Source organism: Idiomarina sp. 28-8, assembly GCF_000320945.2.
Lineage (GTDB): Bacteria > Pseudomonadota > Gammaproteobacteria > Enterobacterales > Alteromonadaceae > Idiomarina > Idiomarina loihiensis.
Window position 1 is genome coordinate 417,182 of sequence record NZ_DF266789.1, and the last position, 52,167, is coordinate 469,348.

Genomic DNA, 52,167 nt, shown 5'->3' on the forward strand with positions numbered 1-52,167 from the left:
TCACCGCCGACGACTTTGCACTATCACATCCCGGCGGTTCGCTGGGTAAACGCCTGCTATTGCGGTTGCATGACGTGATGCACACTGGCGAGCGTGTTCCGGTTATTCCAGCCGACGCTATTATTAGTGATGCGTTACTGGAAATGTCGCGTAAAGGCTTGGGTATGACTGCTATAGTTGATGAAAACCAACGTCTTGCCGGCATTTTTACAGACGGTGACTTACGTCGCATTCTGGATAACCGAATCGATGTCCATAAGACTCCGATAGCAGAAGTTATGACCCGCTCCTGTATTACTGCGAACGAGGATATGCTGGCCGCTGAGGCATTAAAACTCATGCAGGATCGAAAAATAAATGGGCTGATTATTACCAACGACGATGGACAGCCTTGTGGCGCAATGAACATGCATGATTTACTGCAGGCGGGAGTGCTCTGATGGAATGTATTAATACCTGGTACGGCGACATTGAAAAAAGCCTGTTTAAACGCTTTTCCGAGATAAAGCTACTGGTGCTGGACGTGGACGGAGTGTTCTCCGACGGCCGCATTTATTTAGGCAATGATGGTGAGGAACTGAAAGCCTTTCACACCCGGGATGGCTTTGGTATGAAAGCGTTGAAAAAGTCAGGAGTCGAAACAGCAGTCATTACCGGACGAACCTCACGCATTGTTGAACATCGCATGGAACATTTAGATGTCGGTTTTATTTATCAGGGGCAGAACGATAAAACAGCCGCTTTCGACGAGCTTCTGAAAAAGCTAGGCCTTAGCGCAGAACAAGTTGCTTATGTTGGCGACGATACCCCCGATTTAGCTTTAATTAAAGCTGCAGGTCTGGGTATTGCAGTCCAGGATGCTCACGCATCGGTACAACAGCAGGCCGATTATATTTCACGTTGTCATGGCGGACATGGTGCCGTGCGCGAAGTTTGTGATTTAATCATGCTCAGTCAAGGACAACTGCACCTGGCGACAGGAGCCAGTGTGTGAGCCGACGCGTTACTGTCATTCTCTTTTTATTATTCGGTGCCGGGCTATTGCTTGTCTGGCGCCCTTTTAGCAATGACGCTGACGGTAGCAACGCGGCTACGACACGTACGATGCAGCCTGATTTTACCGCTTTTGGGTTGGAAACGCGGATTTTCGAAAGTGACGGCGTACTAGCTCACAAGATCAAGTCTGAGAAGATGTCTCACTATAACCAGATTGGTCTGACCGAACTTAAGCGTCCGGTTTATACGGTATTTTCTGAACAAGGTGAAGAACTTTGGGAGGTCAGTGCCGCGCAAGGAACTTTCTATGACGATCAAACCCTGATTTTGGAGCACAATGTTGAAATCCTTGCGTTAGAGCCGGATACTCACATCGAGCAAGTGTTAACCGAATACCTGATTGTTGATTTAAAAAATGAATCAATGAGCACCGAACATCCGGTAAGCATTCACGGACCACGACTATTAATTCGGGGTAACGGTATGACTGCGGACCTGAAAGCTGAACGAATGGAGCTAAAAAGACATGTTAAAACGATTTTCCAGCCTGCTGAGTAAACTGATCCTGGTTGCCTTAATACCCTCAGCGGTTATGGCTCAGGGCAAGTCTGACTTTAGTAAACCCATGGAAGTTGAGTCGAGTAAGGAAGAGCTTGATATTAAAAATAACCGCCTGGTTTTAACGGACAACGTTATTATTCGTCAGGGCACCTTATTAATCCGCGCCGATCGACTAGAAGCATCCGCCAGCGAAAGCGCCGAGCAAGCAGATATTTTTATTGCAGAAGGCACTCCTGCTACTTACAGCCAGACGCTGGACGACGGCAATGAAATTAACGCTGAAGCAAAAAAAATCACCTATTTTCAGTCGGAACAGCGACTGGAGCTTAGTGGCGACGCTCGCATCTCTCAAGGTAGCAGTAGCTCAAGCGGCAGTTTGATTACTTATGATTTGAATAAACAAACGGTAACGGCAAGCAGTTCAGGTGAAGAAGACAGCCGTGTTATCACTATTTTTACACCTAAACCAAAAACCGATACCGACGAAAAAAATAACGAGAACCCTTAATATGGCAACTTTACGAGTCAAACATTTAGCCAAAAGCTACAAAAGCCGACAAGTCGTTAAAGACGTTAGCTTGGAAGTAAGTCAGGGGCAGGTTATTGGTTTACTGGGCCCCAACGGTGCAGGTAAAACCACAACCTTCTATATGATAGTCGGTTTGGTTAATAGCGATAAAGGTCAAATTCTGCTGGATGACAATGACCTTACCTTACTGCCAATGCATGAACGGGCACGCCGGGGTATTGGGTATTTGCCACAAGAGGCGTCCATTTTTCGCAAATTGACCGTGCGCGATAATCTGATGGCTATTCTGGAAACTCGTAAAGAACTGTCAACCAACGAGCGTGAAGAACAGCTTGATGCTTTGCTCGAAGAGTTTCATATAGGCCACATAGCAAACAGTCAGGGCATGAGTCTGTCCGGCGGTGAACGTCGTCGGGTTGAAATTGCCCGAGCCTTAGCCGCAGAACCTACGTTTATTTTGCTGGACGAGCCTTTTGCCGGAGTTGACCCTATTTCGGTTATTGATATTAAAAAGATTGTTGAACATTTAAAGCAACGTGGTATTGGTGTACTTATTACTGATCACAACGTTCGCGAGACATTGTCTGTTTGTGAACACGCTTATATTGTCAGTCATGGTGAGCTTATTGCCAGTGGGGATGCAGAAAGTATATTATCGAATCAACAGGTTAGAGACGTTTACCTCGGTGAGCAGTTCACCCTATAACGTGATACCGGGACAGTCATTATGAAGCAAAGTCTGCAGCTAAAAATTGGTCAGCACCTGACCATGACGCCACAACTCCAACAGGCTATCCGCCTGCTGCAGCTTTCCTCGCTCGATCTTCAGTCAGAAATTCAGGATGCATTAGACAGCAACCCGCTGCTGGAGGTTGAAGGTGAAACGAGTAACGACGCGGACCAACCCGAAACTCGCAATATTGAAGAAAGAGACGACAGCCAACGGGAAACATCCGACGTTATAAAAACCCAGGAAATGCCTGACGAACTGCCGGTCGACAGCAGTTGGGACGATACCTATTCCAGTCATACCCCAGCCAACGGCGCAGCCTCTTCAGGTAAATCCTTTGACGGCGACTTTGAAGTCTATCAAGGCTCTACCAGCGAGTCTTTGCAGGATCACCTGCTTTGGCAAATGCAACTTTCTCATTTTTCGGAAGAAGACACCGCCATAGCTGAAGCCATTATTGAAGCCATAGACGACAATGGCTATCTAATGGTTGATGTTAATGAAATTATCGAAGCTGTGCGCCTACCCGAAGTGGAAGTAGAAGAAGTCTGCATGGTGCTTAAGCGTATTCAGCATTTCGACCCAATTGGTGTCGGCGCACGCAGCGTCAGTGAATGCCTTGCCATTCAATTACGTCAACTAAGCGACGACACTGAATACAAGCAGGTTGCTCTATGCTTAGTGACTGAACATATGGACTTACTTGGCAGTCGCGATTTTCGCACCATTCAGCGTAAACTGAAGCTATCGGAAGAAGATTTACGTCAGACTATGCGGTTAATTCAACAGTTGCACCCGCACCCGGGCGAGCAAGTTGCGCAGCAACCCGTTGAATATGTTATTCCCGATGTGGCCGTTACTAAAAAAAATGGTCGTTGGATGGTCGAATTAAACCCGGATAGCGTACCTAAACTAAAAGTGAACGAAGAATACGCGGCCTTGAGTAAAGCAACAAAGTCAGTAGCCGACAGCCAGTACATAAAAAACCATACGCAAGAAGCGCGCTGGTTCATAAAAAGCCTGGAGAGCAGAAACGATACGCTGCTGAAAGTGGCCAATTGCATAGTACAACGCCAACAGGGCTTTTTTGAGCATGGTGAAGAAGCTATGAAGCCAATGGTTCTGAACGATGTTGCAGAAGCCGTGGATATGCATGAAAGTACGATTTCACGCGTAACGACACAAAAATACTTACACTGCCCAAGTGGCGTATTTGAGTTGAAATATTTTTTCTCAAGTCATGTCAGTACAGAGGGCGGTGGCGAGTGTTCAAGCACGGCAATACGTGCTTTAATTAAGAAGATGGTCGCTGCTGAAAATCGCAGTAAACCGTTAAGTGACAGTAAGATTGCTGAACTGATAGCCGCACAAGGTATCCAAGTAGCAAGAAGGACAATTGCGAAGTATCGGGAATCGTTAAACATTCCATCATCGAGCCAACGCAAAAGTCTTTTGTAACTTTGTTAACTGCAGAAGGAAGACGTTATGCAAATTAATTTGACCGGTCATCACATCGATATTACCGAAGCTCTGCGTGACTACGTGGACACAAAATTTGCCAAGCTGGAAAGACATTTTGACCATATAACTAATGTTCACGTCATCCTAAATGTTGAAAAAACGATTCAAAAAGCGGAAGCTACGCTGCACGTGAATGGCGGTGAGCTTTTCGCCGACGCAAAACACGAAGATATGTACGCGGCCATCGACGGTTTAATTAATAAACTGGACCGTCAGGTGATTAAACACAAAGAGAAAATGAAACAACATTAATCCATGCAACTGAGTGAATTGTTAAGCCCCGACTGCACCAAGTGTGCAGTCGAGGGCGCAAGTAAAAAACGACTACTTGAAACCATTAGTCAAATCGTAGCCCCTAAGCTGTCTGGCATTACCCGTCATGACATTTTTGAGAGCCTGTTAAACCGTGAACGTTTAGGCAGTACGGGAATTGGCTTAGGTATCGCAATTCCTCATGGCCGTTTACCTAATGCGAATCATCCGGTAGCGGTATTACTGACTTTAGACGAACCTATCGAATTCGATTCTATTGACAATCAGCCTGTCGATATTATCTTCGCGCTTCTGGTACCCGAGTCAGAGCACGAGAACCATCTACAAACATTGGCCACGGTGGCCAGAAGAATGAACGACAAAGACTGTACCCGCGCACTGCGCCACGCAGATTCTGATAAAGCGTTATATCAATTATTTGTGGGCGAAGGTGAACAGTCGCCATGCAACTGATCATTGTTAGTGGTCGCTCCGGTTCAGGTAAGACAATTGCTCTGCGCGTACTGGAGGATTTAGGCTTTTATTGCGTTGATAATTTACCCATAAGCCTGCTGCCAACGCTGGTACATGCGGTCATCGAGCAGTATCAAAAAATAGCCATTAGCATTGATGTTCGCAACTTACCGGAGCACTCCGAAGAGTTACTGGACTCTTTGAGCTTTTTGCCCAAAGGTGTTGAACCGGAAATTCTGTTTATTGACTCTGATGACAACACCTTACTAAAGCGTTTTGGCGAAACTCGGCGTCTGCATCCGTTGTCGCAAAAAGAACTGCCTTTGCTGGAAGCGCTTCAGGCCGAACATAAAATGCTTGAACCCATTATGGAGAGAGCAACCTGGCGCCTCGACAGCAGTGACTTATCACTGCATCAGTTAAGTGAACAGGTCACTGAACGGGTACTGGGAAGAGCCGATAAAAAGCTGATTATTGTGTTTCAGTCTTTTGGCTTTAAGTATGGTTTACCCAAAGACGCTGACTTTGTCTTTGATGCGCGCATTTTACCCAATCCGCACTGGCAGCCCGAGCTCAAGCTGCTCACCGGCCTGGATACCGACGTGCAGATTTTCTTTCGCCAGGAACCCCTGGTGACTAAGTTTATTTATCAGTTGGAAAACTTTCTCGATACCTGGCTGCCGCACTTTCAGCGCAGCAATCGCAGCTACCTGACCATAGCTACGGGCTGCACTGGCGGTCAGCACCGTTCGGTTTATATTTCTCAGCAGTTAGCCGAGCGTTTTGAACAAAAAGCCGTAAAGGTTCAGGTCAGACACCGGGAACTAAAAACCCATGGATAAAGTTTGCAGAAAGTTAATTATTCGCAATAAACTAGGCTTGCACGCACGTGCAGCAACAAAGTTAGCGCAATTAACGCAGGAGTTTGAGTCGGACATCACGGTGACTCAGGGTGAGCAATGCGTTAACGCTGCCAGCGTTATGTGCCTGATGCTACTGGCCAGTCAACAGGGTAAAACTGTTGAAGTCTGTGCCGAAGGAAAAGACGCACAAGCAGCACTGGATGCCGTTAGTGCTTTGTTTGAAGATCGCTTCGAGGAAGACGAGTAAGCATGATTGCAGAGCTTTCCGACAAAGAATATGCCATGCAGCGCATTCAGGAGGTTAACTCCGCGCTGTCCGATGGTATGTTCGTTGCTGCCCGCCGTATGCTGCATAATATGCCGGCATGCGATGTGGCATTGCTGTTGGAATCCTCGCCGCCCAAAAGCCGTTCCATTGTCTGGAAACTGGTTGACGTAGAAGAACACGGTGAAATTCTTGAGGAACTGAACGAAGAGGTTCAGAAAGACATTATCCGCCAAATGGCGCCGGAGAATCTTGCGGCGGCCACCGAAGGCATGGACACCGATGACCTTGCCTACGTTCTGCGGGGCTTACCTGAGCCAGTCTATCAGCAAGTTCTGAAGTCCATGGACGAAAGCGACCGGGAACGTGCGGAAACCGCGCTCTCATATGCCGAAGACAGCGCCGGTGGTATCATGAACACCGATACCATCACCTTGCGCTCGGACGTCACTATTGATGTTGTGTTGCGTTATTTACGCCTTAAAGGTGAGCTGCCCGAAGCCACCGATAAACTCTACGTCGTGGATCGCCATGAAAAACTCATTGGCGAAATTACTTTAACCCAGTTGTTAACTATTGATCCCAGCCGTCGCATTGACGAAATTATGTCGGCCGACATTACCACCATCCCCGTGACTATGGATGAAACGGAAGTCGCAAAACTGTTCGAGCGTCATGACTGGGTATCTGCGCCGGTCGTCGACAATGAGCAGCAGCTGGTAGGTCGTATTACCATCGATGACGTGGTCGATATTATCCGCGAAGAAGCCCAACACTCCATGTTGAGTATGGCGGGTCTGGAAGATGACGAAGATACCTTCGCTCCGGTATTAAAAAGTACCCGCCGCCGTACCGTATGGTTGGCGGTAAACCTGGTTACTGCCTTACTGGCCGCCATGGTCAGCTCATTATTTGAAGACATACTGGCACAAATGGCTGTACTGGCTATTTTAAACACCATTGTACCCAGTATGGGCGGCATAGCCGGTAGCCAGACATTAACTCTGGTCATACGAGGTATGGCTCTGGGACACATAGGCACCAGTAACTCCCGATGGCTTATCGGTAAAGAGCTGGCTATTGGTTTCTTAAACGGCATTATCTGGTCGGTACTGATTGCGGCAGTCGTCGCACTGTGGAAGCAAGACTGGCTGGTTGGCGGTATTATTGCCTTTGCCATGATGATGAACCTAGTCGCAGCCGCTTTAGCCGGTGCGACCATTCCGCTGGTTCTTAAGCGCTTTAATATTGACCCCGCGCTGGCTGGCGGGGTCATTCTGACGACTGTCACTGACGTGGTCGGTATCTTTGCCTTCCTTGGCTCAGCAACCTTGTTACTGTCTTAGAGACCTGGCTTTTTAATTGCCGGCAATACTCATTTGCTCTAATAACACTGAGCCGGTATGCAGCGCATGGCGTTCGTCGGTGTCATTACCTATAGCAACAATGTTCGCCAGCATGTCTTTTAAGTTACCGGCAATGGTCACTTCTTCTACCGGATACTGAATTTCACCATTCTCGACCCAGAAGCCGGCCGCTCCACGCGAATAGTCACCATTAACCATGTTCACGCCCTGCCCCATCAATTCGGTTACCAGCAAGCCTGTACCCATTTTTTTGCATAGCTGCGCTAACGAGTTGTCCTGCTGTGTCACCCGCCAGTTGTGGATACCACCTGCGTGACCCGTAGGCTGCATATCCAGTTTACGTGCGGCATAGCTGGTTAACAGGTAGGTTTGCAGCACCCCGTCGGTAATAATTTCCCTATCCTTTGTCGCCAAACCTTCTGCATCGAACGGCGAGCTCGCCAGGCCACCGATAATATGTGGTTTTTCCTGAATGCTCAGCCATTCTGGCAGCACCGGCTTGCCTAAATGGTCGAGCAGAAAACTGGATTTGCGGTACAAATTGCCACCGCTTATAGCACTGACCATATGACCAAACAAACTCCCTGCCACATCAGCCCGGAAAATAACCGGTACTTTAGCTGTTGGTACTTTGCGTGCACCCAGGCGCGACAAGGTTTCTGCGGCGGCCTCTTCGGCAACACTCTCGGCAGATTTTAATTCGTGCATTTTGCGGGCAACAGAATAACTCATGTCGCGCTGCATTTTGTCGCCCTCTTTGGCTATCAGAACGCAACTAAGGTTATGTCGCGACTGTAAGTAACCGCCAATAAAACCGTGACTATTCCCATAAACACGAAAACCCGTGTGGCTGCCGTAATGCGCGCCGTCTGAGTTAACAATGCGCTCATCCAGGTTCAGCGCGTGTTTCTCACAAGCCAGTGCCTGCTTTATGGCATACTCTGCGCTCTGGTCACCCGGATGACACAAGTCTAAATCCGGTACATCGGTCGCCATTAATTCGGCCGGAGCCAAACCATTGTATGGATCCGCAGAGGTAAAACGGGCAATGTCACAAGCCTTATCAACCGCAGCGCTAATAGCCTGTTCTGATAAATCTGTAGTTGATGCCGAACCTTTCTGGTTGCCTCGATACACGCTGATACCCAGCGCGCCATCCTGATTAAACTCGACGGTTTCGACTTCGCCCAGACGAGTCCCCACCGAAATACCGGAGCTGTGACTGATTGAGCATTCAGCAGAACTGACGCCTTTTGCTTCAGCCAATCGCAGTGCTTCTTTAACAGCACTCTCTACCTGCTTCATTTGAACCTGTAAGTCACTCAGTTGTACTATCAAAAAACTCTCCTCACTGCTAAACTGACGGCTTTGTAGCGCTAATGAATCGAACTTATGCCGAAACGCCCAGCCGAAAATCCTGAACAATCTGACGACTTCGTCAGCAAGTCCCAAAAAAAACGCGAAATGGCTGAACGCCAGGAGCTAGGGACTCAACTTGTTAATTTAACTGACAGCCAGTTAGCAAAAATGCCTCTGGATGATGAGCTGCGCGATGCCGTTTTACTTGCCCGTAAAATTCGTAACAAGCACGAAGGCTACCGTCGTCAGCTTCAATTTATAGGCAAGCTCATGCGCTTACGTGATATCGCGCCTATTGAGCAAGCCTTGAATAACTTAAAAAATGCGCATCAGCAGCAAACATCCATTTTTCACGAGATTGAAACAACTCGCGATAAACTGCTGCATGAAGGCGACGATGCTCTACAAGAATTCATTGAAGAGCACCCTCATGCTGACCGCCAAAAATTGCGTCAGCTTATTCGTCTTGCCGAAAAACAGCGAGCCGAACAAAAACCACCGGTTGCTGCCCGTCAGCTGTTTGTTTATTTACGTGAGCTGCTCGGTTAATACCGGGCAACTCGCTTATTCGGTACCACCAACCGTCATTGAATCTAATTTTAGCGTCGGTTGCCCAACACCTACGGGTAGACTCTGCCCGTCTTTGCCGCAAACACCAACACCTTCGTCCAGCGACAGGTCATTACCCACCATAGACACCTGAGCCATAGCTTCTGGTCCGTTACCAATAAGTGTTGCACCCTTTATCGGTGTGGTAATTTTACCGTCTTCAATTAAATAAGCTTCAGATGCTGAGAACACAAACTGTCCGGAAGTAATATCGACCTGACCACCGGCAAATTGCGGTGCGTAAATACCCTTTTTCACGCTGCCAATGATGTCTTCCGGACTACTTTCTCCGGCGAGCATATACGTATTGGTCATTCGCGGCATAGGTAAGTGAGCGAAACTTTCACGGCGACCGTTTCCGGTGGTTGCCTGACCCATTAGACGCGCATTCATTTTGTCCTGCATGTAACCACGCAATACGCCATTTTCTATCAATACGTTATAGCCACTGGGTGTGCCTTCGTCATCAATACTCATTGAGCCACGGCGATCATTCAGAGTTCCGTCATCGACGATAGTACAAAGCGGTGAAGCCACCTGTTGGCCAATTTTGCCGGAATAGGCAGACGAGCCTTTACGGTTAAAGTCGCCCTCCAGCCCATGTCCAACCGCCTCATGCAGCAGCACCCCCGGCCAACCAGAGCCCAGTACCACCGGCATATTGCCTGCAGGTGCAGGTTTCGCTTCCAAGTTCACGAGTCCTTGACGTACGGCTTCTTCCGCAAAACGCTGCCAGCGGGCATTGCCGGACGCTTCATCAAGGAAAAACTCATATCCTACACGCGCTCCACCACCGGCACTGCCGCGCTCGCGGCGACCGTTTTGCTCGGTAATAACAGAACAGTTCAGACGAATTAGAGGTCGCTTATCAGTAGCCAACGTGCCGTCTGTCGCAGCAACTAAAACTTCGTCGTAACTGCCGCTCAAACTAACCACCACCTGGCTTACACGTGAGTCCTCTGCCCGCGCGTGCGCATCAACTTTTTTCAGCAATTCAATTTTTTCGTCTTCAGACAAAGTATCCAGCGGATTCAGCGCTTCATAGCGCGACTTAGCCTGCACCGACTTCAGGGCTTCAACCTTTTTGCTTTGCCCCTGACGCGCTATGCCGCGGGCCGCTTCGCTAGTGCGCTGTAACGCTTTTAATGTAATCTCATCGGCATAAGCAAAGCCAGTTTTCTCGCCCTGTACAGCGCGCACACCCATACCCGTTTCAATATGAAACGCGCCGTCTTTAATAATGCCATCTTCCAGCACCCACGACTCGTTGACACTGTGTTGTAAATAGATATCGGCAAAGTCAATATCACCGCTGTATAGCGTGGATAAGGCCTTGCTTATGTCGTCTTGTGACAATTCGTAGTCAGTTAGTGTCATGTCTTTTGTACAACCTCAAATTGATTTTGTTGCGCCACCGGCATTTGTTTTCGTATGGATTCAATATCCGCTACGTCAACGCTGACAGAAACAACACCTTCATCCAGTTCCTGTTCTGCCAGTATTTCACCCCAGGGGCTGACAATAATTGAATGGCCAAACGTTTCACGACCATTTGCGTGCTCCCCCACCTGACCCGGTGCCACGATAAAAACCTGTTGCTCAATGGCGCGGGCGCGAACCAACGCATGCCAGTGAGCTTTTCCGGTAACCTGAGTAAATGCAGAGGGTAAAACAATGATTTGGGAGCCAGCCTGACGCAATGCTCTGAATAACTCTGGAAAGCGCAGATCATAACATACTGCCATGCCAACCACACCAAAGTCCGTTTCTGTGGTTACCACCTTACTGCCCGGCTGAGTCCACTTTGACTCGCGGTATTCCTTAGTATTATCAGCCACATCAACATCAAACAAATGAATTTTGTCGTAGCGATTGAGAATAGCGCCATCGGGGCCAAAAAGAATAGATGCCGCGGAGAATCGCTCACCGGCATCTACCGGCAGTGTACCGCCGACCAGATAAACCTCGTGCTTTTTCGCTAAGGCAGCCAGCTGTTTCTGCACCTCACCATCCTTGTAAGGTTCAGCCATCGCTAACTGCGCACGGTCACCGGCACCGAAGCAACTAAAGGCTTCAGGCAGCACCACCAGTTGCGGACGTGCGGCAGGAAGTTGTTCCAGCAGTTTAGCAACAATGTCTAAATTATCTTGCGGATCCGGGCGACTGCTCATTTGCAGCGCCGTCAGTTGCACTTGTGTCATCGTCTGCCTCTGAATCGGTTGAGTTCTCTTCCAATTCTGGCAAATCAACCGGGCGGCTGTCACGTTCTATTTCTTCAACCACCGGTTCATCAATAGTACCGGTGACCTGATAACGCAGACGCGAAATCACTTTCGCATCGTGCAGTACTTTGTCGATGAACAACGCAGCCAGGCCGCTGGGCGGGTTTACCATCCAGGCAAGAATAATCGGTAGGCTGGAAGTGACCTTCGGCGCATAGGTCAGGTTATAATTTAGCTCACCAGTTTTCATATTGGTCCAGCCACGAATATCCATATCTCCTGCGGATCCCAGTAATCTTGCATCTTCGGTGGTCGCAACACCGTTTTCGATCTGAACACTGCCAGTTAGGTCAGTAAAAAACATTCCCTGCGAAAAAATATCACGAAAATCTAAAGTCAGCTTTCGGAGAATACTGTCCAGGCTCAATAACGAAAAAATACGCGCGCCGCCGTCACTCACTTCGGCCAGATAGCCTTTTTCTAAATCCCAGACCACTTCCCCGCTCAGCGAACTCCAGTCTGGTTGATACAAGTGGTCACGCCAGTTTAAGTTAAAGTCAATAACGGCAGCACTGTCTCTTACTGCCGTTTCCAGACCATAGTCACGTAATAAATCACCAAGGTCTCCAGCCTCCAAACGTCCCGAAAGCGCACTTAAAGCCTGCTCGTCTGTGTAGCGCCAATAACCTGTTACAGCCAACTCATCACTACCCTTTTTAAGAGCCATTTTTTCTATACTGAAGCCGTCTTCAAGCGGAGCAAGTACTAACTCAACTTCGCCTAACTCATGCTCGTCAATACGACAACTGCGACAGAAAAAGTTAAGTGCGGGTACTTTCTCGAGCCAATTCCAGTCTGTCTTCTCGGTGGCTTCCGGAAGCTCAACATTGCTGCTTAACGCCAAATAATCCGCTCTTACGGTTATCCCTTGCTGTACAAAGCTTTCCGGAATGGTCGCGCTTAGCACCGCATTCTTAGCATCCACCCGGGCCTGCCAGACTGAGTTTTCTGGCCACACCTGGATATCCGCCTGAGCAAATTTCTGCTGTCCCCACTGTAACTGAGGCGTCTCAATACGAATGGAATCGGGCAACCACCCTTCCCCACTACCACTTTCAGTATCAACGTTTGAATCCCCGGCCAACGCATAAAGTACTGAGTACCACTGTCCGATATCTGCATGCGGAAGCTGTGCGTTTATCGCAAAGCCGTTAACCAGTTCATTCGCAGAGTTCACTTCACCAATATCCAGTCTGGCCATTTGCCAGCCTCCACTGCCCGGCTGCCAGCGACTATCCCAGTTAAGACGCTGGTCAATACTTGCTCGTAAACGCAGCTCTTCTCCAGTCCCATTGAGCTGAACCGACAGTTGCCAGTTATCTCCAAAATCTTTTTGCAACGGCGCTGGAAGCGATGTCTCAAGACCGGTCAAATCAAACTGAGACTCCAACGCAACGCCGACATCGTCTGCGTTAAAAGTTAACTGGAGATTAGCTTCACCATTTACCGCTCCGTAGAAAAACGGTTTCCACTGTGGATAAGGCAATTGCTTAAATAAGAGTTCGCTTTGCCAGTCCAGAGTTGTATTCACATTCAGTAAGTAATCCGCCCCGTTTAGCTCTCCCGATACTTTCGTTGGTATAGGCATACCGTACCAGTTAAGGCGCAACCCTTCGGTACTAACCTTGCTGTTGTCGATCTTCAGAATACCTTCAGAAACCGTAAAATCTTGTTGTATGGCGTCAATATTAAAAGACAACCCGGCCAACGGAGCATCAACAGCGACATCGACATCTCGCGAGCTATTTAAGGGGATATCCAACTGAAAAGAACCAGAAACCTCTCCGCTCGGGTCAATTTGAATGAGCGTTTCGGTTACGCTGTCCAGCGGCGACTGCTCAAAAACAGGTAACAACGATTCACCCTTTCCACTAACACTAGCCTGAACCTGCAAGCCCTGCGAAGCATCTGCTAAGTCCTTAATTTGCGCGTCAACCCGGGTTACCTGCACATCTTGTATATGCCCCGCATCGGTCGACATGAATAAGCTTCTGTTATAAAAGTCGAGCTTTACCGGAGCATCGGCTAGCGGAAGCCAATCTGGCTGAAACCGGTAGGTTAAATCATCGAACTCGACCCGCGCATTGAAGACACCTTGATTGGTCGCCGCCGGAAACTGAGTGACAGGGCCTCGCCAAAGTAATTCCATGCCACGAGCCCGACCGGATACTAAGGCTGCGGAAAGATAGTCTTTGACTCCCTGACCCATAATTGATGGCAGCAACTTGCGGGCCGTGTCGACAGAAAAGCCCTGTGCGGTAGAAAGCAATAAGTCAATTTGTGGTGTTGTTTCACTGTCGCCGGACAAACCGCCACTGCCGGTAAGCTGAAAGTCGTCTCGCCGAAGTTGGAGCTGCTCTAAATTTACCCGCCAGTTATCAGCTTGTAACAACCAGGAGCCGGACAAATTAAAAGTATCAATATCCCACGCTTGCTTACCGGAAAGACTGTTTCCCGTAAGGCTAACGTTGTCACCTTCTACTTGCCACAAACCGTGATTCGACAAGCTGCTTATACTGACATCAAGGCCATTAAAACCAGGCCAGCGCTCATTTCCGTCGGCCGACAGGTTGTGGCTTTTTACAGACCATTGCTGGCCGGAGACAGGATGCAGGCGATAGCGCACACTGGCCGTCCCCTTTAACCCCAGGCTCATGACCGATTCCGCCGATATCTTAAAAGGCAGCAGAGGTAGTAACCCGGTAACCTCATCAATTGCGATATTATCTACACTGATATCGTGGATCTCATCCAGTTGCTGCCAGGCTATACGCGGTAATTCAAAATGACCTACCGAGGTATTTACTGTCATTGGCATACTGTTGAGTAGCCAGCCATTTTCTTCCGGCCGCAGCACAATTTCTCCCTCGGGTAACTGCAACCAGTTAAGTTCTTCGGAATTATTGTCTAACCAGGTAATACGGTTGTCTCTTAACTTAACTAATCCTTCAAATAATTGACCATTACGAACATCGAGCCAACCCGTAAAGTTTACGTTTGAAGCTTGTACGTCAATGTCGCCCAGTTGCTCTTCAAGCCAGGGACTGATATCAACGTTCTGTGAATTAACATAGAACTGACCATTAAACTCCGACCAGCGATCACCTCGCAAATCAATAATGAAATCCAGGCTATTAGTCGCAAAGTCTTCCATCCGGAATTGGCCAATCCCCTGGTGCTTTTTGCCTTCATTGGTCCAGGACAGTCGGTCAATATCAATTTCTCGCGTTACGCCCCGCAAGTTTGTCAGTAGCAACTCACCATTATTCAGTGAAAACTTCTCTAATTGCTGCAGGAATAAGCGGTTAACGTAGTCTAAATCTAATTTCTCAGCTTCGTTAGCTGCCGAGAATTTGCGTATATCTACCGCTATGCGGGCGTCATTAAGAATAAACTGCTGCGCAATGAGCTGTTGATCCAGTAAAGTTTTCCAGAAATCGAGTACCACATGAACCTTACCAACACGAACTTGCACAGGCGACTGCTCGCGTTCCAGCAAAACTAAATTATCCAGCACAATGGAAGGGCCTTCCCGGGTCCAGGCCATAGATAAGTCACTAATGCTCACGGGTTGTTGGAAACGAGCTTCCAGCTGCCGTTCAAGTGGTTCGGTCAAATCGGGCAGGTATGGCAGGCTGTAACGCAATAAACTCAGGCCGACAGCAACCAGCACCAGCACAATAGCCAGCGTTAGCCAGAGTTTGTTCAAAATCCACGACAGTGTCCGCATGCGCCTTACATCATTACTACGTCGAATTGCTCCTGATTATACAGAGGTTCGGTTTGTATTTTTATTTGACGCGAAACAAACAGCTCAAGTTCAGCCAGCGCATGAGATTCTTCGTTAAGTAAGGCTTCACTTACCTGTGCAGAGGCATAAACAACGAACTTATCGGCTTCATAAGCTTTATGAACCCGGACAATTTCACGCATAATTTCATAGCAGACGGTTTCAACCGTCTTCATGCTGCCGCGCCCCAGACAAACCGGACACTCCGAGCACAAAACATGCTCCAGGCTTTCTCTGGTGCGTTTCCGGGTCATTTCCACTAACCCAAGCGAGGTAAAACCATTAATGGTTGTTTTTGCACGGTCTTTGCCTAACGCCTGTTCAAGGCTGTGCAATACCCGCCGCTTATGCTCCTCGTCCTGCATATCAATAAAATCGATAATGATAATGCCGCCAAGGTTCCGTAACCGCAATTGACGGGCTATCGACTGCGTGGCTTCGATATTGGTATTAAATATGGTTTCTTCTAAATTGCGGTGACCAACAAACGCACCTGTGTTGATATCGACCGTGGTCATCGCTTCGGTTTGGTCAATAATCAGTGAGCCACCGGATTTCAAGTCAACCCGACGGTCGAGCGCGCGCTGCATTTCATTTTCGACATCAAATAAGTCAAAAATAGGCCGGTCACCGGTGTAATACTCAAGAACTTTGGTTAGTTCGGGAATAAAGTCCTGAGTAAATACTTTGAGCGTGTCAAAGGTGACTTTAGAATCAACCCGAATGCGTTCTATTTCTTCGCCGACAAAGTCACGCAATACACGACAGGAAAGATTCAGATCTTCGTACAGCATGCCCACTTTGCGTTGAGACTTTTTCCGCGCCTTTATTTTCTCCCACAACCGGAACAGAAAGTCAGCATCGCCCCGCAGCGACTGATCTGAGGCACCTTCTGCCGCTGTACGAACAATGAATTTTCCGTCGCTTTTACTGACCTCTTCTGCCAACTGCCGCAAACGTTCCCGCTCCTCGCCTTCTTCAATGCGCTGAGAGACGCCTACATGGTCACTCTTAGGCATAAAGACCAGGTACCGTGACGGTAGGGTGATGTCGGTGGTTAAACGCGCTCCTTTGGTTCCCAAAGGGTCTTTAACCACCTGCACCATAATATGTTGCCCCTGATGCACTAGTTCAGTGATGCTTTGTTGCGGCTTTTCGTCAGGTCGGGGTAAATCATCACCGTCCACCTGAACGACAATGTCCGAGGCATGTAAAAAGGCCGCTTTGTCGAGGCCAATATCAATAAACGCCGCCTGCATTCCCGGCAACACCCGTGATACCTTCCCCATGTAGATGTTACCAACTAAGCCACGCTTTGCCTGACGTTCAATATGGACTTCCTGCAGGATGCCATTTTCAACAAGCACTACACGAGTCTCTGTGGGGGTCACATTCATTAGGACTTCAACGCTCATCGACTTCACCTGTCATTTCAAACATCCGCAATAACTGTTCAGTTTCATATAAAGGTAAGCCAACAACAGCAAAGTAGCTACCTTCAATACGTTTTACAAATTTTCCGCCATAGCCCTGAATACCATAGCCAGCCGCTTTATCATGAGGTTCACCGGTTTCCCAGTAGGCATCTATTTCTTCCTGGCTCAGCGCAGCGAACTCCACCTGAGTTGTAACTAGCGCTGTTTCGCTGGCAACCACGCTGTGACCATTCCAGCGACAAACACTCACTGATGTCAGAACTTGATGTGTCTGACCAGAAAGTTGTTTCATCATTTGACTGAAATGTTCATAACTCTCTGGTTTTTCCATCACCTGCCCCTGAAAGCTTATCAGGGTATCAGAGCCTATCACCAGACAGGGAGTTTGCTGTCGTTGTGCCACAGCCTGAGCTTTTTCTTCAGCCAGACGGACCACATAATCAACGGCATTCTCACTAGCCCCTCTTAGCTCCTCAATTTCGGGAACTTCACAATCGAAGGGCCGGTGCAATAGTGTCAGCAACTCTCGCCGACGGGGAGAAGAAGAAGCTAGCAGCAGGCGCATTAAACCACTCCGAATTGACGACGAACTTTTCGCAGTAAGGGAAACACCCACAACCAGAAAACAGCGGAGGTGAGCACTGGCCAGAAGTAAGAGAAAGTAAACTCAGCGTCGTGTAGAAAAACATTGGCTTCAAACACAACAAAGCGCTTAATAAAAATCAGCACGGCAATAACCAGTGCTTGCTGTATTAGCGCAAAATTACGAATACGCTGAAAATGACGTGCTGCAAAATAAGTGACAACGACCATACCTAAAGCATGAACACCGACAATAGACCCCAGCAATATATCGCTCAGCACGCCGAGCACTAAAGCGGTTCCCATATTTACCCTGTGCGGCAAGGCAATTATCCAGTACAACATAACCAAAGTTGGCCAGTCAGGCCGAAAGGTATCGAATGCAGCCGGCATTGGCATAACCATCAGAGTCAGAGCAATGGTGTAGGTTATCAACAAAGTGATGAAGCCGGGTTTTATCATTATCAATCCTCGTCCTCATCAAAAATGGGCTGCTGCTTGCCGTCGCTTGGCCACAACAATAAAACATTACGCACGCGGTCAAGCGCGCTGACCGGATCCGCTGTCACTTTAGCAAAAGGGAGAGACTCATCTCTGTCAATTTGTCGAATTGTTGCCACCGGATAGCCCTCAGGGAATATGCCGCCTAAGCCCGAAGACATTAGGAGATCCCCTTCTTTTAGCTCGGTGCTATGAGGAATAAACATCAACTCCAGTCGCCCGATATCGCCGGTTCCCTGAGCCAGTACACGAATATCATTGCGCTCAGAGCGCAAGGATATAGCATGACTTTGATCAGACAGCAGCAGCACACGAGCGGTATTACCGCCTACGTCCTGCACTTGTCCAATAATACCATGGCTATCTAGTACGGGTTGGCCTTCGTAGACTCCGCTAAGCGTACCTTTATTAATAACCAACTGCTGTGAAAAGGGCTCTGAAGCAACAGCGATAACCTCGGCAACCATACGCCGGACTGAATCGCGGGCGTCTGAGCCAAGAAGTTCACGTAGCCGTTTATTTTCGTTCTGAAGAAAGCGAAGCTGCTGTTGCTCACCCTGTAATTCCAGAATAGCCCGCTTTAACCGCTTATTCTCATCGCTTAACTGCGACGTAGTTTTTAATGATTCGGAGACACCATCCAGCAGCTGTTCTGGCAAAATAGCCAAATACTGAACCGGAGCCACCAGGGAGTTCAGAAATAACCGAACCGGTTTCATTGCCTGAAGACGGTGGTCAATAAAGATCAGCAGAAACGAACAGGCTAGTGCGAGCACTAGCCTGGAAAATAAGGATGGACCGCGGACAAACAGCGCTTTCATGAATTACTCATAACTGAATAAATCACCACCATGTAAATCAATCATTTCCAGAGCTTTACCGCCGCCTCGTGCAACACAAGTTAACGGATCATCAGCAATAATAACCGGAATGCCCGTTTCTTCCAGGAGCAAACGGTCGATGTCTTTCAATAACGCACCACCACCAGTTAATACCATGCCGCGCTCGGAGATGTCCGACGCCAGCTCTGGTGGAGATTGCTCCAGCGCAACCATAACAGCACTGACAATACCCATTAAAGGTTCCTGCAAAGCTTCCAGAATTTCATTACTGTTAAGAGTAAATGAACGCGGAACACCCTCCGCAAGGTTACGACCACGCACTTCAATTTCTTTCAGTTCTTCACCCGGGAAGGCAGACCCAATTTCGTGCTTAATGCGCTCTGCAGTTGCATCACCAATAAGTGCGCCAAAGTTACGGCGAACATAGTTAATAATGGCTTCGTCAAATTTATCGCCACCAATACGAACCGATGACGAATAAACCACACCGTTCAATGAAATAATGGCAACTTCGGTTGTACCCCCACCAATATCGACAACCATAGAACCCGTAGCTTCAGACACCGGTAAACCCGCACCGATAGCTGCGGCCATTGGTTCATCAATTAAGTAAACCTCGCGTGCGCCAGCGCCCAACGCGGATTCGCGAATCGCACGACGTTCTACTTGTGTTGAACCGCATGGAACACAAACCAAGACACGAGGACTAGGCCGGAAATAATTGCTGTCGTGCACTTGTTTAATGAAAAACTGGAGCATTTTCTCGCACACATAGAAGTCTGCGATAACGCCGTCTTTCATAGGACGAATGGCGCGAATGTTTCCAGGTGTACGACCCAGCATTTGTTTTGCTGCTGCACCAACGGCGGCGATAGATTTTGGCCCACCTGAGCGTTCCTGACGAATGGCAACAACAGACGGCTCGTTCAGAACGATGCCCTCATCTTTGACGTAGATAAGCGTATTCGCTGTTCCCAGGTCAATAGAAAGGTCGTTTGAAAAAAGGCCGCGAATTTTTTTAAACATGAAGCGGTATATCCCTACTTATAAGCTAACAGAGTGACAGCAAAGAGCACAGTAAGTACTCACTGTGCTCTTACAACACGGAATCCAATGTAGTTGGAGTTAAAATCTGACGGAAGTTCCATTTTTGTCGAAACTCTTGCCAAACTTGGTGTAAAGTTCCAGGCTCCGCCCTTAACTACAACACCCTCATCGGTTTCAGCCCACTCCCAGACGTTACCGACAGTATCGTATAATCCCCAAGGGTTACGATGAAAACTAGCTACCGGAGCTGGACGTGTATTTGACCAATCTGTTCCACAGTTACGGCAGTTTGCTTTGCCATAACCAACATCATTTCCCCACCAGAAATCGGTTTCCGACCCGGCGCGTGCAGCGTATTCCCATTCCGCTTCAGTGGGAATGCTGTATTTAAAACCACTTTTTTGAGTTAACCATTCAGCATAAGCCTGTGCGTCGTTATAACTGACGCAAACCACCGGAGAGCTTTCAGACTGTTTGAATCCAGGATTTTTCCAGCTCAGCTTTTCATTAAACTGAGGGCGACCATTACTTAGGCTTGCGCAAGTACCGTTTTTTTCTGCCTCTGTGACATAAGCGGTATCTTCTACAAAGTTGCCAAACTGCTCAACCGTAATTTCAGTATCAGAAATACCCAATGCAGTTGGAATTTCACGTGTTTCGGCCGGACGTTCATTCGGTAAACCATTGCCGACCAGGTCACCCATTTTAAATTTACCCGCAGGAACGACAACCAATTCAGGGCCACGAACATCGCGATACAGAATATCCTGAATTTTTTCGCCGCGAGTAAAAGAGTAATCCGACTTCTCTAATTCAGCCCGAATAGCGGTAGCGTCTTTTAGTAAGATTTTCTCCGCATAGGCAGAGTAACCATACTTAAGAATTTCAATCTGATGTTCACCACCCGGGAGCATAACCTCCAGCGGGGTAGAACCATAGCTAACACCATCGATAACAACTTCATCGTCATACACGTTAGAGCGTATGGTTAACGGGTGCATGACGGAGCTATCAACCGTTTCCTCATCACCCGCTTGCAGCTCCCCCGGCCGTTGCTCCGACGCACAATAGCGCATGTCAACGTTCAATAACGTACAAGCCTGGCTTTGAGGTAACTGTCCACGCAGTTCAACCGCCAATTTAACCCCATAGTTACCCGCGCCACTAAAACCGTTACTAATTGTTTTAGAGCCCAGAATTTGTACATTCGGGCTGGCTTTTTCAATGTTTTCACGAGCGAGTGAGGCCTCACTTAAACCATCCAGAATAGTATCAAGATACTGCTTCGATGCTTTTTGCTTAGCCATTAGTTTGCCGCGATTTTCACACTGTCCCAGTGTCTCCTGGCGGTCACAGCTAATTGACTGACTCACTTCAAGTTCGCCAGTACGGTTAAATTCATTTTCTAAGCGATCGACACGAGCTAAATTACGTTGCTCTTTCAGTGTCTCAATTTCATTAATAAGGCTATGTTTGCTCACACGCGCTTCTTCTACTTCACGCGCTTTCTCACTCACCAGACTTACTTGCTGCTTAATGTCTGCTTTATTCTGCTGGTGAGCCATAACAGCTTGCTTGTACGCCTCTTGAGCGCCAGCAATGTCAATTGTTGGGTCTTCCACCAAACGTTGGTAGCGGTCATTCATTTCCGCCAGTGCTGATTCGCGTTTCGTTTCCAGTTCGCTATTGCGCTCACGCAAGTTTTGTAACTTTTCCCGCAGCTCCCGTTCTTCTTGCTGAAGCGTGTTTACGGTGCCAGAAAAGTTTTCAAAATCGCTCTCTAGAGTCGAAATTTGGTTAGCAATTTCTTCGACAGTCATCTCCTGCTGAGCAAGAGCCGTCGAGGCGAATGTCAATGTAGAGGCCATTACCAGGGCCAGTCGAGCCAATCGCATCATGTTTCCATTCCAAGCTTGAAAAAATAACAAAGCGGCGTAAAAGCCAAAGCTGTAGTCGCACTATCGTTATTGTAATAATTATGAACGTTCGTCAACGTCCGCATTTTTCGTTTAAACTCTGCTTTATGCTATTTGCTTGTTAACAAAAGAGCAAGAGGCATTGTCATCGAATTGTCGATTAATCGTTATAATTCGTTCTACCAACCCATTTCCTGCCAGTAAATTTGACGGTCTCTTCCTCTATAAATACCAAATGTGCCTTCGGCTGTGGGATTATCTGTATACTCTTCTTCATCTTCGTCGTCGTCCCACTCATACTGTAAATAAGGAGGAACTCCGAGTTCGAAAGTAAACTCAGTGCGCGAACCATAAGCCGAAAAACGCAATAATTCGGACAGAGGCAGAGTAGGATCTGGCAATATGCCTTCAACCAGACTGACTTCTGTAGGTGAGTCCGCAAGCTCCGGCGTCACTGCTGAAATGACATTCACGTTTGCCGCCGCAACATTAAAGCAATTAGCATCGGTATTGGTGACGAACCCGCCGCCGTTCCAGTATTCAACGCGCCCGGTTAAAGGCAAGTCATCGACTTCAGCGCCGAAAATATTATCAAGAAGAAAACGGCCGTAAAGTAATCTAGCCTTATCGAGCGTTTTAAATACAGCAGGAACATTGAATTGATTTTGATTGAGCTCAGACACAGTTAAATCGGAAGTTTCTATTTTCGAGTAAAATTCACCACCCTCCTGGTCGTCAATTTGTATACCCAAAGTGTAGTTTTTATAAGGACCTTCCTCTATTCCGGGGGTCCCTCGTTTGTATTTCACGTAAGGCCATGCGCCGTCAGGGCTCGACAACGAACCAACACCTCTCTCCCAGTCTATATCTACTCGTTCACCTTCGTTATCTTTTGGCTCCAATTCATATGCGTCCATTCTCAGGTAGTTAAGCTCTATGAGATCGTCTTCCTCTTTATTAAACGGATAAAACTTAACTTTACCTTTAGCGAGATCGGCATTGTAGTTTTCAGTGATATTGCCGCTTTTATTAACAGCTATTATCCTTAAATCATTATTTAATCGTTGCTCTTGATTCAGATAGAAAAACTTGTTTTCGGACATTGAACATTCGCTGAATAAACCTAAACCATCATATAATTTAAGTTCAGAGACACCATCGACCACGTCGTTTCGCATTAATTTGAACTCGTAAGGAATGAAACGACCTATCTCACTCTCAGTTTCCAACGTAATGGGAGACAAATGATACCCAGGTAAGTAATCCTCACTTTCAATATACGCAACCACTGAAGGGGAGCCTACCTCAGGGTAGCTGATTTCGCTATTGGCAAAAACACTGCCCTCAACTATCGAAAAATTGTTCACATTGTTTAGTTCTGGGCTTCTAACCGCTTCTCTATCGAGAGTCTGAGCCATAAGTTTCAACCTTTCAGGCACCGTTTCCTTACCAAAGTTTGGCGTAACTTCATCGTCATTATTTAATGCACGTAATTCAACTTTAAAAGTTTCCCCAGCTTTCTCGAAAACACCACCAAGGTAACTCTTAGAGTCGTCATTAACTATCCGAATCGGTTTTATACCAATTTTGGCGGGCCGCCAGACAAAAGCTTCCGACGTTCCCTTTAACGTTTTACCATTTGGTAAAGTGGCCTGGGCTGTTAAATTGATAGCCCCAGCATCCTTATAATTGACTTCCAGAGGCGCCTGTCCCTCATTAAAACTCACGGCGATGCTACTGGTGCTATTTTCTGTCACCTCTGTTTCATTAACCAACGCCCCCATCAAACATTGGTCAGGGTCAACACAATTCATACTCATAGATACCGAGCTCAAAGGCTTCGTGACAGCTTGGCAAGCCAGTGTCTGCTTGTTCATTTCCACTGCTTGTAGTCGCAGGCCCAGTTCTTGGGCTGACTTCTGTGCCGGAATATCAGTGTCCTCAAAGTTATCACCACGGGTGAAAATGAATCCGGTATCACTAAACTCAATATTGCAGCTCTCCGACAAGTTGCCATTAATGATACAGCGTGTCGGGTTTTGCGATTGCGGTGTTGTACTCGCATTTTCAACGCTCAGAGAGTAAATTCCAGCGTTAACCTGCTCCAGAAAAGTACTTCCCGAAACAGAAAATTCTACAGGGTTAGGAGTCCATTTCCCTGCCGCTGAATTCAACTTTACCGCAGAGTTATTGGTGTAGAACTCTGTGCAATCTTCGTTAGCACAGGCCGTTATGTCAATATTCGTCCCCGAACAAGTCAAAGCCGGGCTATTATATGAAAGCTGATAGTGATGCACTAATGAAATAGGAGGAACGTTATCACATGGTCCATAGTTATTATTCAGATTACATGTCAAACCGAGAACAGTACCTTCTCCCAAGTCACCCTCATCATCACCATTTTTAGCATTGACATAACCTTCAACAATGGAACGAACCTTCAACTCAACATCCCCACGTGAGTTAATACTCCCATTAATATGCCCTTGTTCGCCCAACGTCACATCATCATCGGCATCGACTGAGCCTTTAACCCCAGATAAAAAACCTAAGTCAACCTCTCCGCCGGATTTGATATCTCCTTCAACCTTTCCTTGTTGCGCCAGAGATACATCACCATCAGCATCCACTGAGCTACCGGCTGTCGCCGGAAAGCCTAAGTCAACATCACCACCCGATTTAATATTCCCCTTAATATATCCCTGCTGTCCCAGCTGTACATCATCATCGGCATTTACGAAGCCCTCAACTCGCGCTCTGTCCCCTAAATCAACCTCTCCGGAACTATTTATGTTGCCTTTAAATACGGCTCCGGAACCCGCACTGAAGTCGGCGGAGCTAGTTATATTCCCTCCAAATACGGTACCAGAGCCCGCATCGAAGTCGGCGGAGCTACTTATATTTCCTATTACTTTTGCTCCGTTACCGATATCGATATCACCGTCGGAAGACAGTGTCGTTATTCCGCCTTGAATATTGGACCCTTTACCAACGTCAACTTCGTCTAATGCGACAATATACCCAGCCACTTCAGAGCGATCTCCCAGTTTAACGGAGTCGTCTGATTTAATATTTCCGCCGAACTCGACATCATCATCACTTTCTATTTTTTTCAGAGATGTTACGTCGCCAGTAATTTTGACCTGATTTTCTATTGAGATTTGGCCATTAGCTCGTACTGAGCCGTTCACCGTGGCCTGGCTTTCTATTAAGAACTGACCATCAGTCCACACTGAACCATTTACCGTAGCCTGACTTTCAATTTTAACGTCTGAAGAGGCGTTTATATCACCATTGACCTGCGCTTGACTCCCGAGCTCGACCTCATCTGCTGATATACCTCCAAGATCTTTCGTTCTGTCGCCTATAGAAACTTCATCGGCTTTCTGGATAGTTACCGCCACAGACGCACCGTCACCAACCGTGAAGTCGCCATCTATACTCAATTGAAGATCTCGCGCGTTGCCACCTTCGTTAACCTTGACTCGGTCACCGAAGGAAACGTCTCCTTTTACATTTATAATAATTGGGGAAGGTGCATTATTTCCTAGTTCAATCACATCATCATTACCGAGTATCAACCCTGAGTTGCATTGATAGGTTTCACTATCCTTCTGGTAATCACAGCCTGGAATTTTGTCATCCTCTGAATCACTCGCCGGGGGGAACTCATATCTTTCTGAAAATGAAAAAGAACTGAATAGTATGAGTATTAAGGCAATTACTGCTCTCATTGAAGTGTCCTCACCTTTATCCCAATCTTCGCTGTAATAGAGTTAAAGATCTTAACTCTGGAGATGTTATTCATATTTTTGTCACTCAGCTTCTCTTTAGATAAGAAAGCGCAATTACCGGACTTAGTGCAGCCGGGTAGATTATAATTAACTGCCATAGCTTGAAACGACGCAAGGGCAACTACAATGAACTGAAACTGCTTCAATATGCTCATCAGTTCTCCACCCTTACGCGTGTTTCAATTGCGAGTTTTCGCGAGGTTTCTTCTCCACCGCCAGTGCAAGAGCCAAGCGACTCTAGCCTAAGATGAACCTCTGCTTCTTTCGACGCTAGCTTATATTCGTATGGCTCTCGGCAAGTCACCGTTGCCTTACAGTTAGTATCTAAATCCAGAACACTGCCACTTTCACTACCAAGAGCAGAACTCCTGCAGATTTCTACAGGATTTTGACTCGGAGAATATAGTTTAACCATTCCACGTTCTAAACCTGACTGCGCAGCCATAAAGCTGCGCACGCCTGAAACTTCAACCACAACACTTTCCGAAGTCGTTTTTACTAAGCTCGACAGGCCAGCAACCAGCGCGCCCAATACTACGATCACAAAAATCGCGACCACTAAGGTGCTGCCTTGCTGTTTCTTTACAAAGTGATACTTCGAGCTGTTAAGGCGCATTGGGAATATGGACCTTTTGGTTAAAGAACAGTGGCTCCGCATGAGACGATTGGTACTCTAAAAATATATGCACAATGTTGTTTCGCATTAACTCCGCGTTGATAACTCTAAACGGTACTGCGCCACTCAAAGAATTCATCAAGTGTTCGCTAATCACAACCCCGTCATCCCCATCGGGAGGGGTTTCCCAGCCGTAATTGCTGTAGCGTATTAACTGCGCTCCTTCCACACAAAAACTTACGGGGGGACTCCCCACGTACATTCTCCTAAAGGGGGACTCTTCAGCAAAGTAACTGTCAGATTCAAGTTCCAAATAGGTTAGGGCTCCTTCACTTTGTGTATCGTTATCAACTTTCGCCCAACGCATTGGCAAGGAGCTGTCATTTTGGTAAATATACATAGTCCGAGTGGCATAAATAAACAAACGGTCATGCAACGTCTCGTCATCAAGAACTTCATCCCATCCGGTCGATAGCGATACAAAGTCCAGCGATGCCGAAGAAGACGAAGAAAAAGGCGCATCGTAATAGGTACCGGCAGCTTTGACGGGTACAAACTCCAGACACTGATTACCATTCATAACTCGCGCACTATTAGGAACAGAATTTCTGAGTTCCCGAGTTATACGCTCGATCGCAAAACGGCTTTGCTCTAATAGTTGAAGACGGGAGGCTCCTGTTGCATACATTTCGGCGCCAATACCGACGAAGCGAAAGGTGAAAGTTGAAATAACAGCCAGTAAGACAATGACAATAATAAGCTCAATTAAGGTAAAACCTTTTACTTTCATTACCAATTGCCCCGCTGCGCCGAAAACTTAATACGCTCATCCTGCGGGGTGACAATAACAAGATCGATTTGCTTTATTTCATCATTAATAACACTGTAAACTCGAACCTCAGCACTAAAGCCTCGATAAAAATCCGGTTCAATATCATTGCCAAAAATATGAGTTAGTCCCGATGTGGTTATTCCCAGGCAATTAAAGTCGTCGACATCGTCAAATTCACTGCGCTCTTCGCGATCGCCATTAGCCTTTTGGTTTGCATCTGGAAAATAATGCTCCGATTCGTGGCAATACGAGTTTGTTGCATCGGGTTCCGGTGGATTAGTGCAATCGGGCTTCTCTGGATCATCAGAGTTACAACGCAAAGTAGACGTGTTATTTCCATCAAACTTTCGCGACATAATGTCGTTCATCAAGCTTTGACCTAACTCAGCAGCACGCACCTGTTGCCAGGGGTCTTCCGTCTGGCGGAATAATGAACCCATTCCCACAGTGACGACCAGAGTAACAATGGCTATAACAACTAAACCAATAACAATTTCTATAAGAGTAAAGCCTTTAGAGATATTAGCGCGCATCAATAAAGCCCTCTTTATTAATGCCTATTATTCGTTCGGCACCCGAACTTTCTTTAAGCGTAATAACGCAACCACCTTCACAGTCTTGAGTCGGTCGGCCTAAGCCATCGAAACCTATTGTAAAATCCGCAGGTGAAAACTCTATGCCGCTATTACTTATTTGCAGGTTGTTCTCGTTATTATAAGGAGGCATACCCAGTGTTGTTTGGGTTACCTGCAACTCAATCGGTTTATCGGTATTTTGCATCGCTTGTTGCTGAATGCTGCGCAAAATACTCATTGCCTGTTGTCGTAAAACCTGGCTTTGCGTACCGGAGCTATCAAAAAAAACGGGAGCTGCGGATACAGCGAGGATACCGATGATCACCAGTATGATGATAAGTTCAATGAGTGTGAAGCCTCTGGACTTCATATGCGGCCTTGGTTTGAAAGCCCGCAGAGAGAACTACGGGCTTCGTCAGTTTTAACAACCTGAATCTGTAACCGTTACAGAGGCTGATGAAATTACAGGAGGCTCTTCTCCATCTGAAGATGCAGCTGTATAAGTTAAATAGCACTCTGAAGCCTCAACATCACCCTCACTATATGTATCTCCACCTATTGATGAAGATTGAGCGACTACGACTGTATCTGTACCAACTTCATAAACCCAATCGTTTGTTAAAGCTGAATCAGCAAAATCACCATCAACAGCATTAATAATTCCGGATTCTGAAGCCGCAGGGTATCCGTAGACTAAGCCCACAGTGCTACCTTTAACTGAAATAGTCTCACCTGAGGCGGCCGATTCTTTTCCTTCGACCGCAGCCTTAGAATAAGTCAGCTGCATAGCGCCCTTAATAGAACCTTCCATACCTTTCAGAGAACTGGTACGAGCATCACTAGAAAAATTAATAAACTGAGGCGCAGCCGTTACTGCTAAAATCCCCAAAACTACAATAACGATGATCAGTTCGATCAGGGTAAAACCTTTTTGATTGCGCATAATTAAAACTCTCAATTGTTGTAAAAAAACTTACTGGTTGTTGCTGTGAATACTCACGCCGCCGTTGCGTGGATTATAAACGAAAGCATTGCCCACTGTCAGATAATCATCACCCGACGGAGCTTCTGTTTCATTTTTTATGGTGTTCGCTAAATAGTAAACACACATATCGTTACCTGCTGCGCTATCTTGTGTCACGTAAGTAAAATAGCGTGTTTCGTTCAGGTTATTAAAATTGGTTGTGACCGTTGGTGCGCCCTGCAAAATAGATTGCATAACACTGACGCAGTCTGTTGCCGCTAAGTTTTCGTCGTGCGCATTTGCATTGTCACCACTCACCGGATACCCCGTGCTACCGTCTACGTAAAGCTGAATTTGGTCCATAGACACCTCAGCCCCGGCTCCCGTGCCACTGGCCCCTTTCGGACGACCGCTCAGTTCCCATTCGCCGCGAACAATGCCAACCGCACTGGCAAAACCACCGGCAACACCTTCTAGGGCGGCGTCTTCAGCATCCGATGATACATCGGTGAAGCGAGGAATGGCAGCGGCTGCCAACAGGCCGAGAATGACTACGACAATAATCAGCTCGATGATGGTAAAACCCTGCTGTTTTTTACTCATTTTAGCTCTCATACTAAAACTCCAATAGAATCCATTTTATTACATTCCTTTAACACTTAACACCGGGTTCCCGGGTTATTTCCGAACAACCTGACCCCGGTCACTTTTATAGGAAAACCAAGGTTTTTGGTTAATTCTGTAATGACAATTCCCGTTCTCTAATTCCGTATCTAAAGCGCTGCCGGGCACGTTACTGCCCAGATGCTGCCATAACTGCAAACATCCCGGCTCAACCGACGGCCACCCTTGTTCATTCATTACTACCGTGGTTTGCTGCGCTTTATTCTCGTACAACAAAGCAATTTCTTTTGGCTTACCACGTCGCATCCACTCGGTTCTGGCCAGCCAAAGCGAGTCTATAAAACGCGAAACCGCAATATCTAACTCGGTCTGACGCCATTTTTGCGGCTCTTCAACCAGAACCATTCTGGCCGCCACTGCAGCCAATACCAACAACAGCAAAACCACCAGAATATTCTGCAGCCGCTGAATACCCTTGCGCTCATCCGTTGCGGTTCTGGTCATTATCGTCCCTGATACGCACTCATCATATCCCACATTGGGGTAAATATGCCCAGCGCGAGAATCAATACCATAACGGCTACAACGGCTATCATTAATGGCTCAATACGCGCTGTTAAGGTTTTGAGATCGTAGTCGGTTTCACGTTCGTAATATTCAGCGACCTCTAACAGCAAAACATCAACCCGGCCGGTTTCTTCACCAACCGATATCATTTGCAAAATTAATGGCGTAAACAGGCCTGACTGTCGGGCAACCCGCGACAGGTTTTCGCCTCGTTCAATGCCGCGGCGCATCTCAATAATGCGCTTTTCCATCCAGGCGTTATCCACCGCTTCAGCAACTAAAGATAAAGCCTGTGTCAGCGGAACGCCGGCACCTATCATGACCGAAAAACTGCGGGCAAAACGACCTAACATGGAACGCATTAAAATGGAGCCAATAATGGGTACTTTTAACTTCAGGCTGTCCCATTTCAGTCTTCCGTTGTCTGTCGCTATGTAATACCTGAGGCCGAAAAAAACACCGACCATTGCAATCAACAACACATGCCAATAGCCGACAAAAAATTCAGACGAGCCCAACAGGGCGCGGGTTGCCCATGGCAGTTCGACATTAAACCGACTGAACATAGAAGCGAACGTTGGGATCACAAAAATGTTCAATACAAACATGGCAATGACGAGCGCGATAAGAACAAAACTTGGGTAGCGGGTGGCTGCTTTTATTCGCTTTCTGGTGTCTTGCTCTTTTTCTAAATAAACCGACAGCTGCTGAAAGGACTCTTCCAGCTGCCCGGTATTTTCACCCACATGCACAATAGCAATAACCAGCCGTGGAAAAACGCCCCGGTGATGTGACATGGCTGACGACAGGTTGCGCCCCCGCTCCAATTGCTCATGCACATCCTGCAAGGTTTTACGTAAGCGCTTGTTCTGGGTGGTATCTGCCAGCCCTTCAATAGCCCGCAACATAGGGATACCGGCTTGGGTCAGTGAATACATTTGACGACAAAATATAATCAGCTCGTCCAGCGACACTTTTTGCTGAAACGCAGACTTTAAACTTTCCCCAAAGCCACTATTCAAGAAGGAAAAGCTCTGACTTTTTACAGAATTAATCGATAACGGTACCAAGCCGCGACGCATCAGTACATCGGCAGCATTGCGCTCATCACTCGCATCCAGTGAACCTTGCTGCAGTTGCCCTGCTTTGTCCCGTGCACGATACCGAAACTGCATCAGATGCTGTCCTCAACACTTTCAGCCAGAAATAAGACTTCGTCGACGCTGGTAATACCTTCACGAGCGTAATCCAGTGCTACGGTAGCCATAGACTGATAACCCGGATGCGCTTTCGCAGCTATTGCAAACTCTCGTGTATTACCATCACGCAAGGCATCCATCATTGGCGTATTCATTTCCAGCAGTTCAAACACACCTATGCGCCCACGGTAGCCGGTATGGTTGCATGTCTGGCAACCAACTCCGCGTTTAAAAGAATAGCCCGAGCTACCCTCACGTAAATGCTCCAGCCACTGACTTTCGGCTTCATCCGGCTGGTAACTCTCTGCACATTTATCGCATACCCGGCGCACCAGGCGCTGAGCTAATATGCCTCGCAACGCAGCAGCGACCAAATACGGCGGTGCGCCCATGTCAATCAGGCGCATGGCACTGGTAATGGCATCGTTGGTATGCAGAGTAGATAAAACTAAATGACCGGTAATAGAGCCGCGCAAACCAATTTCAACCGTTTCGTGGTCGCGCATCTCACCGACCATAATAATGTCCGGATCCTGACGTAAAGTAGTGCGCAGAACCCGCGAGAAATCCAACCCAATTTTACTGTTCACCTGCACTTGCGAAATACGCGGCAAGCGGTACTCAACCGGGTCTTCAACCGTAATCACCTTTTTGCCTTCGGTATTCAGCTCACTAAGTGCACCATAAAGCGTTGTGGTTTTACCCGAACCGGTAGGCCCGGTTACCAGCAACATGCCATGCGGACGTTTAATTAAAGCCCGTATACGCTTAACAATAGAAGCAGGCATACCGGTTTGTTCCAGCGACAACAGCCCGGCAGATTGGTCCAGCAGACGCAACACGCAGGACTCGCCATATTGCACCGGCATGGTTGACACCCGCACGTCGATACTGTGTTTGCGAATTTTAATATTAAACCGGCCGTCCTGCGGCAGGCGTCGTTCAGAAATATCCAGCCCGGCCATCAGCTTCAGACGTAACACCAGCGCATTGGCAATGTTGGTTTCTTCCAGCACATTTTCCTGCAATACACCGTCCACACGTTGGCGAATCCGTAATTTACGGTCGTCCGGCTCAATGTGAATGTCTGAGGCTCGAACTTGCACCGCATCCTCAAAAATGGATTGCAGTAATTTAGCCACCGTGGCTTCATCGGTATCGTCATCGAGGCTTAGCCGCCCCAGCTCAAACTCGCTGGTGTCTTCGTATTCGTCCTGCAGTTGGCTGGCAAAGGTTTCAATTTCTTTGGTGCGCCGATAAAGGTTATCAAAAGCCTGCATCAACTCGCTTTCAGGAACCACGGCAAGTTCAACCTGACGCGGCGCAAGTAACTGATTAATGGCGTCAATTGAGGACAGGTCGGCCGGGTCACTCATGCCAACTAACGCCTGCTCTTCACTGGCTTCTATAACCAATGCCCGATGTCGACGCGCCTGAACTTCGGGCAGCAATTTAAAGGCTTCAGCCGGAATTTTTCGTTCAGAAATGCTGATAAGCGGCAATTTAAGTTGCTGCGCCAGGAATTCGAGTAACTGTTGTTCGGAAATATAGCCCAGATCGGTTAAGGTCGCGCCCAGCTTACGTCCACTAATACGCTGCTGCTCTAATGCCTTTTGCAGCTGCTCTTCACTGATGATTTGCTCGTGAACAAGCAAATCGCCTAATCGCATTTTAAGACGAGGACGCTTCATTGCTCACCTGCTTCAGTTACCTGTAAAGACGTAATTTGCTGCTCAATAAAATCCAGGGTCGGCTGATGTTTTATCCGTTTAAACGCTTCCTGATATGAGGCAACAGCGACTTCTGGCGCGAACTCCTGTTGCGCAACGGCTTTACCTAAATACCAGCGGCCTTGTTCCGGTTCAGACTCGACAAGGCGCTGATATGCGTCAGCAGCTGCCTTGTAGTCGCCCTGTGCCTGGGCTAATAACGCTTGTTTCTGAACATACTGTGGATAGGCACCTGCGTCCGGCGTCGCTTGCTTCAACAAACTTAGTGCCGCAGCAGGTCGCGCTTCTTTCTCCAGGATTCGCGCACTTAGCAGACGAAACTCAAAGTCATTTGGGTTCAGTTTAAAACCGGCTTCTAGCGTTGTTAATGCCTGCGATACCTTATTCCGGCCAAACTGCAAAGCCGCCAGCTTTTTTCTGACTTCTTTATTTTCAGGAGTGACAGCAAGCGCCTTACGCCAATGGTCTTCCGCCGCAGTTAAACGACCCTGTTGCTGAGCTTTTTGTGCCTTCTCAATATGTTGTGCGGAAATTTCTGCTGGCGAGAGCTGCACGGGTTGCTTGCTAAATTCACCGCCTTTTTGCGTCTCGTTTTCGGTGTCTTCAGCGTTAACAACAGGCTCTTCTGGCATGGACTCTGCTTTTTCGGCCTTTTCCGGTTCCGTTTCCGGAATCACAACCGAAGCCAAGTCTTGTGATACTATCTCACTAGATTGCCGTGAATCACTTTCAGAGCGAGGGGTGCGCTCAGCTGGCACTTCTATCACTGCAGTATCAATGAATGGCTCGACCCGCTCTTGCAGTTTTGGCATTTCAGCCGGCTCGCTCTCCGTTACCGTCATTGTGTTTTCTGAACGCGACTGCCACCAAAAAACCACTAAGGCCAGAACAATCAATAGCATCAGCGCCAGCAACCATAACCCTAAACGATGACTACTGCGGCGCTCAACGGCGCTACTCGCCGCCCTTTTCGAGAAGGGCTGCTGCCCCCGACGGTCTAAATCTTTTAAAACTTTATTAATAACGCTCATAGCGAACCACCCATTTGCCAATAACTGAGCGCGGCTGCCGCCAGAAAAAATACGCACACAGACACCGTTACGGGAAGACATACAGAGCGAGTCAATTCTGTATCTTCGGTATCATTAACCGCTAACTTTAAATCCCGCGTCGACAACTGATGACGTCCCTCTCCGTAAGCCAGCAGCAGCATTTTATGACACAGCATGTTAATCAGACGGGGTACGCCACGGCTGCAACGGTGTAATCGCCGAACTAACTTCCAGTCGAATATCGGGGTGCCCTGATAACCGGCCACATCCATACGGTGCGCAATATATTCGGCCGTTTCATCCGCGTTCATGGCAGTTAATTTATGTGAAAAACTGATTCGCTGACGAAGTTGCCTAAAAGCTTTTTGTGATAAACGCTCATCGAGTTCCGGCTGACCCAGTAAAATAATATGCACCAATTTACGCCGTTCAGTTTCCAGGTTGGATAATAAACGCAAAGCTTCCAGACTTTCTTCCGGCAACGCTTGTGCTTCATCAATGAGTATGACCACGGCCTGGCCGTTTTTATTAATATCCAGCAAGCGCTGTTGCAATGCCCGCGCCAGCTGCTGCTGATTGGTCATTTGTCCGGTTTCCAGGTCCAGTTCCTGAGCAATGGCCAGCCTCAGTTCAGCCGGGTCAAGGTATGAGTCTGGAATGTAAGCGGTTTTAAAAAAGTCAGGGATGTCATTTAATAACCGTCGGCACAGAAGAGTTTTACCGGTTCCAACCTCTCCGGTAATTTTAATAAAACCTTCCCCTGTTTTTAACGCCGTTAAAACCACCTCAAAAGCCTCGTGGTGGCTTTTCAAGTCGTAGTAGAACTGCGTGTTCGGCGTTATCGTAAAGGGCAGTTCGCGTAAGCCGTAATGGTATAAGTACATACTACCTTAGTTATTGCTCTATATCCGGGAACCATTCTTGCAGCAGTTCGCGAGATCGTTTCAGTTCATCGCGCCAGGTATCAACACCCACCACAGTCGGTTTCAGTAATATAACCAGCTCTTTCTTTTCCTGGCGGTTGCGACGGTTAGTAAATAATTCGCCCAACAACGGGATGTCACCCAGTAACGGAACTTTGCCCACTTCTTCAGAGTTGGTGGTTTGCATTAAACCACCCAGCACCACAATTTCACCGTTGCGAGCTTTTACTATGGTGTCTGACTCACGAATATTGCTACGAGCCAGCGGCAACACAAGTTCACCTTCTGTTAAGGTAATCACTTTTTGTTGTTCTTCGGTTTCTACCACCGATGGGTGAACGTGCAGAATTACTTCACCGTCATCACTAATTTGTGGCGTTACATCTAATGAAATACCCGAGAAGAATGGCGTTAAGTCAACATTGGAGCTGGATACGGCTCCGCTATTCCCACCTCCAAAGTTAGTTGTGGAATCTACGTTAGTTACGTAATAAGAATCCTCACCAATTTTTATCACTGCTTTCTGATTGTTCGACGCACTAACACGGGGGTTAGACAATACTTGCACAGTGCCTTGGGTTTGCAGCATTTCAATCATGCCGGAAAAGTTATTGCTTTCATCACTATACGTTAACCCGAATAGACCACCTATAGTTGAAGCAGCAGGAAGCGGATCTGTCCCATCAAATCCTACACCGACCCCTACTCCCCAGCCAGCCTTACCATTGTATAAATCACTCCAGTTTATTCCTTGTTGATAACCGTCGTTCAGGGTCACTTCAATAATACGGGCTTCCAGAATAACCTGACGCTGTAAGCGAGACTCCAGCACGGAAATAAAATCGCCAACAGCACGAAGTTTACTCGGCGAAGCTGTAACGCTGACAATACCCGCCTGCGGTGAAAGCACCACATTACCACCACCAATAATACCTTCAATAACGTCCTTCAGGCCGCCCCATAAGTCAGTTTCTGACTGGGTATTAATACTGGAACCGTTGCCTTGCAACTGATTCTGCTCACTCTCTCGACGGTACTCGCCATCGTTATTACCAAGCAGAGGAGTTCCTTCGGAACGAGTATTGCTATTGCGGCTTCCGGAGTTATTCCGCGAGCCCTGGTTACGTTCTTCACTCACACCACCACCTGAAATTTCAGTCTGTGAAACACCAAAGCGGCGAAGCGACAAGTAATCCAGTGAGAACGTCTGAGTTCTTACTCCGGCAGGGTATATTTGAATAGTACGTCCAGCACGACGAACTTCAAAACCGTACATGTCCTGCACGGCATCCAGCGTTTCGTCTAAGGTCACGTCTTTCAGACTTAACGAGATTTCACCACTGACATTGGGGTGTACAAGAATATTATAAGGAGAATCCGCCGCTAACCCGTAAAAGAAAGCTTTAGCGTCGACATCATCTGCCTGCAGCACAAACCGGGGTTCCTCGAGTAAGGCGAGTCCATCTTCCTGTTCTTTATTCACCGTCTGATTTAAAAAGTTACTGACTTCTGCAGGCAACTCTTTTTTAGCCTCTGCTTTTTTCTTCTCAGAAGCTTCGGGTTTCATTGCTTTATTGGCTTCATCTGGAGAATAGCTCGGTTGATAAGCACAGCCGCTCAGTGCCAACAATAACGCTCCTGCTGCAACTTTCTTCATTGTACCGCCCCCGGATTGCCTTTCTCGTTCTGTTTTATCGGCTTAAACAAAGTAATCTCTACTCTTTCGTTGTTCTTCTCTAAAATAACGCTGTTTGGATTAACTGAGTTAACCCGAAATCCATCAATATTTTCACCAGGCTTAACCCATTCGCCGTTAATACGAGCTAATTGCCTCTGTTCTGAATAATAAATTTGAGACAGCTTCATATTCTGTCCCCAACTATCCATTTCTACTGTGGGCTGACTTACTGTAAACGGCGGCTGGGTAGGATCCCGCTCTTGCGAAAAAGCTGATACCGAGACCATAAGTAATAACAACGCAATTCCTTTAAGCACTGATAAACTCCTTATCCGTACTTAGCAGATACCAGACTATCGTAACTTTCGCTGTCGGGTAGTCGCCTACCTGATAGTCAAAGCGGGCCCACTGGACATTCGGGTATTCTTTTTGCAGCGTATCCACAAAGTCGGATACCGCGAAAAAGCGTCCGGTAAATTCCGCCTGCACAGCATGCTGATAGAGTTTAATAGACCCGGTTTCAAATACGACGGTCGGCTCTTTAGCTTCTAAACTATCCATTCCCAGTTCCGAGGCATGACGTAACACACTGTTTAGAAACTGCTTTCGTTGTTGTGCGGGCAATAAAACCTGGCTTCCCGAAAAATCGCCTTTTGCCTGAGTTAACCGCTGCTTCAACTGCTTAATTTCAGCCCTGAGCGGAGCATCAATATCGTTAGCTAACTGCGCCTGCAAGTCCTGCTCTAATTGCTCGGACTGCTCTATTTGAGAAGCAATACGGGCATTTTCCACAGAAAGCGCTTTACTCTGATCCAGCGTTGGGGAAATAACGTAACTCATAAGTGGCAGGGTAATAATTAAAAAACCGGCCAGAGACAACAATGCTCGCTGTCGCCCGGGCATAGAGTTAAAGGTTTCTTGTGCGCGTAACCACCAGTTATTCATTGTTTGATTCGCCCTCGCTGCTTCTGACGCTTTGCAGCAAAAACTGCTGATAACCCTGCTCACTGCGTTTAAGTTCTACAACCGAAAAACGCTTATTAGCCAGTAAGCTCGACTGACCAAATTTATCCATCCACAGCACTAAGGCTTCACTGTTTAGCGCTTGCCCGTGTAAACGGATATTTTCACCAGACATTGAAAAATCGGTTAGCCAAATGTCTTCCGGGGTGATATCTGCAAGTTCCTGTAAAAACTCACTAACGGATGAAGACTGGTTTTGCCGAAACTCTGCAATTTGCTGACTGAAACTTCTGGCGTCCTGCAATTCTTGTTGCAACTGCTCTTTTTCTGCCTGCAGTTGCGGGCTTGGCTGCCGCCGGGACATTCTCTCGCGACTGCTCTCCAGGTCATTATTGAGCTTAGTCAGAGTAGCTGACAATTGTTCATTCTTTTGCACAACTGTTGCCTTTTGCCACTGAGTAACACCTACCACAACGAGCAACAGCGCCAGCCAAACACCCAAAACAGAGCTTACCTTTGTTAGTGTGAGCCTCTGCTTTACCGGCTTCAGCTCACTGCGGTACAGATTTACCCATTGCTTCATAAATCGCTCTCAACTAACGCACCTAAACCGGCAAGATCGGAGTAGTCGCCCTCGCGTAAGTCAGCGGACCATTGCGGGTACTGATACATAGTGCACTCTACTGCTAACAGCTCAGCCAGGCTCTTTTCAAGGGACGCCGGCGTCATATGTTCTACGGCGAGAATAATTCGACTAATAGGGGCCTGTCGCAAATGGCTTTCGAAATAATCGACCGAGCGCTGTAGCTCTGTTGCCAAAGGTTCTAAAGCACCAGCTGCTATTTCGCTCTCTATGTATTTAGACACATCGGTCACACCGCGCAGCAAGCGAGTAAACATAAGCCCTTTGGGGGTATTAATTTGTGCAAGGTAATTACCAGCAGGATTTTGGTATAAAGTGAGTTCAGCGTGGTTCTGAGTTTCAGCTAACCGCGGTAACGTCAGTTCAGTAATGGCGATATCCGTTAAGCTCAGGTCATGTTCACTGAATAGCTCAACCCAGGGCATTAAATCGTTTTTATTCGCCGCAACCGCAACCACTTTATCCTGACCGGATGGTTGCTCCGGAAACTCATAATAGTCGGCAATGATTTCATCAGCCGCAAAGGACACTAAGTCGCTTAAACTGTATTTTAAGCTTTCCGAAATTTCTTCCGGATCCAGCATGGGCCTATCCACCTGAACCGACTCGTATAAGTCCGTTCCCAACACCAGGGTGACTTGCGCATGCTTTAACGACAAGCGGGAATATTTACCCAAAAGGGTATCCGCGTGCTTAAGTAACGAACCTCGCTGCACTGGCTCGTAGTCATTAACGATCAATTCGGGGGCGTTAGCAGAGCCTTTAGCAACGAGAAGACGGACGCTGTTTTGCGTTATTTGAAAGCAAATACGGTGATCATTTTGTTTTTGCTTTGAAAATCCTAGCACTCAACAACATCCTTTATTTTATTTTCAACCATGTTAACAGAAACTTTGCAAAGCTCATCAGAAAAAGCGCGGGTTCGCTACAGTTTATGATCTTCGTCATAACCCATTTGTCGCACTACAACTTTAATGGCTAGCCGCGCAGTTTCCATTGCAAATCAGACCCTGCCCAATAAGGCACCATAGGCCCTGTTGCCGTGTCTACCGTTTCAGCAACAGTCCATGGTTGTTGAACCAGTTCAATGGTCTCCGTGTTGCGGGGTAACTGATAAAAATCAGCTCCAAAAACACTGGCAAAATTTGCCAGTTTATCCAGCGCGTTATGCTGACTAAAAAACTCGGCATAAAGCTCAATTGCAGCCGGAGCTGAATAACAACCGGCACAACCACAGGCAGTCTCTTTACTTGCCTGCACATGCGGAGCTGAGTCAGTTCCGAGGAAAAACTTAGGGTTACCGGATAAGGCCGCCTGCTGCAAGGCCTGCTGGTGTGACTGACGTTTTAAAATTGGCAGGCAGTAATTATGTGGACGAATACCACCGACCAGCAAGTCGTTGCGGTTCATCAGTAAGTGTTGCGGGGTCATTGTGGCTGCAACATTACTGTTGGCATTTTCGACAAACTTAACCGCGTCGGCGGTGGTAATGTGCTCCAGCACCAGCTTTAATTGCGGGAAGCGCTCGGTTATCGGAATTAAATGCCGCTCAATAAAGACTCTTTCGCGGTCAAAGATATCAACGTCGCTGTCGGTTACTTCACCATGCACCAGCAAAGGCACCTGATGCTCCTGCATAGCAGCCAGCACCGGAGCCAGAGCTTCTACCGATTTTACACCAGCGGCAGAATTTGTGGTGGCTCCTGACGGGTATAGCTTGAAGCCAATAACATGCTCGTTCGCAGCAGCTTCAGCAATTTCTTCTGGAGTCGTGTCTGCCGTGAGATACAGAGCCATAAGCGGGTGAAAACTCATACCAGCGGGAATTTCGGCCAAAATTCTCTCGCGATACTCCATAGCGGCCGCTACGGTTGTTACCGGGGGTACCAGGTTTGGCATAACCACAGCACGATGAAACACTGCTGCGGTTGCAGGTACGGTAGTTTGTAACATTGCACCATCGCGTAAATGCAGGTGCCAGTCATCAGGTCTTGGAATTGTTAAGCTTTGCATAGTCACTTCTGGCTAAAAAATGAGAAACTCAGTATACCATCAAGTGCCTTCGCTAAAACCCATATTCCGTACTCTATTTGACCGTTTTAGCGCAGCCCCATGGCTTCTTTCCAGTGTTTACGACAACAGGAAACGTAACGATCATTGCCACCAATAGCTATTTGCTGCCCCATGCGTATCGCATTGCCCTGTTCGTCAACCCGCAATGACATGGTCGCTTTGCGACCGCAGTGGCAGATGGTTTTCATTTCCACCAGTTTGTCGGCTATAGCCAACAACACCGCACTACCCGGAAAGGCGTTGCCAAAAGCGTCGGTGCGGATGCCGTAACACATTACCGGAATATTGTCGGTGTCAGCCAGACTGGACAGTTGCCACACCTGCTCTTCACTTAAAAACTGCGCCTCATCAATTAACACACAGTCAATTGCCTGTTGCATGTAGCGAGCCCGGACTACGGCAGCTAAATCTGTCCGGTGGGTGAAAGACACCGCATCGCGACCAATTCCTAATCGGGAAGCAATACGTCCTTTACCTGCCCGATCATCTAAAGCCGGCGTCATTAGCAGGACATGTTGTTGGCGCTCTTCGTAATTGTGCGCCACTTGCAATAACGACGTACTTTTGCCTGCATTCATTGCCGAGTAAGTGAAATATAAAGAAGCCATTTTGTTCTATTTTTTTTAAGTTAATGTGGTCAGATCCTGGCAGAGATTAGCACGATTTTATGGCATTATGGGACAAAGCAACCTTAAGGCAGGAGTTCTCTATGCAATATTCCCCCGAATTTATCAAAGCCATTCCTAAAGCTGACTTGCACTTGCACCTTGATGGCAGCCTTCGTGCCAGCAGCTTAATTGATATGGCTAAGCGCGCTGATATCGAACTTCCAAGCTATACCGAAGAAGGCCTGTTTGATCTGGTGTTTAAATCGCATTACAACAATTTGGGTGAATACCTAAATGGGTTTCAGTATACCTGCGCCGCTTTGCGTGATTTAGAAAACCTGGAACAAGCTTCTTATGAATTAGCCGTCGATAATCAAAACGAAGGGGTGAACTACATTGAGGTACGCTTTGCTCCTCAGCTACTCATGGACCCGGGTAAAGGGGTTACTTTTGACACCATAATGCACGTAGTAAACGACGGACTTTTGCGCGCAAAGAAAGAGTACAACAACCGCGCAGACGTTAAAAACGGCGATAAGCCACCATTTGACTACGGCATTATCAACTGCGCCATGCGGATGTTTGGTAAAAAAGGGTTCTCCCCTTATTACACACAAATGTTTCAGTTAATGCGTGACTTTGAACCTATGCAGGTTATTAAAACGGCCGCAATGGACTTAGTTCGCGCCAGCGTTCGTATGCGTGACGAAGAAGGCATGCCAATTGTCGGGCTGGATATTGCCGGTCAGGAAATTGGTTACCCGGCAGGCGAGTTCAAAGAAGTGTACGAATACGCGCACGAGAACTTTCTGCTGAAAACCGTACATGCCGGAGAAGCTTACGGCGCTGAGAGCATTTTTGAGGCGTTAACCAAGTGCCATGCCGACCGCTTAGGTCATGGTTATTCCTTATTCTCTCCTGAAATGACTCAGGACCCGTCTATTGAAGACCCAAAAGCTTATGGTGAAAGCCTGGCCTCTTATATTGCTGACCGTCGTATTGCCGTTGAAGTTTGCCTGACCAGTAACCTGCAAACTAATCCCGATATTGGCGACATTAAAAACCACAATTTCCAGCATATGCTGGATAACCGCTTAGCTACCATTATTTGTACCGATAACCGTTTGGTTTCTCGTACCACGGTCAGCAACGAATATCAGTTAGCTGTGGATAATTTTGATATTTCGCTGAAGCGCCTGAAAGACATTGTCGCCTACGGCTTTAAGAAAAACTTCTTCCCGGGTCGCTATGTAGAAAAACGCGATTACGCTAAGCAAAACCTGGAGTATTTTGACAAAGTGGTTAAACAGTTTGGGTTAAACGACGCAAGCTAAGTAAAAAACCGTTCGAGTTTAGATATTTTAGACAAGCATGCAGCTGATTAAGTGGCTGCATGCTCTTCCAGGCACTATGGGTATCAATTTTAAGCAGCGCCAAATCGCGTTCCCGCAAACTGATTCAAGAGTTTGTGTACCAAATAGCACACCATCATAGCCGCAATAATTGCGACAAAGGTGCTGCTCAAACGGTAAAGACCGGAATACACCAAGTCTTGTGCCGGCGATAAATACTGACCGAAAAGAATGCCCATAGTGGTCATTGCCCCAAAACCCACTCCGGCTCCCGAAGCTTCAAGTACATGAATGCGGGCAAACAACATCACCCCAAGCCAGAACAACGGCACAATCAACCACAGTATGTCATACCAGCCGTAAAGTAGAACCTGAGCACCTAGACCAAACATAACACCAATTAGAGTCCCTGCCGCTCGCTTGCGCGCGTAAGTTAATGCCCCGTTCCAGTTCATGGGAAATAGCACCAAAATAGTAGTGGCCTGCGCAGAAATAGAATCCTGCAAATCGAACAGCTGAAACACCAAAAACGACAGGGTTGTCACCGTAGCGCCCAAAATAGCTTCATGGCGCACGCGGTTAGGTGACTTGTCCGGCAAAGGCGATGGTGCCGCGTTATGTTCTTTATTGGGTATAATCGCATGCATAACAAAGGCAATGGCTATTGCCAGTATCGACGCAAAGAAGTTACTGGCTATTAAGTTATTAACGTCGGTGCCCGGATAACTGGCGTAATGCAGCATAATACTCAACATCAGTACACCATTTGCGCCGAACAGGAACGCCGTGCCGCGCGCCATAAAAGCAAACCTATACAGAAATAAGACAAAGGCGACCATTGTCATTAATACTGAATGCCCGCCCAGTATCTGCGCCAGAATACCCACTTCCAGTCCGCACATAATCGACGCCGCAAGTATTTGCCTGGCGACCTGCCGGTTTATCATTGGCACTAACCCCAATAGCAGCATTGGTAATACGGTAAAAAACACGCCATAAGACAAGTCAAACAGTGCCGTGACCAGAAAACCGATGGAGCCACCAAAGGCGATTCGTAAGCATTGCCGTAGGCCGTTTTCACTCAAGACTGAAGTTGCCATAGTTCCTTCCTGATCAATAAATGTAGTGTAACCAGCCCAGCAACCGGATTTGCGCTTTCGCGATAGCAGCTTTGACGCTTCCTTCAGGAACTATCTGTACCGTGGCCTTCGCTCCGGCCGGGCGCTCTGAATCCGGTTGTTCTGCTAAACTCAGGTGAACCCGAAGTCGCTGCGCGTCTCGCACCCAACGGTTAGAGTTAACCGGTGCTGCTAAGGCTCCGTCGGCACTTAACTGACCTGCGTTGACACCGGCATCAATGCTCTCCACTTTCACCTCATAAAGCGTGCCGGGTTCAGCATCAAATACCACCAGAGCCTGCTGCCCGGACTTTATGTGCCGTAAATTCTTCTCACGAAAATCGGCGACAATGTCGGCATTGGGTGATACCAGCGCCATTAGCGGCGAGCCTTGACGGGCATAAGCGCCTTCGCTGAGCTTTAGATTACCGACACGTCCGGCATGTTTCGCACGCACGGTGGTGTAGCTTAAGTTAAGCTTCGCTGTTTCTATCGCATTTTCAGCTTGTTGAATAAGTAAGTTGTTTGCATCGTCCTCGGCACCTCGTTGCACTTCTAGACTCTGTAGTTGCGACTGGGCGGCTTCAACATTTGCCAGGGCCTCTAGCTTACTGCTCTGCGCACGGTCATATGCCTGTTGCGACGAACTACCGTCTTCTACCAGATCTTTAATGCGCCGCGCCTCACGGCTGAGCTCTTGAGCTTTTGCCTGTGCTGACTTTAACTTTGCCCGAGCAGTTCGAATTTGGGCATCAAACTGTTGGTTTGACTGTTGCGCCTGAGCCAGTGCCAGCTCTGATTGCTGTAATTGCAGTTGATAAGGTCGCGGGTCAATTTCAAATAGTGGCTCGCCCTCTTCAACATACTGGTTATTATTAACCAAGACTTTCTCTACCGTACCATTCACCTGCGGTGCAACTTGAGTCACCACCCGGGTCACCATTGCCTGCGGGGTTAGCGGCAGGCTCAAGTCGGCCCACAGAAAATAGGCAAATACGAGCACAAATAGCACCAATGCCCGCTTAACCCAACGGGCAAACTTTTCGTCTGCGGTCATACTTTTTCCTCATTATTTTGGTCAAGCTTCTGAGCTTCAGACATGTGATTCGCATTGTATGAAATCATCGCCAGAACCTTCTTAACCGTTTCAATTTCTTCGTCTTCGATATTGGCCAGCAACGCCCTTCGTACTTTTAGAATTTTCGCTTCCATTTTTTTAACCAGCGCATGACCTGACTTCGTCAAAAACACCTGCTTAGCACGGCCGTCGTCCGGGCTTGCTTCGCGCGTAATCAACTCTTGCTCTTCCAGTTGCGCGAGCGTGCGCATGAGTGAACCAAGTTCTAGCTCAAGCGCTTCCGCAAGCTGCTTTTGGCTGACACCATCTCCAATACGTGCCAGTTTCCACATAGCACTCCAGCGCGGGTAGGTTAACCCCAGCGGCGCCAGTTCCTTATCCGCAATAGCCTGCCACTGACGCGCAACGCGACCGAGTCGTTCAGGTACAGATAACTGTCTGAGCTGTTCTTGTGTTAATGTCATAGCAACCTCTTTAGTTAGCACGCTAAGTATAATAACAAACTTAGCGTGCTAACTAAAATGAAAATAGCGATAGGTTTGAACTAAAAATTAGATACAAAAAAAGCCCCTGCAAAAGGGGCTTTTTTCACATGATACAGATACCCGAGCGGGTAAATCCTATACTCGGCAAACTAGAACGGAATATCGTCATCAAAATCATTGTCAGGTGAAAACGGCGCGGGTTCTGCCGGTTTTTGTTGTGACTGTTGATTTTGCTGCTGCGCTGGCTGAGGCGCAGGACGCTGTTGTTGCTGTGATTGCTGTTGTGGTTGACCACCACCGTAACCACCGCCTTGCTGCTGACCGCCACCAAAACCCTGGCCTTGTTGTGGAGCACCACCCTGCGGGCCGCCACGAGAATCCAGCATTTGCATTTCGTTAATGACCACTTCTGTCGTGTAACGCTCTACGTTGTCCTGGCCTGTCCATTTACGCGTTTGCAAACGCCCTTCAACATAAACTTTAGAGCCCTTTTTCAGGTACTCACCGGCAATTTCAGCTAAGCGACGATAAGCCACACAACGGTGCCATTCGGTTTGTTCGCGCGGTTCGCCTGTTTGCTTGTCTTTCCAGGTTTCGCTGGTAGCAATCGACAGGTTGGCTATCGCTGTGCTGTTTTGGGTATAACGAACCTCTGGGTCAGCGCCCAAGTTACCAATTAAAATTACTTTATTTACACCGCGACTGGCCATTAGATTCTCCTGTTCCTTGTACGCGTTACAACTGCTTCAAATTATTAAGCGACCGATGCTTCTTTAAGCAACTGATTAACCGCCTTTTCATCGTAATGTTTTTTATCAACTTTTAAATAAGTGGCCTGATCTTCTTCAACCCATCTTGCTTCCGTAACGCCGGTTACGGTAAGTAACTGCTCACTTAGCTTGGTAGCCTTGCTTTCAGTTAACCCGGGCAATGATAACGAGACACTGGTGACACCTGCGGGGTTAACCATGACTAAACTGATTAGCAACCAACATACTAGCAAGATCAGGCAGAAAACAACAACGCCAGATATCCCAAAAAACTGTAAGACTGAGCCGCCTACGACCCCACCAACAAAAGAGCCTAAAAACTGACCTGTTGAATAAATTCCGCTGGCACTGCCTTTGCTTCCCGCTGGCGCAATTCGGGTGAGTAACGAAGGTAAACTGGCCTCAATAAAGTTAAAGCCAGTGAAAAATATAACCAGAGCAGCAACCAGCAGCCAGGGGTTTTGCCCCGCTATGGCAATAATTAGCAGCGCAACAATTAAAGTAATAATAGAAAACCGCAACCACTGCACAGAATTATTATTACGCGAACTGCTGATAATCATTGGCACCATGAACAAAATGGACGCTGCCAGCGTGGGTAAGTAAAACCAGGCATGAGTCTGACTTTCAAAACCTGCGTTTTGCAGTTGCATGGGTAAAGTCACAAACCATGCCGTTAAAATAGCGTGTAATACAAAAATACCACTGTTCAGGCACCACAGTTGTTTGTGTTTAAGCAAATGCCCCAGTTCTGACAACACGGGTAAGGATTCACGCCTCGCAGAAGTTGTCACCACTTTGGGGACGCTCAGCAACAACACCAGAATGCCCAGAGCGCCACTGGCGGCGGTAAACCAGAACAAACCCGAAAGCCCAATAATATTGCCCAATAAAGGTCCGGCTACCAGCGAAATAGCGAACGCCAGGCCAATGCACATACCAATAGTGGCCATCACTTTCGGCCGTTGTTCGTCACGCGATAAGTCAGCTGCCAATGCCAGAATAGCAGCCGCAATAGCGCCCAGCCCCTGTAGCGCCCGACCAATGGATACACCCAATAGAGTATCAGCCTGAGCTGCCACCGCACTGCCTAGAATAAAGACCAGCAAACCACCGACAATAACCGGCTTTCGGCCAAGGCGGTCAGACAGCATACCTAACGGAATTTGCAACAGTGCCTGTGTCAGGCCGTAGGCACCCAGAGCAATACCGACCCAAAGCGGGGAATAGTCAGGGTAGTCTTGTGCATAAACCGCTAAAACTGGCATGATCAAAAACAGCCCTAACATCCGTATACCAAAGACGGAAGCTAGTGCTAAAGCGGCTTTTTTCTCTGTTTTATTTAATTTTTGCGGCGTCATTTCACTGCTTTTATATCAGTAACATGATAAATGATGCCGTTATTGTACCAGATGCCTAACACTGTGCGATAATAGCGTTTTGTCGTCAGTCATTTACTGAACAACAGACGGGAATTATGGATACTATCGAAGTACGCGGTGCGCGCACGCACAACTTAAAAAATTTCAATCTGACCATCCCCCGCAATAAGCTGATTGTGATCACCGGCTTATCCGGTTCGGGTAAGTCATCACTTGCTTTCGATACCCTATATGCAGAGGGACAGAGACGCTATGTTGAGTCGCTCTCTGCCTATGCACGTCAGTTTTTGTCACTGATGGAAAAGCCTGATGTTGACAGTATCGAGGGTCTATCACCCGCTATATCAATTGAGCAGAAGTCGACATCGCATAACCCGCGTTCGACGGTCGGTACTATTACGGAAATTTACGACTATTTACGTCTGATGTTTGCCCGGGTGGGCGAGCCGCGTTGTCCGACTCACGACGTGCCGCTGGCGGCACAGACCGTATCGCAAATGGTCGATAACGTGCTGGCAGCTCCTGAAGGCGAAAAGCGCATGTTGCTTGCGCCTATTATTCAGAACCGTAAAGGCGAGCACTTGAAAGTGCTAGAAAACCTCGCCTTGCAGGGCTACATCCGCGCCCGTATAGACGGTGAAATTTGCGATTTAAGCGATCCGCCCACGTTAGAGCTGCAGAAAAAGCACACCATTGAAGTGGTCGTTGACCGCTTTAAAGTTCGCGACGGCATGGAGCAGCGCCTGGCGGAATCTTTTGAGACCGCACTGGAACTCAGTGGCGGAACGGCTTTAGTCGTGCCGATGGACGGCGACGGTGATGCCGAAGTGTACTCGGCTAACTTTGCCTGCCCACATTGCGGTTACAGCATGCAGGAACTGGAGCCACGATTGTTCTCATTCAACAATCCGGCCGGTGCCTGTACTACTTGTGACGGTCTGGGTGTTGAGCAGTTTTTTGATCCGGCCAAAGTTGTTGTTAATGCTGAGCTGTCGCTGACAGGCGGCGCAATTCGTGGCTGGGACAAGCGCAACTTCTACTACTATCAAATGCTGCAGTCTCTGGCGAAGCACTACGAGTTTAAATTGTCGCAACCGTTCAACGAATTGCCTGACGACATTCGCGAAAAGATTCTGTTCGGCAGCGGTAAGGAAGAAATAAAATTCACTTACATGAATGACCGCGGCGACAAGGTTGTCAGAGCGCATCCGTTTGAGGGGATTATTCCTAACATGCAGCGCCGTTACCGTGAGACTGAATCACAGGCTGTGCGCGACGAGTTGTCCAAATACGTAGCGACGCAACCCTGTAAAAGCTGCAGTGGTACGCGCCTGCGTACAGAAGCTCGTCATGTGTTTATTCAGGGCACAACCCTGCCGGAAGTTGTTGAGCAATCCATTGGCGACGCACTTGAGTTCTTCCAGCAACTGAGTCTGGAAGGTCAGCGCGCGCAAATTGCGGAAAAAATTCTGAAAGAGATTAATGACCGTCTACGCTTTTTAGTTAACGTGGGACTTAACTATTTAAGTTTGTCCCGCAGCGCAGAGACCTTGTCTGGTGGTGAGGCGCAGCGTATTCGTCTGGCCAGCCAAATTGGTGCGGGTCTGGTTGGTGTTATGTACGTACTGGATGAGCCCAGTATTGGTTTGCACCAGCGCGACAACGAACGCCTGTTAAACACTCTGACTCACCTGCGTGACTTGGGTAATACCGTCATTGTGGTTGAACACGATGAAGACGCAATTCGTCAGGCCGACCACGTTATTGATATTGGCCCTGGTGCTGGCGTACACGGTGGTGAAATCATTGCTCAGGGTCAGGTTGAAGATATTGTCGGAAGTGAAGATTCACTAACCGGCGACTACCTGTCCGGCCGGAAAGAAATAGAAGTTCCCAAGCAACGTCACAAACCAGATAAACGCCGGTTAACCATTCACGGAGCCAGCGGGAACAATCTGAAGAATGTCGATTTCAATTTGCCATTAGGTATTATGACCTGTGTGACTGGAGTTTCCGGTTCAGGTAAGTCAACACTGGTCAACAACACGCTGTTCCATATTGCGCATCGTGAACTGAACGGCGCGACAACGGGCGAACCGGCTCCGTACAAAAGTGTCGATGGCATGCAACTGCTGGATAAAGTGGTGGATATTGACCAGAGCCCAATAGGCCGTACGCCGCGCTCCAACCCAGCCACTTACACCGGTATTTTCACGCCAATTCGCGAACTGTTCGCAGGTGTGCCGGAATCACGAGCCCGCGGTTACAAACCTGGTCGCTTTAGCTTTAACGTACGCGGCGGTCGTTGTGAAGCTTGTCAGGGCGACGGAGTTATTAAAGTTGAGATGCACTTCTTGCCGGACGTTTATGTTCCTTGCGATATTTGTAAAGGTCAGCGCTATAATCGCGAAACGCTGGAAGTACAGTACAAAGGCAAGAATATTCACGAAGTGCTGGATATGACCATTGAAGACGCTCGTGAATTCTTCGACCCGGTTCCGGCTATTGCACGCAAGTTGCAAACCTTAATGGATGTAGGCTTGTCTTACGTCCGGTTAGGCCAGTCAGCGACAACACTCTCCGGTGGTGAAGCGCAACGGGTCAAATTGTCACGTGAGTTGTCCAAGCGTGATACTGGCAAAACCTTATACATTCTGGATGAACCGACCACAGGTCTGCATTTCCACGACATTAAGCAATTGCTGGCGGTGATTCATCGTCTGCGTGACCACGGCAACACGGTAGTGGTTATTGAGCACAACTTAGACGTGATAAAAACCGCTGACTGGATCATCGACTTAGGTCCTGAAGGTGGTTCTGGCGGTGGTGAAATCCTCTGCGAAGGTACACCAGAAGATATCTGTGAAAATGAGCGCTCACACACGGCCCGTTTCTTAAAACCTATGCTTAAGCTGTCATAAAAAGGACGCAATATGTTAACGGAAGACTTTAAAGTAAGATTTTATGAAACCGATGCCCTTGGACACGTCAATAACACGGTTATACCGGGGTGGATAGAAACCGGACGTTTGCCTATTTTTGAGTTCTTTGGAGAAATGTCTCCGAAGACACAAAGCTTAATTGTCGCGCGGCTGGAAGTAGATTACCTCTTACCTATTTATTTTGGCGGTCATGTCACGGTGAATACTTACGTCAGCCGCTTAGGTGGCAGCTCGTTTGATATCACTACCGAAATTTGGCAGAAAGAAAAAATGTGCGCTAAAGGTAAAACGGTATTGGTGTACTTTGATTTTCAACAGGAACGTTCTGTGAAGCTGTCTGACGAATTAAAAGACCGCCTGTCCACCATCACGCATCCGGAGCATTCTCTTGACGCGTGATCTGGTCAGTGGCGGGCAGCAAATACATGCCCCGGATGATCTCAAAAGCCTGCTGGAGGAGATTCATCAGCAGGCCATGAAGATCACCGAGGGGCATGTTGCTGATTACATTCCGGCGTTAGCAGAGGTCGACCCCGAGCTCTGCGGACTCACTCTGGCCACCCTCGACGGCGAGGTATTTAACGTCGGTGATACCCAGGAGCAATTCTCTATCCAGTCCATCTCGAAGATTTTTGGCCTTATGCTGGCAATGGAGCGCCTTGGAGAAGATTTGTGGGACAGAGTTAAAATGGAGCCTTCAGGCCAGGCCTTTAATTCTATAGTGCAGCTAGAGTGGGAAAAAGGCATTCCGCGCAACCCTATGATAAATGCCGGAGCTATTGTTGTTAGCGACGTACTCGTTAGCCGCTACTCTGCCAGTAAAAATGCGGTTTTGAGTTTGGTGCGCACCTTATGCGGCAACGACAACGTTTACGCCGATAACATTGTTCACCAGTCAGAAAAAGAGCATGGCCATCGCAATGCGGCCCTTGCTCACCTAATGAAAAGCTTCGGTAATATTGATGCTGAAGTTGATGAACTATTAGATCATTATTTTTGGCAGTGTGCGTTGACCATGTCCTGCGAAAATCTCGCTCGCTCTTTTACGTTTCTTGCAAATGACGGAATTTGTCCTTTTTCTAAAAAGAAAATTATGTCGAAACGAGACTCTCAACGCATTAATGCGTTGCTATCAACCAGCGGTATGTACGACCAAAGCGGCGAATTTGCTTTTACCGTAGGTGTTCCCGCTAAAAGTGGTGTTGGTGGTGGGATGATTGCCGTCGTTCCTGACTTTGGCGTTATTTGCTCATGGAGCCCAAGATTAAACAGCTACGGTAACAGCGCCCGTGGAATGTACATGGTACGCGAGCTAGCTAACCGTTTGGGGCTTAGTGTCTATTAACGTGTTGTTGTCGGCCGATATATCTGAAACCGCTCCATATTAAATCGTCTAAATAATATTTCAAACTCGCCCTGTCGGCCAAGCTCCCGCAGCAACCTTTGTAAGGTATCTGCGCTGATATTCTTATTATCGCCAACAAGTAAGTGCAGCTTGTATTCCAGACTAACCTTATCGGATAACAATAAACCGTCTACCTTAATTTGATTGGAGCCTTTTAAAGCAGCCAGCAGTTCATCATTGATAATAGTAAGGTCGATTCGACCGCCCAATATCATCTGCAAGTTGATAATTCGGGAATCTGCCAAATACGTCGTATACTTTTCCTGAACTTCATCTGAGGCCAGAAGTTCTCCGCCTAACAGGTAATGATAGCCCTTAACCCCACCTAAAGTTTTGCCATCGTATGTATCGAAAAACGTCTGGTCTCTGTCTGCTTTTTGTAAGGCGACCAGCCGCTCTTGTCCTCTGACTAAAGGCATTGTTTGCTGAAACCCTACTCCACTTTTTTCCCAACCCCAAAGGGGCGATTCGAAGAATATAACATCACAGCACCCTTTCACACTCAGGGCTTTATGACGATTTGCAGGGGGAATCACCTGAATGCGGAATTCGTAGCTGTCCTGATGCTCATTCAACAAACTTATCAGTTCACGGGTAAGATCCGTTTGCAGTACATCGGAAAAATAAGGAGGGTAATCGTAGGCAGCAACATAGACCGGTACCTGTGCTGTAGCAGAACAGCTTAGTCCCATAAAAACGAACACAGAAAAGTATCTGAGTAATTTCAATTGATTGGCTGACTATAAGTTGAGTATCTATCTCAATAGTTCATTTTTTAGTCTTGAATGTCAATACTTGAGCGAGCCTTCGCTTACTTTTGATAAGCTATTTTGATGAAAAATTATGAGCAGGCATAAAAAAGCCCGGCCTAA

51 protein-coding genes (1 of these 51 running past the window's edge) are annotated in these 52,167 nt (G+C 47.6%); 16 read left to right on the forward strand and 35 right to left on the reverse strand.

Translation table 11 applies throughout. From position 1 onward, the window contains the following. The 11 genes in view from RJ32_RS02095 to mgtE are tightly spaced (at most 27 nt apart) and all read left to right on the forward strand, a layout consistent with a single transcriptional unit that may run on beyond the window. On the forward strand, positions 1–440 hold the end of the coding sequence (locus RJ32_RS02095) for a KpsF/GutQ family sugar-phosphate isomerase (RefSeq protein WP_011233662.1). Its footprint begins 538 nt before the window's first position; the window shows 440 of its 978 coding nt (coding positions 539–978); the start codon falls outside the window, past its left edge; the stop codon is at positions 438–440. Next, positions 440–994, forward strand: a complete 555-nt coding sequence (kdsC, locus tag RJ32_RS02100) for a 3-deoxy-manno-octulosonate-8-phosphatase KdsC (protein ID WP_034818663.1) — start codon at positions 440–442, stop codon at positions 992–994. Before RJ32_RS02095 ends, kdsC begins: the two co-directional genes overlap by 1 nt. Continuing rightward, positions 991–1,554, forward strand: coding sequence for an LPS export ABC transporter periplasmic protein LptC (gene lptC, locus RJ32_RS02105; protein WP_034818664.1), 564 nt, complete (start codon positions 991–993; stop codon positions 1,552–1,554). Before kdsC ends, lptC begins: the two co-directional genes overlap by 4 nt. Beyond that, positions 1,523–2,065, forward strand: a complete 543-nt coding sequence (gene lptA, locus RJ32_RS02110; protein ID WP_011233659.1) for a lipopolysaccharide transport periplasmic protein LptA — start codon at positions 1,523–1,525, stop codon at positions 2,063–2,065. The genes lptC and lptA overlap by 32 nt, the downstream gene beginning before the upstream one ends. Position 2,066: 1 nt before the next feature. Then, complete coding sequence (lptB, locus tag RJ32_RS02115) at positions 2,067–2,792, forward strand: LPS export ABC transporter ATP-binding protein (RefSeq protein ID WP_011233658.1); 726 nt, start codon at positions 2,067–2,069, stop codon at positions 2,790–2,792. Between the two features lie 21 nt (positions 2,793–2,813). Next, on the forward strand, positions 2,814–4,274 hold the full coding sequence (locus RJ32_RS02120) for an RNA polymerase factor sigma-54 (RefSeq protein WP_034818665.1): 1,461 nt from the start codon (positions 2,814–2,816) through the stop codon (positions 4,272–4,274). 27 nt (positions 4,275–4,301) lie between these two features. Beyond that, complete coding sequence (gene hpf, locus RJ32_RS02125; protein WP_011233656.1) at positions 4,302–4,589, forward strand: ribosome hibernation promoting factor; 288 nt, start codon at positions 4,302–4,304, stop codon at positions 4,587–4,589. 3 nt (positions 4,590–4,592) lie between these two features. Then, positions 4,593–5,063 carry a PTS IIA-like nitrogen regulatory protein PtsN gene (gene ptsN, locus RJ32_RS02130; protein WP_011233655.1) on the forward strand — a complete coding sequence of 157 codons (471 nt, stop codon included), beginning with the start codon at positions 4,593–4,595 and terminating at the stop codon, positions 5,061–5,063. After that, positions 5,054–5,905, forward strand: a complete 852-nt coding sequence (gene rapZ / locus RJ32_RS02135) for an RNase adapter RapZ (RefSeq protein ID WP_011233654.1) — start codon at positions 5,054–5,056, stop codon at positions 5,903–5,905. The genes ptsN and rapZ overlap by 10 nt, the downstream gene beginning before the upstream one ends. Beyond that, positions 5,898–6,173, forward strand: a complete 276-nt coding sequence (locus RJ32_RS02140; protein WP_011233653.1) for an HPr family phosphocarrier protein — start codon at positions 5,898–5,900, stop codon at positions 6,171–6,173. Before rapZ ends, RJ32_RS02140 begins: the two co-directional genes overlap by 8 nt. Before the next feature lie 2 nt (positions 6,174–6,175). Continuing rightward, a complete protein-coding gene (gene mgtE, locus RJ32_RS02145; RefSeq protein WP_051018712.1) occupies positions 6,176–7,537 on the forward strand; it encodes a magnesium transporter in 1,362 nt (453 codons plus the stop codon). A gap of 12 nt (positions 7,538–7,549) precedes the next feature. On the opposite strand, the gene pmbA is transcribed toward mgtE, so the two are convergent. Beyond that, positions 7,550–8,896, reverse strand: a complete 1,347-nt coding sequence (gene pmbA / locus RJ32_RS02150; RefSeq protein WP_082815428.1) for a metalloprotease PmbA — start codon at positions 8,894–8,896, stop codon at positions 7,550–7,552. 54 nt (positions 8,897–8,950) lie between these two features. On the opposite strand from pmbA, the gene yjgA reads away from it, so the two are divergent. Further along, the gene (gene yjgA / locus RJ32_RS02155; protein ID WP_011233650.1) at positions 8,951–9,466 is read left to right on the forward strand and encodes a ribosome biogenesis factor YjgA; all 516 of its coding nucleotides are present in this window, start codon (positions 8,951–8,953) and stop codon (positions 9,464–9,466) included. Between the two features lie 15 nt (positions 9,467–9,481). On the opposite strand, the gene tldD is transcribed toward yjgA, so the two are convergent. From tldD to RJ32_RS02300, 28 genes are all read right to left on the reverse strand, one after another. Then, positions 9,482–10,903, reverse strand: a complete 1,422-nt coding sequence (tldD, locus tag RJ32_RS02160) for a metalloprotease TldD (RefSeq protein WP_034818666.1) — start codon at positions 10,901–10,903, stop codon at positions 9,482–9,484. Further along, entirely contained in the window at positions 10,900–11,697 is a 798-nt protein-coding gene (locus RJ32_RS02165; RefSeq protein ID WP_034818668.1) for a carbon-nitrogen hydrolase family protein, read from the reverse strand. Before RJ32_RS02165 ends, tldD begins: the two co-directional genes overlap by 4 nt. Beyond that, positions 11,669–15,538, reverse strand: coding sequence for a YhdP family protein (locus RJ32_RS02170; protein ID WP_034818670.1), 3,870 nt, complete (start codon positions 15,536–15,538; stop codon positions 11,669–11,671). The genes RJ32_RS02165 and RJ32_RS02170 overlap by 29 nt, the downstream gene beginning before the upstream one ends. A 5-nt stretch (positions 15,539–15,543) precedes the next feature. Continuing rightward, positions 15,544–17,013: a ribonuclease G gene (rng, locus tag RJ32_RS02175; protein ID WP_011233646.1), complete on the reverse strand. Its 1,470-nt coding sequence runs from the start codon at positions 17,011–17,013 to the stop codon at positions 15,544–15,546. After that, positions 17,003–17,599 (reverse strand): nucleoside triphosphate pyrophosphatase, encoded by a 597-nt coding sequence (locus RJ32_RS02180; RefSeq protein ID WP_034818673.1) that lies wholly within the window; start codon positions 17,597–17,599, stop codon positions 17,003–17,005. The genes rng and RJ32_RS02180 overlap by 11 nt, the downstream gene beginning before the upstream one ends. Then, positions 17,599–18,078: a rod shape-determining protein MreD gene (gene mreD / locus RJ32_RS02185; protein ID WP_034818674.1), complete on the reverse strand. Its 480-nt coding sequence runs from the start codon at positions 18,076–18,078 to the stop codon at positions 17,599–17,601. Before mreD ends, RJ32_RS02180 begins: the two co-directional genes overlap by 1 nt. Before the next feature lie 2 nt (positions 18,079–18,080). After that, positions 18,081–18,938 (reverse strand): rod shape-determining protein MreC, encoded by an 858-nt coding sequence (gene mreC / locus RJ32_RS02190; RefSeq protein ID WP_034818676.1) that lies wholly within the window; start codon positions 18,936–18,938, stop codon positions 18,081–18,083. Positions 18,939–18,941: 3 nt separating this feature from the next. After that, positions 18,942–19,985 carry a rod shape-determining protein gene (locus tag RJ32_RS02195; RefSeq protein WP_034818678.1) on the reverse strand — a complete coding sequence of 348 codons (1,044 nt, stop codon included), beginning with the start codon at positions 19,983–19,985 and terminating at the stop codon, positions 18,942–18,944. Positions 19,986–20,044: 59 nt separating this feature from the next. Next, complete coding sequence (locus tag RJ32_RS02200) at positions 20,045–21,904, reverse strand: formylglycine-generating enzyme family protein (RefSeq protein ID WP_034818680.1); 1,860 nt, start codon at positions 21,902–21,904, stop codon at positions 20,045–20,047. 197 nt (positions 21,905–22,101) lie between these two features. Continuing rightward, positions 22,102–25,656, reverse strand: coding sequence for a DUF6701 domain-containing protein (locus RJ32_RS02205; protein WP_051018714.1), 3,555 nt, complete (start codon positions 25,654–25,656; stop codon positions 22,102–22,104). Between the two features lie 214 nt (positions 25,657–25,870). Next, positions 25,871–26,332 carry a hypothetical protein gene (locus RJ32_RS02215; RefSeq protein ID WP_034818684.1) on the reverse strand — a complete coding sequence of 154 codons (462 nt, stop codon included), beginning with the start codon at positions 26,330–26,332 and terminating at the stop codon, positions 25,871–25,873. Next, positions 26,322–27,122, reverse strand: coding sequence for a PilW family protein (locus tag RJ32_RS02220; RefSeq protein WP_034818686.1), 801 nt, complete (start codon positions 27,120–27,122; stop codon positions 26,322–26,324). The genes RJ32_RS02215 and RJ32_RS02220 overlap by 11 nt, the downstream gene beginning before the upstream one ends. Continuing rightward, on the reverse strand, positions 27,122–27,697 hold the full coding sequence (locus tag RJ32_RS02225) for a prepilin-type N-terminal cleavage/methylation domain-containing protein (protein ID WP_034818688.1): 576 nt from the start codon (positions 27,695–27,697) through the stop codon (positions 27,122–27,124). The genes RJ32_RS02220 and RJ32_RS02225 overlap by 1 nt, the downstream gene beginning before the upstream one ends. Continuing rightward, positions 27,687–28,109, reverse strand: a complete 423-nt coding sequence (locus tag RJ32_RS15435) for a prepilin-type N-terminal cleavage/methylation domain-containing protein (protein WP_034818690.1) — start codon at positions 28,107–28,109, stop codon at positions 27,687–27,689. Before RJ32_RS15435 ends, RJ32_RS02225 begins: the two co-directional genes overlap by 11 nt. A gap of 51 nt (positions 28,110–28,160) precedes the next feature. Further along, on the reverse strand, positions 28,161–28,682 hold the full coding sequence (locus tag RJ32_RS02235) for a type II secretion system protein (RefSeq protein ID WP_034818692.1): 522 nt from the start codon (positions 28,680–28,682) through the stop codon (positions 28,161–28,163). 30 nt (positions 28,683–28,712) lie between these two features. Continuing rightward, on the reverse strand, positions 28,713–29,306 hold the full coding sequence (locus tag RJ32_RS02240; RefSeq protein ID WP_227016354.1) for a prepilin-type N-terminal cleavage/methylation domain-containing protein: 594 nt from the start codon (positions 29,304–29,306) through the stop codon (positions 28,713–28,715). A 75-nt stretch (positions 29,307–29,381) separates the two neighbouring features. Beyond that, positions 29,382–29,831 carry a hypothetical protein gene (locus RJ32_RS02245; RefSeq protein ID WP_034818696.1) on the reverse strand — a complete coding sequence of 150 codons (450 nt, stop codon included), beginning with the start codon at positions 29,829–29,831 and terminating at the stop codon, positions 29,382–29,384. Further along, positions 29,831–31,069: a type II secretion system F family protein gene (locus RJ32_RS02250; protein ID WP_034818698.1), complete on the reverse strand. Its 1,239-nt coding sequence runs from the start codon at positions 31,067–31,069 to the stop codon at positions 29,831–29,833. The genes RJ32_RS02245 and RJ32_RS02250 overlap by 1 nt, the downstream gene beginning before the upstream one ends. After that, positions 31,069–32,784 carry a GspE/PulE family protein gene (locus tag RJ32_RS02255; protein ID WP_034818700.1) on the reverse strand — a complete coding sequence of 572 codons (1,716 nt, stop codon included), beginning with the start codon at positions 32,782–32,784 and terminating at the stop codon, positions 31,069–31,071. The genes RJ32_RS02250 and RJ32_RS02255 overlap by 1 nt, the downstream gene beginning before the upstream one ends. Further along, positions 32,781–33,854, reverse strand: a complete 1,074-nt coding sequence (locus RJ32_RS02260) for a tetratricopeptide repeat protein (protein WP_034818702.1) — start codon at positions 33,852–33,854, stop codon at positions 32,781–32,783. The genes RJ32_RS02255 and RJ32_RS02260 overlap by 4 nt, the downstream gene beginning before the upstream one ends. Further along, positions 33,851–34,759 carry an ExeA family protein gene (locus RJ32_RS02265; RefSeq protein ID WP_034818705.1) on the reverse strand — a complete coding sequence of 303 codons (909 nt, stop codon included), beginning with the start codon at positions 34,757–34,759 and terminating at the stop codon, positions 33,851–33,853. The genes RJ32_RS02260 and RJ32_RS02265 overlap by 4 nt, the downstream gene beginning before the upstream one ends. Before the next feature lie 10 nt (positions 34,760–34,769). After that, positions 34,770–36,455 (reverse strand): pilus (MSHA type) biogenesis protein MshL, encoded by a 1,686-nt coding sequence (mshL, locus tag RJ32_RS02270; RefSeq protein WP_034818708.1) that lies wholly within the window; start codon positions 36,453–36,455, stop codon positions 34,770–34,772. Next, positions 36,452–36,793, reverse strand: coding sequence for a general secretion pathway protein GspB (locus RJ32_RS02275; protein ID WP_034818710.1), 342 nt, complete (start codon positions 36,791–36,793; stop codon positions 36,452–36,454). Before RJ32_RS02275 ends, mshL begins: the two co-directional genes overlap by 4 nt. After that, on the reverse strand, positions 36,786–37,421 hold the full coding sequence (locus tag RJ32_RS02280; protein WP_034818713.1) for a hypothetical protein: 636 nt from the start codon (positions 37,419–37,421) through the stop codon (positions 36,786–36,788). Before RJ32_RS02280 ends, RJ32_RS02275 begins: the two co-directional genes overlap by 8 nt. Beyond that, positions 37,414–38,022 carry a PilN domain-containing protein gene (locus RJ32_RS02285; RefSeq protein WP_034818715.1) on the reverse strand — a complete coding sequence of 203 codons (609 nt, stop codon included), beginning with the start codon at positions 38,020–38,022 and terminating at the stop codon, positions 37,414–37,416. The genes RJ32_RS02280 and RJ32_RS02285 overlap by 8 nt, the downstream gene beginning before the upstream one ends. Continuing rightward, positions 38,019–38,930 carry a hypothetical protein gene (locus RJ32_RS02290; RefSeq protein ID WP_034818717.1) on the reverse strand — a complete coding sequence of 304 codons (912 nt, stop codon included), beginning with the start codon at positions 38,928–38,930 and terminating at the stop codon, positions 38,019–38,021. Before RJ32_RS02290 ends, RJ32_RS02285 begins: the two co-directional genes overlap by 4 nt. Before the next feature lie 130 nt (positions 38,931–39,060). Next, a complete protein-coding gene (gene pyrC / locus RJ32_RS02295; RefSeq protein WP_034818719.1) occupies positions 39,061–40,095 on the reverse strand; it encodes a dihydroorotase in 1,035 nt (344 codons plus the stop codon). A gap of 86 nt (positions 40,096–40,181) precedes the next feature. After that, a complete protein-coding gene (locus RJ32_RS02300; protein ID WP_011233622.1) occupies positions 40,182–40,763 on the reverse strand; it encodes a thymidine kinase in 582 nt (193 codons plus the stop codon). A 101-nt stretch (positions 40,764–40,864) separates the two neighbouring features. Between RJ32_RS02300 and RJ32_RS02305 the strand changes: the two genes are divergently transcribed. Further along, the gene (locus RJ32_RS02305; protein ID WP_034818721.1) at positions 40,865–42,097 is read left to right on the forward strand and encodes an adenosine deaminase family protein; all 1,233 of its coding nucleotides are present in this window, start codon (positions 40,865–40,867) and stop codon (positions 42,095–42,097) included. Positions 42,098–42,186: 89 nt separating this feature from the next. On the opposite strand, the gene RJ32_RS02310 is transcribed toward RJ32_RS02305, so the two are convergent. The 5 genes from RJ32_RS02310 to RJ32_RS02330 all read right to left on the reverse strand — a co-directional run bounded on the left by RJ32_RS02310 (position 42,187) and on the right by RJ32_RS02330 (position 46,927). Further along, positions 42,187–43,215 carry a DUF2955 domain-containing protein gene (locus RJ32_RS02310; protein ID WP_034818722.1) on the reverse strand — a complete coding sequence of 343 codons (1,029 nt, stop codon included), beginning with the start codon at positions 43,213–43,215 and terminating at the stop codon, positions 42,187–42,189. Between the two features lie 13 nt (positions 43,216–43,228). After that, positions 43,229–44,290 carry an HlyD family secretion protein gene (locus RJ32_RS02315; protein WP_034818725.1) on the reverse strand — a complete coding sequence of 354 codons (1,062 nt, stop codon included), beginning with the start codon at positions 44,288–44,290 and terminating at the stop codon, positions 43,229–43,231. Continuing rightward, the gene (locus tag RJ32_RS02320; protein WP_034818727.1) at positions 44,287–44,775 is read right to left on the reverse strand and encodes a MarR family transcriptional regulator; all 489 of its coding nucleotides are present in this window, start codon (positions 44,773–44,775) and stop codon (positions 44,287–44,289) included. The genes RJ32_RS02315 and RJ32_RS02320 overlap by 4 nt, the downstream gene beginning before the upstream one ends. Before the next feature lie 170 nt (positions 44,776–44,945). After that, a complete protein-coding gene (gene ssb, locus RJ32_RS02325) occupies positions 44,946–45,506 on the reverse strand; it encodes a single-stranded DNA-binding protein (RefSeq protein WP_011233617.1) in 561 nt (186 codons plus the stop codon). Between the two features lie 44 nt (positions 45,507–45,550). Then, complete coding sequence (locus RJ32_RS02330; protein WP_034818730.1) at positions 45,551–46,927, reverse strand: MFS transporter; 1,377 nt, start codon at positions 46,925–46,927, stop codon at positions 45,551–45,553. A gap of 116 nt (positions 46,928–47,043) precedes the next feature. On the opposite strand from RJ32_RS02330, the gene uvrA reads away from it, so the two are divergent. The 3 genes from uvrA to glsA are packed head-to-tail and all read left to right on the forward strand — an operon-like array spanning position 47,044 to position 51,235. Beyond that, entirely contained in the window at positions 47,044–49,869 is a 2,826-nt protein-coding gene (gene uvrA, locus RJ32_RS02335; protein WP_034818732.1) for an excinuclease ABC subunit UvrA, read from the forward strand. Between the two features lie 12 nt (positions 49,870–49,881). Then, positions 49,882–50,289, forward strand: coding sequence for a thioesterase family protein (locus RJ32_RS02340; RefSeq protein ID WP_034818742.1), 408 nt, complete (start codon positions 49,882–49,884; stop codon positions 50,287–50,289). Then, on the forward strand, positions 50,279–51,235 hold the full coding sequence (gene glsA, locus RJ32_RS02345) for a glutaminase A (RefSeq protein ID WP_011233613.1): 957 nt from the start codon (positions 50,279–50,281) through the stop codon (positions 51,233–51,235). Before RJ32_RS02340 ends, glsA begins: the two co-directional genes overlap by 11 nt. On the opposite strand, the gene RJ32_RS02350 is transcribed toward glsA, so the two are convergent. Beyond that, positions 51,232–51,987, reverse strand: a complete 756-nt coding sequence (locus tag RJ32_RS02350) for an ABC transporter substrate-binding protein (RefSeq protein WP_051018715.1) — start codon at positions 51,985–51,987, stop codon at positions 51,232–51,234. The genes glsA and RJ32_RS02350 overlap by 4 nt on opposite strands. Positions 51,988–52,167 lie beyond the last annotated feature (180 nt).

What these genes read in the sequence shown, in the direction of transcription:
- kdsC (WP_034818663.1), top strand. Translation starts at nt 440, where the DNA reads ATGGAATGTATTAATACCTGGTACGGCGACATTGAAAAAAGCCTGTTT.
- lptA (WP_011233659.1), top strand. Translation starts at nt 1,523, where the DNA reads ATGTTAAAACGATTTTCCAGCCTGCTGAGTAAACTGATCCTGGTTGCC.
- lptB (WP_011233658.1), top strand. Translation starts at nt 2,067, where the DNA reads ATGGCAACTTTACGAGTCAAACATTTAGCCAAAAGCTACAAAAGCCGA.
- RJ32_RS02120 (WP_034818665.1), top strand. Translation starts at nt 2,814, where the DNA reads ATGAAGCAAAGTCTGCAGCTAAAAATTGGTCAGCACCTGACCATGACG.
- hpf (WP_011233656.1), top strand. Translation starts at nt 4,302, where the DNA reads ATGCAAATTAATTTGACCGGTCATCACATCGATATTACCGAAGCTCTG.
- ptsN (WP_011233655.1), top strand. Translation starts at nt 4,593, where the DNA reads ATGCAACTGAGTGAATTGTTAAGCCCCGACTGCACCAAGTGTGCAGTC.
- rapZ (WP_011233654.1), top strand. Translation starts at nt 5,054, where the DNA reads ATGCAACTGATCATTGTTAGTGGTCGCTCCGGTTCAGGTAAGACAATT.
- RJ32_RS02140 (WP_011233653.1), top strand. Translation starts at nt 5,898, where the DNA reads ATGGATAAAGTTTGCAGAAAGTTAATTATTCGCAATAAACTAGGCTTG.
- mgtE (WP_051018712.1), top strand. Translation starts at nt 6,176, where the DNA reads ATGATTGCAGAGCTTTCCGACAAAGAATATGCCATGCAGCGCATTCAG.
- yjgA (WP_011233650.1), top strand. Translation starts at nt 8,951, where the DNA reads ATGCCGAAACGCCCAGCCGAAAATCCTGAACAATCTGACGACTTCGTC.
- tldD (WP_034818666.1), bottom strand. Translation starts at nt 10,903, where the DNA reads ATGACACTAACTGACTACGAATTGTCACAAGACGACATAAGCAAGGCC.
- RJ32_RS02165 (WP_034818668.1), bottom strand. Translation starts at nt 11,697, where the DNA reads ATGAGCAGTCGCCCGGATCCGCAAGATAATTTAGACATTGTTGCTAAA.
- RJ32_RS02170 (WP_034818670.1), bottom strand. Translation starts at nt 15,538, where the DNA reads ATGCGGACACTGTCGTGGATTTTGAACAAACTCTGGCTAACGCTGGCT.
- rng (WP_011233646.1), bottom strand. Translation starts at nt 17,013, where the DNA reads ATGAGCGTTGAAGTCCTAATGAATGTGACCCCCACAGAGACTCGTGTA.
- RJ32_RS02180 (WP_034818673.1), bottom strand. Translation starts at nt 17,599, where the DNA reads ATGCGCCTGCTGCTAGCTTCTTCTTCTCCCCGTCGGCGAGAGTTGCTG.
- mreD (WP_034818674.1), bottom strand. Translation starts at nt 18,078, where the DNA reads ATGATAAAACCCGGCTTCATCACTTTGTTGATAACCTACACCATTGCT.
- mreC (WP_034818676.1), bottom strand. Translation starts at nt 18,938, where the DNA reads ATGAAAGCGCTGTTTGTCCGCGGTCCATCCTTATTTTCCAGGCTAGTG.
- RJ32_RS02195 (WP_034818678.1), bottom strand. Translation starts at nt 19,985, where the DNA reads ATGTTTAAAAAAATTCGCGGCCTTTTTTCAAACGACCTTTCTATTGAC.
- RJ32_RS02200 (WP_034818680.1), bottom strand. Translation starts at nt 21,904, where the DNA reads ATGATGCGATTGGCTCGACTGGCCCTGGTAATGGCCTCTACATTGACA.
- RJ32_RS02205 (WP_051018714.1), bottom strand. Translation starts at nt 25,656, where the DNA reads ATGAGAGCAGTAATTGCCTTAATACTCATACTATTCAGTTCTTTTTCA.
- RJ32_RS02215 (WP_034818684.1), bottom strand. Translation starts at nt 26,332, where the DNA reads ATGCGCCTTAACAGCTCGAAGTATCACTTTGTAAAGAAACAGCAAGGC.
- RJ32_RS02220 (WP_034818686.1), bottom strand. Translation starts at nt 27,122, where the DNA reads ATGAAAGTAAAAGGTTTTACCTTAATTGAGCTTATTATTGTCATTGTC.
- RJ32_RS02225 (WP_034818688.1), bottom strand. Translation starts at nt 27,697, where the DNA reads ATGCGCGCTAATATCTCTAAAGGCTTTACTCTTATAGAAATTGTTATT.
- RJ32_RS15435 (WP_034818690.1), bottom strand. Translation starts at nt 28,109, where the DNA reads ATGAAGTCCAGAGGCTTCACACTCATTGAACTTATCATCATACTGGTG.
- RJ32_RS02235 (WP_034818692.1), bottom strand. Translation starts at nt 28,682, where the DNA reads ATGCGCAATCAAAAAGGTTTTACCCTGATCGAACTGATCATCGTTATT.
- RJ32_RS02240 (WP_227016354.1), bottom strand. Translation starts at nt 29,306, where the DNA reads ATGAGTAAAAAACAGCAGGGTTTTACCATCATCGAGCTGATTATTGTC.
- RJ32_RS02245 (WP_034818696.1), bottom strand. Translation starts at nt 29,831, where the DNA reads ATGACCAGAACCGCAACGGATGAGCGCAAGGGTATTCAGCGGCTGCAG.
- RJ32_RS02250 (WP_034818698.1), bottom strand. Translation starts at nt 31,069, where the DNA reads ATGCAGTTTCGGTATCGTGCACGGGACAAAGCAGGGCAACTGCAGCAA.
- RJ32_RS02255 (WP_034818700.1), bottom strand. Translation starts at nt 32,784, where the DNA reads ATGAAGCGTCCTCGTCTTAAAATGCGATTAGGCGATTTGCTTGTTCAC.
- RJ32_RS02260 (WP_034818702.1), bottom strand. Translation starts at nt 33,854, where the DNA reads ATGAGCGTTATTAATAAAGTTTTAAAAGATTTAGACCGTCGGGGGCAG.
- RJ32_RS02265 (WP_034818705.1), bottom strand. Translation starts at nt 34,759, where the DNA reads ATGTACTTATACCATTACGGCTTACGCGAACTGCCCTTTACGATAACG.
- mshL (WP_034818708.1), bottom strand. Translation starts at nt 36,455, where the DNA reads ATGAAGAAAGTTGCAGCAGGAGCGTTATTGTTGGCACTGAGCGGCTGT.
- RJ32_RS02280 (WP_034818713.1), bottom strand. Translation starts at nt 37,421, where the DNA reads ATGAATAACTGGTGGTTACGCGCACAAGAAACCTTTAACTCTATGCCC.
- RJ32_RS02285 (WP_034818715.1), bottom strand. Translation starts at nt 38,022, where the DNA reads ATGAAGCAATGGGTAAATCTGTACCGCAGTGAGCTGAAGCCGGTAAAG.
- pyrC (WP_034818719.1), bottom strand. Translation starts at nt 40,095, where the DNA reads ATGCAAAGCTTAACAATTCCAAGACCTGATGACTGGCACCTGCATTTA.
- RJ32_RS02300 (WP_011233622.1), bottom strand. Translation starts at nt 40,763, where the DNA reads ATGGCTTCTTTATATTTCACTTACTCGGCAATGAATGCAGGCAAAAGT.
- RJ32_RS02305 (WP_034818721.1), top strand. Translation starts at nt 40,865, where the DNA reads ATGCAATATTCCCCCGAATTTATCAAAGCCATTCCTAAAGCTGACTTG.
- RJ32_RS02310 (WP_034818722.1), bottom strand. Translation starts at nt 43,215, where the DNA reads ATGGCAACTTCAGTCTTGAGTGAAAACGGCCTACGGCAATGCTTACGA.
- RJ32_RS02315 (WP_034818725.1), bottom strand. Translation starts at nt 44,290, where the DNA reads ATGACCGCAGACGAAAAGTTTGCCCGTTGGGTTAAGCGGGCATTGGTG.
- RJ32_RS02320 (WP_034818727.1), bottom strand. Translation starts at nt 44,775, where the DNA reads ATGACATTAACACAAGAACAGCTCAGACAGTTATCTGTACCTGAACGA.
- ssb (WP_011233617.1), bottom strand. Translation starts at nt 45,506, where the DNA reads ATGGCCAGTCGCGGTGTAAATAAAGTAATTTTAATTGGTAACTTGGGC.
- RJ32_RS02330 (WP_034818730.1), bottom strand. Translation starts at nt 46,927, where the DNA reads ATGACGCCGCAAAAATTAAATAAAACAGAGAAAAAAGCCGCTTTAGCA.
- uvrA (WP_034818732.1), top strand. Translation starts at nt 47,044, where the DNA reads ATGGATACTATCGAAGTACGCGGTGCGCGCACGCACAACTTAAAAAAT.
- RJ32_RS02340 (WP_034818742.1), top strand. Translation starts at nt 49,882, where the DNA reads ATGTTAACGGAAGACTTTAAAGTAAGATTTTATGAAACCGATGCCCTT.
- RJ32_RS02350 (WP_051018715.1), bottom strand. Translation starts at nt 51,987, where the DNA reads ATGGGACTAAGCTGTTCTGCTACAGCACAGGTACCGGTCTATGTTGCT.